At 64.9% G+C, this 56,812-nt stretch carries 49 protein-coding genes and 1 tRNA gene (1 of these 50 cut by a window edge); 27 read left to right on the top strand and 23 right to left on the bottom strand.

Annotated features, from left to right (window positions below):
* From G394_RS0107165 to G394_RS18330, 8 genes are all read left to right on the top strand, one after another.
* A protein-coding gene (locus G394_RS0107165) for an endonuclease MutS2 (protein WP_028577080.1) crosses the window boundary here: on the top strand, positions 1-2,251 show its 3' portion. 47 nt of this gene lie to the left of the window's left edge; only the last 2,251 of its 2,298 coding nucleotides appear in the window; the start codon falls outside the window, past its left edge; its stop codon occupies positions 2,249-2,251.
* Positions 2,252-2,270: 19 nt separating this feature from the next.
* The gene (dnaG, locus tag G394_RS0107160) at positions 2,271-3,986 is read left to right on the top strand and encodes a DNA primase (RefSeq protein ID WP_028577079.1); all 1,716 of its coding nucleotides are present in this window, start codon (positions 2,271-2,273) and stop codon (positions 3,984-3,986) included.
* Positions 3,987-4,043: 57 nt separating this feature from the next.
* A complete protein-coding gene (gene rpoD / locus G394_RS0107155; protein WP_028577078.1) occupies positions 4,044-5,810 on the top strand; it encodes an RNA polymerase sigma factor RpoD in 1,767 nt (588 codons plus the stop codon).
* An 85-nt stretch (positions 5,811-5,895) separates the two neighbouring features.
* Positions 5,896-6,522 carry a thermonuclease family protein gene (locus G394_RS0107150; RefSeq protein WP_245578285.1) on the top strand — a complete coding sequence of 209 codons (627 nt, stop codon included), beginning with the start codon at positions 5,896-5,898 and terminating at the stop codon, positions 6,520-6,522.
* 24 nt (positions 6,523-6,546) lie between these two features.
* The gene (gene trkA, locus G394_RS0107145) at positions 6,547-7,905 is read left to right on the top strand and encodes a Trk system potassium transporter TrkA (RefSeq protein ID WP_028577076.1); all 1,359 of its coding nucleotides are present in this window, start codon (positions 6,547-6,549) and stop codon (positions 7,903-7,905) included.
* A complete protein-coding gene (locus G394_RS0107140; protein WP_028577075.1) occupies positions 7,905-9,350 on the top strand; it encodes a TrkH family potassium uptake protein in 1,446 nt (481 codons plus the stop codon). The genes trkA and G394_RS0107140 overlap by 1 nt, the downstream gene beginning before the upstream one ends.
* A gap of 15 nt (positions 9,351-9,365) precedes the next feature.
* Positions 9,366-9,557: a hypothetical protein gene (locus G394_RS0107135; protein ID WP_028577074.1), complete on the top strand. Its 192-nt coding sequence runs from the start codon at positions 9,366-9,368 to the stop codon at positions 9,555-9,557.
* Positions 9,557-10,324: an HD domain-containing protein gene (locus G394_RS18330; protein ID WP_051307021.1), complete on the top strand. Its 768-nt coding sequence runs from the start codon at positions 9,557-9,559 to the stop codon at positions 10,322-10,324. The genes G394_RS0107135 and G394_RS18330 overlap by 1 nt, the downstream gene beginning before the upstream one ends.
* Here the strand turns inward: G394_RS18330 and G394_RS0107125 are convergent.
* Entirely contained in the window at positions 10,290-11,537 is a 1,248-nt protein-coding gene (locus tag G394_RS0107125) for a BPL-N domain-containing protein (RefSeq protein ID WP_043775007.1), read from the bottom strand. The two genes, G394_RS18330 and G394_RS0107125, sit on opposite strands and share 35 nt — an antisense overlap.
* Positions 11,538-11,679: 142 nt before the next feature.
* On the opposite strand from G394_RS0107125, the gene G394_RS0107120 reads away from it, so the two are divergent.
* From G394_RS0107120 to G394_RS0107100, 5 genes are all read left to right on the top strand, one after another.
* Positions 11,680-14,343 carry a valine--tRNA ligase gene (locus G394_RS0107120; protein WP_028577072.1) on the top strand — a complete coding sequence of 888 codons (2,664 nt, stop codon included), beginning with the start codon at positions 11,680-11,682 and terminating at the stop codon, positions 14,341-14,343.
* An 83-nt stretch (positions 14,344-14,426) separates the two neighbouring features.
* Positions 14,427-15,935: a uroporphyrinogen-III C-methyltransferase gene (cobA, locus tag G394_RS0107115; protein WP_028577071.1), complete on the top strand. Its 1,509-nt coding sequence runs from the start codon at positions 14,427-14,429 to the stop codon at positions 15,933-15,935.
* 1 nt (position 15,936) lies between these two features.
* Positions 15,937-16,608: a phosphoribosylglycinamide formyltransferase gene (gene purN / locus G394_RS0107110; RefSeq protein WP_028577070.1), complete on the top strand. Its 672-nt coding sequence runs from the start codon at positions 15,937-15,939 to the stop codon at positions 16,606-16,608.
* Between the two features lie 10 nt (positions 16,609-16,618).
* Positions 16,619-17,170 (top strand): AmmeMemoRadiSam system protein A, encoded by a 552-nt coding sequence (amrA, locus tag G394_RS0107105; RefSeq protein WP_028577069.1) that lies wholly within the window; start codon positions 16,619-16,621, stop codon positions 17,168-17,170.
* Positions 17,171-17,183: 13 nt separating this feature from the next.
* The gene (locus G394_RS0107100; RefSeq protein ID WP_051307020.1) at positions 17,184-17,738 is read left to right on the top strand and encodes a peptidylprolyl isomerase; all 555 of its coding nucleotides are present in this window, start codon (positions 17,184-17,186) and stop codon (positions 17,736-17,738) included.
* A gap of 74 nt (positions 17,739-17,812) precedes the next feature.
* Here G394_RS0107100 and G394_RS0107095 read toward each other — a convergent pair whose 3' ends face one another.
* The 5 genes from G394_RS0107095 to G394_RS0107075 form a co-directional block, all read right to left on the bottom strand.
* A complete protein-coding gene (locus G394_RS0107095) occupies positions 17,813-19,090 on the bottom strand; it encodes a TRAP transporter large permease (RefSeq protein ID WP_028577067.1) in 1,278 nt (425 codons plus the stop codon).
* Between the two features lie 2 nt (positions 19,091-19,092).
* Positions 19,093-19,587, bottom strand: a complete 495-nt coding sequence (locus G394_RS0107090; RefSeq protein ID WP_028577066.1) for a TRAP transporter small permease — start codon at positions 19,585-19,587, stop codon at positions 19,093-19,095.
* Between the two features lie 85 nt (positions 19,588-19,672).
* Positions 19,673-20,644: a TRAP transporter substrate-binding protein gene (locus G394_RS0107085; RefSeq protein ID WP_028577065.1), complete on the bottom strand. Its 972-nt coding sequence runs from the start codon at positions 20,642-20,644 to the stop codon at positions 19,673-19,675.
* Between the two features lie 185 nt (positions 20,645-20,829).
* Positions 20,830-21,513, bottom strand: a complete 684-nt coding sequence (locus tag G394_RS0107080; protein WP_043775004.1) for a response regulator — start codon at positions 21,511-21,513, stop codon at positions 20,830-20,832.
* Positions 21,513-23,132 (bottom strand): ATP-binding protein, encoded by a 1,620-nt coding sequence (locus tag G394_RS0107075; RefSeq protein WP_051307019.1) that lies wholly within the window; start codon positions 23,130-23,132, stop codon positions 21,513-21,515. Before G394_RS0107075 ends, G394_RS0107080 begins: the two co-directional genes overlap by 1 nt.
* 249 nt (positions 23,133-23,381) lie before the next feature.
* Between G394_RS0107075 and G394_RS0107070 the strand changes: the two genes are divergently transcribed.
* The 9 genes from G394_RS0107070 (at position 23,382) to G394_RS0107030 (ending at position 33,726) form a co-directional block, all read left to right on the top strand.
* The gene (locus G394_RS0107070; protein ID WP_028577062.1) at positions 23,382-23,762 is read left to right on the top strand and encodes a hypothetical protein; all 381 of its coding nucleotides are present in this window, start codon (positions 23,382-23,384) and stop codon (positions 23,760-23,762) included.
* A gap of 95 nt (positions 23,763-23,857) precedes the next feature.
* Positions 23,858-24,265: a DUF2177 family protein gene (locus tag G394_RS0107065; protein WP_028577061.1), complete on the top strand. Its 408-nt coding sequence runs from the start codon at positions 23,858-23,860 to the stop codon at positions 24,263-24,265.
* Between the two features lie 12 nt (positions 24,266-24,277).
* The gene (locus G394_RS0107060) at positions 24,278-25,093 is read left to right on the top strand and encodes a DUF1295 domain-containing protein (RefSeq protein ID WP_028577060.1); all 816 of its coding nucleotides are present in this window, start codon (positions 24,278-24,280) and stop codon (positions 25,091-25,093) included.
* Positions 25,090-26,355 (top strand): NAD(P)/FAD-dependent oxidoreductase, encoded by a 1,266-nt coding sequence (locus G394_RS0107055; RefSeq protein ID WP_028577059.1) that lies wholly within the window; start codon positions 25,090-25,092, stop codon positions 26,353-26,355. The genes G394_RS0107060 and G394_RS0107055 overlap by 4 nt, the downstream gene beginning before the upstream one ends.
* On the top strand, positions 26,355-28,331 hold the full coding sequence (locus G394_RS0107050; RefSeq protein ID WP_028577058.1) for a DUF1365 family protein: 1,977 nt from the start codon (positions 26,355-26,357) through the stop codon (positions 28,329-28,331). Before G394_RS0107055 ends, G394_RS0107050 begins: the two co-directional genes overlap by 1 nt.
* Positions 28,331-28,879: a DUF2878 domain-containing protein gene (locus G394_RS18325; RefSeq protein ID WP_051307018.1), complete on the top strand. Its 549-nt coding sequence runs from the start codon at positions 28,331-28,333 to the stop codon at positions 28,877-28,879. Before G394_RS0107050 ends, G394_RS18325 begins: the two co-directional genes overlap by 1 nt.
* A gap of 351 nt (positions 28,880-29,230) precedes the next feature.
* Positions 29,231-31,252 (top strand): flagellar hook-length control protein FliK, encoded by a 2,022-nt coding sequence (locus G394_RS0107040; protein ID WP_028577057.1) that lies wholly within the window; start codon positions 29,231-29,233, stop codon positions 31,250-31,252.
* 12 nt (positions 31,253-31,264) lie between these two features.
* Complete coding sequence (locus G394_RS0107035; protein ID WP_043774999.1) at positions 31,265-31,951, top strand: flagellar hook assembly protein FlgD; 687 nt, start codon at positions 31,265-31,267, stop codon at positions 31,949-31,951.
* 38 nt (positions 31,952-31,989) lie between these two features.
* A complete protein-coding gene (locus G394_RS0107030; protein WP_028577055.1) occupies positions 31,990-33,726 on the top strand; it encodes a flagellar hook protein FlgE in 1,737 nt (578 codons plus the stop codon).
* 78 nt (positions 33,727-33,804) lie between these two features.
* Here the strand turns inward: G394_RS0107030 and G394_RS0107025 are convergent, their stop codons facing one another.
* Positions 33,805-34,188 carry a flagellar protein FlaG gene (locus G394_RS0107025; protein WP_028577054.1) on the bottom strand — a complete coding sequence of 128 codons (384 nt, stop codon included), beginning with the start codon at positions 34,186-34,188 and terminating at the stop codon, positions 33,805-33,807.
* Between the two features lie 205 nt (positions 34,189-34,393).
* On the opposite strand from G394_RS0107025, the gene G394_RS0107020 reads away from it, so the two are divergent.
* Entirely contained in the window at positions 34,394-35,290 is an 897-nt protein-coding gene (locus tag G394_RS0107020; protein WP_028577053.1) for a flagellin N-terminal helical domain-containing protein, read from the top strand.
* 52 nt (positions 35,291-35,342) lie between these two features.
* On the opposite strand, the gene rnc is transcribed toward G394_RS0107020, so the two are convergent.
* A complete protein-coding gene (rnc, locus tag G394_RS18320) occupies positions 35,343-36,107 on the bottom strand; it encodes a ribonuclease III (RefSeq protein ID WP_051307017.1) in 765 nt (254 codons plus the stop codon).
* A gap of 11 nt (positions 36,108-36,118) precedes the next feature.
* On the opposite strand from rnc, the gene G394_RS0107010 reads away from it, so the two are divergent.
* Positions 36,119-38,230, top strand: a complete 2,112-nt coding sequence (locus G394_RS0107010; protein WP_028577052.1) for an acetate--CoA ligase family protein — start codon at positions 36,119-36,121, stop codon at positions 38,228-38,230.
* 37 nt (positions 38,231-38,267) lie between these two features.
* Positions 38,268-39,329 (top strand): phosphotransacetylase family protein, encoded by a 1,062-nt coding sequence (locus G394_RS0107005; RefSeq protein ID WP_028577051.1) that lies wholly within the window; start codon positions 38,268-38,270, stop codon positions 39,327-39,329.
* A 346-nt stretch (positions 39,330-39,675) separates the two neighbouring features.
* On the opposite strand, the gene cimA is transcribed toward G394_RS0107005, so the two are convergent.
* The 4 genes from cimA to lpxB form a co-directional block, all read right to left on the bottom strand.
* The gene (gene cimA / locus G394_RS0107000; protein ID WP_028577050.1) at positions 39,676-41,295 is read right to left on the bottom strand and encodes a citramalate synthase; all 1,620 of its coding nucleotides are present in this window, start codon (positions 41,293-41,295) and stop codon (positions 39,676-39,678) included.
* A 296-nt stretch (positions 41,296-41,591) separates the two neighbouring features.
* The gene (locus G394_RS0106995) at positions 41,592-41,858 is read right to left on the bottom strand and encodes a hypothetical protein (protein ID WP_028577049.1); all 267 of its coding nucleotides are present in this window, start codon (positions 41,856-41,858) and stop codon (positions 41,592-41,594) included.
* A 266-nt stretch (positions 41,859-42,124) separates the two neighbouring features.
* Positions 42,125-43,528 carry a sigma-54 interaction domain-containing protein gene (locus G394_RS18315; protein WP_028577048.1) on the bottom strand — a complete coding sequence of 468 codons (1,404 nt, stop codon included), beginning with the start codon at positions 43,526-43,528 and terminating at the stop codon, positions 42,125-42,127.
* Positions 43,525-44,652 (bottom strand): lipid-A-disaccharide synthase, encoded by a 1,128-nt coding sequence (gene lpxB / locus G394_RS0106985; protein WP_028577047.1) that lies wholly within the window; start codon positions 44,650-44,652, stop codon positions 43,525-43,527. Before lpxB ends, G394_RS18315 begins: the two co-directional genes overlap by 4 nt.
* Positions 44,653-44,734: 82 nt before the next feature.
* Here lpxB and G394_RS0106980 point away from each other — a divergent pair, with 82 nt between their 5' ends.
* Both G394_RS0106980 and G394_RS0106975 read left to right on the top strand, forming a co-directional pair.
* A complete protein-coding gene (locus G394_RS0106980) occupies positions 44,735-45,094 on the top strand; it encodes a VanZ family protein (protein ID WP_043774996.1) in 360 nt (119 codons plus the stop codon).
* On the top strand, positions 45,091-46,041 hold the full coding sequence (locus G394_RS0106975; RefSeq protein WP_028577045.1) for a membrane protein: 951 nt from the start codon (positions 45,091-45,093) through the stop codon (positions 46,039-46,041). Before G394_RS0106980 ends, G394_RS0106975 begins: the two co-directional genes overlap by 4 nt.
* Positions 46,042-46,293: 252 nt before the next feature.
* Here the strand turns inward: G394_RS0106975 and pnp are convergent, their stop codons facing one another.
* The 11 genes from pnp to G394_RS0106925 all read right to left on the bottom strand — a co-directional run bounded on the left by pnp (position 46,294) and on the right by G394_RS0106925 (position 56,795).
* Positions 46,294-48,522: a polyribonucleotide nucleotidyltransferase gene (gene pnp / locus G394_RS0106970; RefSeq protein WP_043775065.1), complete on the bottom strand. Its 2,229-nt coding sequence runs from the start codon at positions 48,520-48,522 to the stop codon at positions 46,294-46,296.
* 178 nt (positions 48,523-48,700) lie between these two features.
* The gene (rpsO, locus tag G394_RS0106965; RefSeq protein ID WP_028577043.1) at positions 48,701-48,970 is read right to left on the bottom strand and encodes a 30S ribosomal protein S15; all 270 of its coding nucleotides are present in this window, start codon (positions 48,968-48,970) and stop codon (positions 48,701-48,703) included.
* Between the two features lie 63 nt (positions 48,971-49,033).
* Complete coding sequence (gene truB, locus G394_RS0106960; RefSeq protein WP_028577042.1) at positions 49,034-49,957, bottom strand: tRNA pseudouridine(55) synthase TruB; 924 nt, start codon at positions 49,955-49,957, stop codon at positions 49,034-49,036.
* Positions 49,954-50,919: a DHH family phosphoesterase gene (locus G394_RS0106955; RefSeq protein ID WP_028577041.1), complete on the bottom strand. Its 966-nt coding sequence runs from the start codon at positions 50,917-50,919 to the stop codon at positions 49,954-49,956. Before G394_RS0106955 ends, truB begins: the two co-directional genes overlap by 4 nt.
* On the bottom strand, positions 50,891-51,235 hold the full coding sequence (gene rbfA / locus G394_RS0106950; protein ID WP_028577040.1) for a 30S ribosome-binding factor RbfA: 345 nt from the start codon (positions 51,233-51,235) through the stop codon (positions 50,891-50,893). Before rbfA ends, G394_RS0106955 begins: the two co-directional genes overlap by 29 nt.
* A 6-nt stretch (positions 51,236-51,241) precedes the next feature.
* Positions 51,242-51,577 (bottom strand): DUF503 domain-containing protein, encoded by a 336-nt coding sequence (locus G394_RS0106945; protein ID WP_425387224.1) that lies wholly within the window; start codon positions 51,575-51,577, stop codon positions 51,242-51,244.
* 106 nt (positions 51,578-51,683) lie between these two features.
* On the bottom strand, positions 51,684-54,527 hold the full coding sequence (infB, locus tag G394_RS0106940) for a translation initiation factor IF-2 (RefSeq protein ID WP_028577038.1): 2,844 nt from the start codon (positions 54,525-54,527) through the stop codon (positions 51,684-51,686).
* A complete protein-coding gene (locus tag G394_RS20715) occupies positions 54,517-54,726 on the bottom strand; it encodes a YlxR family protein (RefSeq protein WP_084435429.1) in 210 nt (69 codons plus the stop codon). The genes infB and G394_RS20715 overlap by 11 nt, the downstream gene beginning before the upstream one ends.
* 49 nt (positions 54,727-54,775) lie before the next feature.
* Positions 54,776-56,092 (bottom strand): transcription termination factor NusA, encoded by a 1,317-nt coding sequence (nusA, locus tag G394_RS18310; protein ID WP_043774993.1) that lies wholly within the window; start codon positions 56,090-56,092, stop codon positions 54,776-54,778.
* A 48-nt stretch (positions 56,093-56,140) separates the two neighbouring features.
* On the bottom strand, positions 56,141-56,629 hold the full coding sequence (locus G394_RS18305; protein ID WP_169725541.1) for a ribosome maturation factor RimP: 489 nt from the start codon (positions 56,627-56,629) through the stop codon (positions 56,141-56,143).
* Between the two features lie 91 nt (positions 56,630-56,720).
* Positions 56,721-56,795: transfer RNA gene (locus tag G394_RS0106925), tRNA-Gly, on the bottom strand.
* Between the last annotated feature and the right edge of the window lie 17 nt (positions 56,796-56,812).

Genomic DNA, 56,812 nt, shown 5'->3' with positions numbered 1-56,812 from the left:
GCACCTTTCGCATTTTGCGGTCAGCGAGGCGGGCAGGGATGCCTGCCTTTCGCTTTTGCCCGATACCGACCCCGTCCGCATCGCCGAGCGCCTGTCCCTGGTGCGCGAAACCATGCATCTGTGCGGCAGTCGGGACGTGCATCTTTCCGTATTTCCCGACGTGGCCGGCGTCTTCGCCTTCTTGAAGAACCCACTGGCCTATCTCGACCTGGACGGGCTGGCCGGCGTGCGGGAGATGCTTAAGGCCGCGGCCACGCTGCTGGACGGCCTGGGCGACGCCGACTCCGGTCGCTATCCCGGTCTGAGCGCCCTGGTCGCGGGTCTGACCCTGCCGCCCAAGACGTGGTCGGCCCTGTCGCGTTGTTTGGGCCCGGACGGGACCATTCGCGACGAGGCCTCGCCGGAGCTCTACTCCGTGCGCCAGGAAATCCGCCGCGTGCACCAGATGTGCACGCGCAAGGTCCAGGACTTCTTCCAGAACAAGGACCTGCAGTTCATGCTGCAGGACGAGTTCCTGACGATCTCCTCAGACCGCTACGTCCTGGCCCTCAAGAACAATTTCAAGGGGCGCCTCAAGGGCATCGTCCACGACTATTCCCAGACGGGCGAGACGTGCTACTTCGAGCCGCTCTTCCTGGTGGAACTGAACAACGACCTCCAGGAGCACAGGCAGGAGGAGCGAGCCGAGGAGCAGAAGATCCTGCGCTTCCTGAGCGAACTCATCCGCTCGGAGCAGGGAGCCATCGAGCGCACCTTCGCGGAACTGGTCCGCTTCGACGGGCTCCTGGCCATCTGCCGCTTCGCCGCCAAGGCCGGCGCCCATGTGGTCGACGTGGCCCCCGACGCGCCCCTGCACCTCACGGAAGCGCGCCACCCGCTGCTCGTCTTCGGCCATGAGGGCGTCGTGCCCGTGGACCTTGTCCTGCACGAGGGCCAGAAGGTGCTGATCATCACCGGCGGCAACGCCGGCGGCAAGACCGTGTGCCTGAAGACCCTGGGGTTGCTCGGCCTCATGGCCCACGCCGGGCTGCCGGTCACGGCCGCCGAGGGCAGCACCATGCCCCTGTGGGACAACTTCGTCGTGTCCATGGGCGACGAGCAGTCCATCGAGCAGAGCCTGTCGACCTTCACGGCCCAGATCCGGCATTTCAGCGAGATCTGGCCGCGCATCGACGCGCGCACCCTGGTCGTCCTCGACGAGTTCGGCGTGGGCACGGACCCGAGCCAGGGCGCGGCCCTGGCCCAGGCCGTGGTCGATGGCCTGCTCGAGCGCGGCGCCTGGGTCGGCGTGGCCACGCATTTCCCGGCCCTCAAGGCCTACGGCCTGTCCCGCGAGGGCGTGCGCGCGGCCTCGGTCATCTTTTCGCCGGACACCAGAAAGCCGCTCTTCAAGCTCGGCTACGATCAGGTCGGCGCCAGCCGCGCCTTGGATGTGGCCCGCGAGCAGGGCCTGCCCGACTCCATTTTGGCCCGGGCCCAGGAGTACCTGTACCTGGACGCCGGCAACACCGAAGAGGTCTTCGACCGCCTGAACCGCCTAGCCGCGGAGAAGGAGGACGAGCTCGAAAAGCTCAAGGCCCGCACCCAGGAAGCCGAGCGCAAGTTCGCCCGCAAGCTCGAAAAGCTGGACCAGGAAAAAGCGCGCATGCAGACCGAACTGCGCACGGCGGCCGGCGAGATCATGCGCGAGTGGCGCGAAGGGCGCCGCGGACGCAAGGAGGCCCTCAAGGAACTGGCCCAGCTGCGGGAAGGCGTGGCCCAGACCCGGGGCGAAGAGGAAGAGGTCAAGAAACTTTCCATCGAGGCCATTGCCCAGGGGCAGGTCCTGTTTTATCTGCCCTGGAACAAAAAGGGCCAGGTTCAGGAAGTGGACGGCAAAAAGGAACGCGTGCGCCTGGACATGGGCGGCGTGTCCCTGTGGGTTTCCCTGGCTGACGTCCAGCCCGGGGAGCGCGACAAGACCGACGGCGGCAAGGTCGTGGTCCGCAGCGCTCCCGCGCCGGTCACCCCGCTGCGTCTCGACCTGCGCGGCTTCCGTGCCGACGAGGCCGAGGCCGAGCTGGCCAGGTTTCTGGACAAGGCGCTGCTGGCCGGGCGGAGCGAGGTTGAGGTCGTGCACGGCATGGGCAGCGGCGTCATGCGCAAGGTCGTGCACGAGCATCTGAAGCGTTCCAGGGCCGTGGATTCGTACCGTCTTGCAGACGCGGACGAAGGCGGCGACGGCATGACCAAGGTGGTTCTGGCGGGATAATTTCAGCAAACGGAGCCTGATGAGCACGTTTGACCAGGGACTCATCGCGCAGATCAAGGCGCGCCTGCGCATCGAGGACGTGATCGGAAGGCACGTGGAGCTTCGTCCGGCCGGTACCAGGCTGGTTGCCCCGTGCCCCTTCCATCAGGAGACCAAGCCGTCCTTCTCGGTCAATCCGGAAGGGGGCTTTTACTATTGTTTCGGGTGTCAGGCTTCGGGCGACGTCATCGAGTTCTACCGGGCCATCAACGGCCTGGAGTTCGGCGAGGCCGTGGAGGCCCTGGCGCGAGAGGCCGGTCTGGAGACCCGCCGGCGCCCCTCGTACCAGCCTGCAGGGGCTTTGTCCAAAGGGCAGTGCCTGGAGATGCACGCCATGGCCGCGGCCTTCTTCCGGCAGACCCTCGTCCGGCCCGCCGGGCAGACCGCGCGTGACTACATCGCGCGGCGGGGGCTGGCGCCGGAGATCGTCGAGCGCTTCTGCCTGGGCTGGGCCCCGCCCGGATGGAACGAACTGCGCGACCATCTGCGGCGCGGCGGCTTTTCCGAGCAGCTGGCCGAGAAGGCCGGGCTGGTCAGCAAGTCGGCCAAGGGTTCGTACTACGACCGCTTTCGCGAGCGGCTCATTTTTCCGATCATGAACCTGTCGGGTCAGACCGTGGCCTTCGGCGGCCGCAGCCTGACGGACGGGGACGGGCCCAAGTACCTGAACTCGAGCGAGACGCCCATCTACACCAAGGGCGAGCACCTCTACGGACTGTACCAGGCCCGCCGCGCCATGTCGCACACCAAGAGCGTGCTGCTGACCGAGGGGTACGTGGACGTGCTGAGCCTGCACCAGTTCGGCTTCGAGAACAGCTGCGGCGTCCTCGGCACGGCCCTGACCAGGGAGCAGGTCCACCGCCTGTCCGGGCTGGTGGGTCGGGTGGATCTGGTCTTCGACGGTGACAACGCCGGCCGCAAGGCGGCCCTGCGCAGCGCCGAGATGATCCTGACCCAGGGCCTGAAGTGCCGGGTGCTGCTCATGCCCGAGGGCGAGGACGTGGACTCCGTGCTGCAGAAGTTCGGCCGGGAGCGCCTGGAGGAACTCGTGTCCCGGGCCGTGGACGGCCTCGACTACTGCATGCGTCAGGTTTCGGAGACCCGCTCTCCCAAGGAAGTGCTGCAGTGGGCCAGGGGCTTCGTGCGGCAGCTCGGCGACCACGACCTGCAGGCCTTTTACCTGCCGAAACTTCCGGCCGGGCTCGGACTGTCCGAGGCCGAGTGGCGGCAGGTGCTGCCGGAGCCGGGCGGCGGGTCGGACAAAACCGCAGGTGGCAGTCCCCCGGCCAGGCTTGAAGCCTGCAAGCCGGCGCAGCGGGACCGGGACCTGCTGGCCTTTGCCGTGCGCTTCCCCGAATACCACGGGCCGCTGCAAGAGCTTGGCATGGGATCGGCTCTGGCCACGGAGCGCGGCAGGATTTTCTGGAGCAAAATTTACGGTGCCAACCCGCATGAGGTCTTGAGCACCCTCGATCAGGGCGAGAAGCAGTTTTACGTGCAGTGTCAGATGCGCTCCGACGTCGCCATGGACGACGGGCGGGGCGAGTGGGACGAGATCAGGGAATTTTTGCAGCAGACCGGCCGGCGCCGCGAACTGGACAGCCTGAACGCGGGCCTGCGCAAGGCCCGCCTGGACGGGGACTTCCAGGAAGAGCTGCGTCTGCTGGCCCTCATTCAGGCCAGAAGGCAGGGCTGAAGTCCCGCGGCGTTCCTGCCGGCGGGTGCATGGTTTTTATCAATTTTGGGGGTACGGATGAGCAATATCAAGGATGTGCAGCAGATTCAGGCGCTCATAGCCGAAGGGAAGAAAAAGGGCTTTCTGACCTTCGATGAGCTCAACAAGGCTCTGCCTTCGGAAGTCAACACTCCCGAACAGATCGATGAGATCATCGTCATCTTCGACCAGCTCGACATCGACATCGTCGACGAGAAGCTGTCCCGCGGCATCGAGATCGCCGAGGACGACGGCGAGGAGATCAAGGAGGAGGAGAAGCTCGAGCTGTCCGAGGATGAGGACGGCGCCGACTATTCCTCCCGCAGCAACGACCCCGTGCGCATGTACCTGCGCGAGATGGGCGCCGTGGGCCTCCTGGACCGCGACGGCGAGGTCTACATCGCCAAGAAGATCGAGGCCGGCGAACTCGAGGTCATGTACGCCCTGGTCGAGGTGCCCGTGGCCGTCGAGGAACTGGTGCGCGTCGGCGAGGACCTGAAGAAGGGCCGCATGAAGCTCAAGGACGTGGTCAAGACCATCGAGGAAGACGACCCGTCCGAAGAGGAGATGAACCAGCGCGAGCGCGTCATCAAGCTTCTTGAGGAAGTGAAGAACATCTATCGCAAGAAGAAGCCCCTCTACACTCGCCTCGACGAGTGCGCGACCCTCGACAAGCGCGTCTTCGGCATCCAGAAGAAGATCATGGACTACAAGGAAGGCGTGGTGCAGTGCCTGCGAGACATCAAGCTCGAAAAGACGCTCATCGACCGCATCATCGAGACCGTGGGCGACTACGTGCGCCAGATGCACAACTGCCGCCGCGACCTGTCGGCCTACATCCTGTCGCTGGGCAAGTCCCAGGACGAGATTTTCGGCATCTTCAAGCAGCTCGACGCCCGGACCATTAACCCCGTGGCCGCCGCCGACCAGCTCGGCATGACCATGGAGGAGCTCTTCTCCTTCAAGGAAATGGTCAACGGCAAGATCGAGATCCTGGGCAAGCTGCAGGAAAACGCCATGCATGACGTCGACCAGTTGGAGGAGATCCTGTGGCGCATTCGCAAGGGCAACACCGACGCCCTCGACGCCAAGCAGGAGCTCATCCGCGCCAACCTGCGCCTGGTCGTGTCCATCGCCAAGAAGTACACCAACCGCGGCCTGCAGTTCCTGGACCTCATCCAGGAAGGCAACATCGGCCTCATGAAGGCCGTGGACAAGTTCGAGTATCAGCGCGGTTACAAGTTCTCGACCTACGCCACGTGGTGGATTCGCCAGGCCATCACCCGCGCCATCGCGGACCAGGCCCGCACCATCCGCATCCCGGTGCACATGATCGAGACCATCAACAAGCTGGTGCGCACCTCGCGCTACCTCGTTCAGGAACTCGGCCGCGATCCCTCCCCCGAGGAGATTGCCGAGCGCATGGACTACCCGCTGGAGAAGGTCAAGAAGGTCCTCAAGATCGCCAAGGAGCCTATCTCCCTGGAGACGCCCATCGGCGACGAAGAGGATTCGAGCCTGGGCGATTTCATCGAGGACAAGAAGGCCGTGGCCCCGGCGGACGAGGTGGTCAACACCAAGCTGGCCGAGCAGATCGCCCAGGTCCTTTCCGACCTCACGCCCCGCGAGGAGCAGGTCCTGCGCAAGCGCTTCGGCATCGGCGAGAAGAGCGACCATACACTGGAAGAAGTGGGCAAGCTCTTCAACGTCACCCGCGAGCGCATCCGTCAGATCGAGGCCAAGGCCCTGCGCAAGCTGCGCCACCCCGTGCGCAGCCAGCAGTTGCGTTCCTACTATGAATCCTGATCGAGGCCCCATCCGGATTTCCAAGGCAACCCTCCCGGTTGCCTTCTTTTTTGGTACACTGCGGACGCTTGCGGCCGCGGCCTTGGTGCTGGGCCTTCTGGCCCAGGCCGCCCTGGCCGGGGACTGGCGCGTGCGGGTCGAGAAGGTGCTGGACGGGGACACGGTGGTCCTGGACGGTGGCGAGCGGCTGCGACTGCGCGGCATCGACGCGCCCGAGGTCGGGCACAAAGGCACCCCGGGGCAGTACTACGGTCCCGAGGCGACCGAGGCCCTTGCGGCCCTGGTGGCCGGGAAGACCATCGCCCTGGACAGGGACGAGCTGGACCGGGACCGCTACGGACGCCTGGTGGGCCTGGCGCGGCTCGCTGACGGGCGGCTGGTCAATCTGGCCATGATTGAACAAGGGGCCGCTTTCGTCTATCCACATCACTCGGACGGGGACGCGGAACTGGGCCATCGCCTTCTGCAGGCCCAGGTTGCGGCCATGACGCGCGGCAAGGGTTTCTGGCCGGCGCTGCTTCGTTCCCCGGCCGCGGGGCGCGGCTATCTGGGCAACCGCAATTCCCGGCGGTTCCATGCCTTGTACTGTGCGCAGGGGCGCACGGTCGGCACGGCCAACCAGGTGCGGTTTTCCTCCCTTTCGGAGGCATTCGCGGCCGGTTTCGCCCCTGCCCGGGAATGCACCCCCTGGCCCGTTGAGCGGGGACGCTAGCTCACCACAACCGGAGAAATCTGCTTGAGAGTCATCATTGTCGGCGCGGGAGAGGTCGGGTTCCACATCGCCAAGCGCCTGGCGTCGGAAAACAAGGACGTCGTGGTCATCGACCGCAACCCGGCGGTCCTGCAGCGCATCCTCGACCACATGGACGTGCAGGTGCTCGAAGGGTCGGGCTGCAGCCCCCTGGTGCTGCGCGAGGCGGGCGTCGACACGGCCGACATGCTGCTGGCCGTGACCGACAGCGACGAGATCAACCTCATGGCCTGCACCTTCGCCAAGATGCTCGCGCCCGGCCTGACCAAGCTGGCCCGCATCCGCAACGACGAGTACACGGCCTACGCCGGGCAGCTGGCGCGCGAGATCGGCATCGGCCTCATCATCAACCCAGAGGTCGAGGTCGTGCGCAGCATCGAGCACATGTTGCGCGCCCCCGGCGCCGTGGACATCAGCGACCTGGCCGGCGGCCGCATCAAGCTCGCCGGCACCTGGATCACCGAGGGCAACCCCCTGGCGGGCCTGCGCCTCCTCGAACTGCGCCGCAAGGCCGGCGACATGCCGCTCATCGTCGCGGCCATCGTGCGCAACGACAAGGTCATCGTGCCCGCGGGTTCCGACGAGATTCGCCAGGGCGACCTGGTCTACTTCGTCTGCGAGGACAGCGAGCTGCAGCGGGTCTTCTCCTTCCTCGGCAACCGGCCGGGCAGGAAGAGCAGCGTGCTGATCATCGGAGGGGGCAACATCGGACTGCGGTTGGCCCGCTCCCTTGAGAAAAAGCCCATCCACGTGAAGCTGCTGGACAAGAGCCCCGAGCGCTGCGCCGAACTGGCCGGCGAGTTGGACCGGACAGTGGTCCTGGTCGGCGACGGCACGGACCAGGAGGTGCTTCTGGAGGAGAACATCGGCGACATGGACGTGGTCGTGACCATGACCGGCAACGAGGAGAGCAACATCCTGTCCTCGCTGTTGGCCAGGAAGCTGGGCACCCCCATGGCGATCACGCGCCTGAACAAGATCGAATACATGCCCCTGGTGCGCGCCATCGGCCTGGAGCACATCGTCAGCCCGCGCCTGTCCGCCGTGAACAGCATCTTCAAGCACGTGCGCAAGGGCGGCGTGCTCTCGGCCGTGGCCATCAAGGACGGGGCCGAGGCTCTGGAGGCCCTGACCGGGCCCGATTCGAGCCTGGTAGGCAACGCCTTGAAAGATCTTTCCTTCCCCAAGGGCGTGCTCGTGCTGTGCATCATGCGCGGCGACAGCGTGCTCATCCCTTCCGGTCACGACGTGATCCGCAGCGGCGACAGGCTGTTCATCCTGAGCCTGACGGAATCCATCCCCGAGGTGGAGCGGATGCTGACCCGGAGCCGGGAGGACGACTGATGCGCTGGTCCGTCGCCCTGCACGTGACCGGGCTCATCCTCGTCTGCGTGGGGCTGTGCATGTTCGTGCCCCTGGCCTGCGGCTGGCACTACGACGACTCGTCCGTGGCCCCGCTCTTCCTGTCCCTGTGCGTGACGGTGCTGACCGGTTTTTTCCTCATGTTCCAGTTTCGCCGGCCGGGACCGATGGTCATCAACCACCGCGAGGGCATGGTCATCGTTTCGCTGGGCTGGGCCGCGTGCGGGTTTTTCGGGGCCCTGCCGTTCGCCCTGGGCGGCTTCCCGTCCTTCACGGACGCCTATTTCGAATCCGTGTCCGGGTTCACGACCACCGGGGCGTCCATCCTGACCAACATCGAGGCGCTGCCCAAGGGGCTCCTGCTGTGGCGCAGCCTGACCCACTGGTTGGGCGGCATGGGCATCATCGTCATGACCATCGCCATCCTGCCGTTTCTGGGCGTGGGCGGCATGCAGCTCTACAAGGCCGAGGTGCCTGGTCCCGTGGCCGACAAGCTCCAGCCGCGCATCAAGGACACGGCCATGAGCCTGTGGAAGGTCTACGTGCTGTTGACCGCTGCCCAGGTCGTGCTGCTTCTGCTGGGCGGCATGGACCTCTTCGAGAGCGTCTGCCACGCCTTCGGGACCATGGCCACGGGCGGCTTCTCCACGCGCAACGCGTCCGTGGCGGCCTATGGCTCGGCCTACATCGACTACGTCATCTCGTTCTTCATGCTCGCGGCCTCGCTCAATTTCGCCCTGCATTTCCAGCTCTTCCGCGGGCGGCCCCTGGTCCTCTGGCGCGATCCGGAGTTCCGGTTCTTCGGCGTCTTCACGGCCGTGCTGACCCTCGTCGTGGTGCTGTCCATCCGGCACACCAACTACACGTCCTGGGCCGAGGCGGCGCGCTACGGCGTCTTCCAGGTGGCCTCCATCATCTCTACCACCGGGTTCGCCACCGCCGACTACGAGCTCTGGGGGCCCCTGCCGCAGGGCATCCTTCTCCTGTGCATGTTCGTGGGCGGGTGCGCCGGGTCCACGGCCGGCGGCATCAAGGGCATGCGGGTCATGCTGCTCTTCAAGCACGCCTACCGGGAACTCTTCCGCATGGTCCACCCGCGCGCCGTGCTGCCCATCAAGTTCGGGCCAAAATTGGTCAAGGAGGAGGTGCTGGCGAGCATCTGGGGATTCTTCGTGCTCTTCATCGCCCTGTTCGTGCTGTCCTCGCTGGCCCTGGCGGCCATGGGGGTGGACGTGCTGACTTCGTTCGCCGCCGTGGTTGCCTGCATCGGCAACGTCGGCCCCGGCCTGGGCGAGGTCGGCCCCGTGGACAACTACGCCCGCATACCGGCCATGGGCAAATGGGTTCTGATTTTCTGCATGTTGCTGGGACGGCTTGAAATTTATACTGTTTTGGTGCTTTTCGTGCCTGAATTCTGGAGAAAATAGCCCAAGGAGGCATTCATGACGCAGTGGATCGAAATGGGAAAGTTTGCGGAGCTTGACGAAACGGCGCGCAAGGAAGCGAACCGCCTGGCGGAGTACGCCATCGACGTGGCCCTGGACCCGTCCAAGGTCATCCGCTTCGAGGAGACGGAGAACGGATTCCGCCTCATGATCGACGAGGACTTGTACAAGTTCTACCAGGGCATCTGATGACCCGGGAAGTGCTGCGGCGCATGCGCTCCCAATTCGTGGGGCTGGCGGGCGGGTACGCGGAGCGGCTGGGGGAGCGGCGGGAGCACATCGTGCTCAAGCGCGACCACTCCCTGCGCGTGCACGCCCTGGCCGCCAGGATCGTGGCCGGCGAAGGGCTGGCGCCGGCCCTGCCGTATCTGGCCGCATCCCTGCTGCACGACATCGGGCGGTTCCCGCAGTTCGAGCGCTTCGGCACGTACCGCGACGACGAGTCCGTGGACCATGGGGACGAGGGGGCCTCCTTCCTCGACGAAAGCGGCCTGCTGGATTGCTTCGCGGGCCGCGAACGGGACTGCATCGTGCAGGCGGTGCGGATGCACAACAAGCGGGAGATTCCCGAGGGCATGGACCCTCTGGCCAGGTCCATCTGCGACGTGGTGCGGGACGCCGACAAGCTCGACATCGTGCCCGTGGTCCTGTCCAAAATGCAGGCCGCCGGGCCGCGCGACCCGGTGGTCACGCTGGGGCTCGCCGACGAGCCGACGGCCTGGACGCCGTCGGTGCTGGAGACTGTGGCCGCCGGCGGCAACCCATCCTACAAGGATCTGCGCTGCATGAACGATTTCGCGCTGCTGCTCGCATCCTGGGGGCCCGTGCTGGTGCACCGCAGCAGCCGCCGCATCTTCGCCGGCAGAGGCTATCTGGACCGGCTCTTCGTTCTTCTCCCCTCAGACCCCGGCATCGGGGCTCTCAGGGCCGATCTGGCCCGTCGCCTCGCGGCCTGAGCTGCAGCCACAACAGTTCGTCCAGGGTCTGCAGGATTTTTCCGTAGATACCGCCGTAGCCCGGGAACTTGCCGAAGAGCTCCTGCTTGCTTTTCTGCAGGCTGGGGGAGGCACTGGATTCGGGGGAGGAGGGGGCGGTGGCCAGGATGCGGCGCTCTTCCAGCAGGTACTGCCGCGCCCGGCCGCAGAGTTCACTGCAAAGGTCCAGGCAGGACGCGCCGCGGGCCGACCAGTATTCCGCAGCCGCGGGCGTCTGCTCCGCGTGGCGGGCCTGCCAGACCATGGCCAGCAGAAAATTGAGCGGGGAGCCGGGTACGCCGCGCCGCCACCCCAGGAGCCAGGGCGTGCGCCAGGACAGGAGAAAGTGCCCCTGGCCGAAGGCGATGAGCTCCGCTAGTTCGCGCCGCATGGCGTCGAGAGCGGGGTCAGGCCACAGGGGGGCATCCAGCGACAGGTCCCAGGGCGGTACGGCCGCGCCGCGGCCCAGGCCCAGGAGGCGGGCCAGCAGGGCGTTGGCCTGCGGCGAGTCCGGGGTCTCCAGATGGGCGTAGCTCAGCACGAAACTCCCGCGGCCGAACCCGCCGCGTACGATGCAGGGCTCGCCGCGCAGCCGCTCGGGATCGAGGTTGATGCCGTAGAGATCCTCCCATTGTCCCACCTCGTCGGCCGCGATGCCCGACCATTCCAGGTCCGCCGACCAGAAATCACCGCCCGGGCCTTCGTACCTGGCCACGACCTCCAGGGGCAGGGCCTGATCCGGCTCGAACTGGGAGGGCCACCAGACCGGCAGGGCCGCTTCGTAACCGGCTCCGCCGTCGCAGACCGCGCAACGCAGGTGTCCGCTGAAGTTGGGCAGCCGACGGCTGGCCGGCTTGCGGGACCAGGAGCACAGGTCCAGGCAGGGCGTGCCGCCTTCGGACCCAAGGGCCAAGCCGGCCCCGCCGCAGAAGCCGAGGTAGGTTCCCCCGCTTTCGACGAAACCCCGGATTTCCAGCCGTCCTTCATCTCCCAGAGCCCTGGACTTGAGCCGGGCCCAGCCCCCGGGAACTATCAGGGTGGAGGGCTTGAGGCTTTGCAGACGTCCGGAACGGATTTCTCCGGCCCTGACCAGGGTGAAGGGGGCGTTCATGGCCGACAGGGCGCGGTGCAGAAGCAGGCCCCAGAGGTGCGATTCGTCCCACAGGACGGCCAGGGTGGAGGAAGGGGTGCGCATGGCCGTATCGCCTAGCAGGAACGGCGGTGGCGGGCAAGTCGGGCTTGATTTTTGGGGTGCGCCCCAGTACTCATTTTTGTTTCCGCCGCGCCGGGCCTCCCGGCGCTTTTTTCGCCGCAATCAGCTCACTGGAGTCCATCATATGGCCAACGAGACGCTTTCCAAGGGATACGAACCCGCCGACGTGGAAGGGCGCTGGCTCGACTACTGGAAGTCGCACCAGAGTTTCACGCCCGACGCGGCCAAGGCCGCCGCGCACCCGAAGGACAACTACTCCATCGTCATCCCGCCGCCCAACGTGACCGGGGCCCTGCACATGGGCCACGCCCTCAATATCACCCTGCAGGACATCATGTGCCGCTTCATGCGCCAGCACGGCAAGACCGTCCTGTGGGTGCCGGGCACGGACCACGCGGGCATCGCCACCCAGAACGTGGTGGAACGCAAGCTCCTGGCCGAAGGCAAGCGCCGCGAGGATCTGGGCCGCGAGGCCTTCATCGAGCGCGTCTGGGAATGGAAGGAGGACTACGGCGGACGCATCCTGAACCAGATCCGCCGCCTGGGCGCCAGCGTCGACTGGACCCGCGAGCGCTTCACCATGGACGAGGGTCTGTCCAAGGCCGTGCGCGAAGTCTTCGTCACCCTCTACGAGCAGGGCCTCGTCTACCGCGGCAAGTACATCGTCAACTGGTGCACCCGCTGCCACACGGCCCTGGCCGACGACGAGGTCGAGTACGCCCCGGCCAAGTCCACGCTCTACCACCTGCGCTACCCCCTCGAGGACGGTTCGGGCTTCGTCACCGTGGCCACGGTCCGCCCCGAGACCATGCTCGGCGACACGGCCGTGGCCGTGCACCCCGAGGACGAGCGCTACCAGGACATGGTCGGCAAATACCTCATCCTGCCCCTGGTGGGCCGCCGCATCCCGGTCATCGCCGACGCCTACGTGGACCGCGAGTTCGGCACCGGCTGCCTGAAGGTCACCCCGGCCCACGACATGAACGACTGGGAACTGGGCCGCAAGCACGGCCTGGAAGCCGTCGGCGTCATCGACGACAAGGGCCGCATGAACGACAACGCGCCCGAGAAGTATCGCGGCTTGAGCGCCGCCGAGTGCCGCACGCTCATCGTCGAGGATCTGAAGGCCTGCGCGTCCCTGGTGTCCGAGGAGCCCTACGAGAACAAGGTCAACCAGTGCTACCGCTGCAAGACGACCATCGAGCCCTTCGTGTCCGAGCAGTGGTTCGTGTCCGTCAAGCCCCTGGCCGAGAAGGCGAGGGCGGCGGTGGAGGACGGCCGCACGACCATCTGGCCGGCCCAGTGGAACAAGACCTACTACAACTGGCTGGACAACATCCGCGACTGGTGCATCTCGCGCCAGTTGTGGTGGGGCCACCGCATCCCGGTCTGGACCTGCCGGGACTGCGGCGAGGTCATCGTGGCCCGCCAGGACCCGACAACCTGCAAATGCGGCAGCGCCAACCTGACCCAGGACGAGGACGTTCTCGACACCTGGTTCTCCTCGGCCCTGTGGCCCTTTTCGACCATGGGCTGGCCCGAGAAGACGCACGAGCTGGCGGCCTTCTACCCGACGTCCCTCCTGGTCACGGGCTTCGACATCCTCTTCTTCTGGGTGGCCCGCATGATGATGATGGGCCTGCAGTTCATGGACAACGTGCCCTTCAAGGACGTCTACATCCACGCCCTCGTCCGCGACGAGCACGGCAAGAAGATGTCCAAGTCCACGGGCAACGTCATCGACCCTCTGCAGATGATCGACAAGTACGGCTGCGACTCCCTGCGTTTCACCCTGACATCGTTTGCCGCCATGGGCCGCGACATCAAGCTGTCCGAGGCGCGCATCGAGGGCTACAGGCACTTCATCAACAAGATCTGGAACGCGGCCCGCTTCGCCCTCATGCACGTTGACGGCAGCGAGCCCGAGTTCGACCCCGCGGCCCTGACCGGCCTGCACCACAAGTGGATCCTGCACCGCCTGGAGGTGCTCAAGAAGGAGCACGCGGCGCAGATCGAGGGCTACCGCTTCAACGAGGCGGCCCAGGGCCTCTACGGCTTCGTCTGGCGCGAGTTCTGCGACTGGTATCTGGAGCTCATCAAGCCCGAACTCTACGGCGAGGACCAGGCGGCCAAGGCCGCGGCGCGCTCCTGCCTGAAGCACGTGCTGTCTGAGATCATGGTGATCGCGCATCCCATCATCCCCTTCGTGACCCAGGAGATCTGGTCCTGCATCCCGTCCCTGGACGCCGAGAGCCTGGCCGTGCGGCCCTACCCCAAGGCCCGGCCCGAGTGCGAGAACGAGGCGGCCGTGCGCGACATGGAGTTCCTGCAGGGCGTCATCGTGGCCGTGCGCAACATCCGCGCCGAGCTGGGCGTGGCGCCGGGCATCGCCCTGAACGTCCTGGTGCGCGCCGGCGGCGAGTACCAGGCGTTCCTCACGGCCCACGAGACCGAGATCGCGGCCCTGGCCCGCGTCGGCTCCCTGACGGCGGCCCCGGACATCGAGCCGCCCAAGGGCTGCGCCTCGGCCGTGGTCCGCGGCTGCGAGCTCTTCGTGCCCCTGGCCGGCGTGGTGGACTTCGAGGCCGAACTGGCCCGCCTGGACAAGGAACTGGGCAAGATCGCCAAGGAACTCGATTTCGTGACCAAGAAGCTCGGCAACGAGAGCTTCGTCAGCAAGGCCCCCGAGGACGTGGTGGCCAAGGAGAAGGCCAAGGCGGCGGAGTTCGCCGAGAAGAAGGCCGCCTTGGAGCAGCTGCGGGTCAAGGTGCAGGAGTTCGTCGGCTAGCCGGCCCGCATATTCTGACTGACTGTTGAACAACTCGAAATTCGCAGGACGTTGAAAACGGCCTGGCAGAGAAAGGAAACATCATGGCCAAAGCGTATCTCATCGGCGCGGGCCCGGGCGACCCGGGCCTCATCACGGTCAAGGGGCAGCGCCTCCTGCAGGAGTGCGAGGTCGTCATCTACGACTACCTCGCCAACAAGAGCTTTCTGTCCCTGTGCCGCCCCGACGCCGAGATCATCTACGTGGGCAAGAAGGGCGGGGACCACACCCTGCCCCAGGATCAGATCAACGAGCTCATCGTGGCCAAGGTCAAGGAAGGCAAGGACGTGGCGCGCCTTAAGGGCGGCGACCCGTACATCTTCGGCCGCGGCGCCGAGGAGGCCGAGGAGCTGCTCGAAGCGGGTCTGGAGTTCGAGGTCGTGCCCGGCGTGACCTCGGCCGTGGCCGGCGCGGCCTACGCGGGCATCCCGCTGACGCACCGCAAGTACGCCTCCTCCGTGTCGCTGATCACCGGCCACGAGGACCCGACCAAGCCCGATTCGGCCCACAACTGGCCGGCCCTGGCCACGGCGGCCAGCACCCTGTGCTTCTACATGGGCGTCAAGAACCTGCCCTACATCACGGGCAAGCTCATGGAGAACGGCATGCGCCCCGACATGCCCGCCGCCCTGGTGCGCTGGGGCACGACGAGCGAGCACCAGTCCTGGGTCTCCACCGTGAGCGAGATTTCGGCCCTGGCCGAGCGCGAGGGCGTCAAGGCCCCGTCCATGCTCGTGGTCGGCGAGGTGGTGCAGCTCCACGACACGCTGAACTGGTTCGAGAAGCTGCCCCTGCACGGCAAAGGCGTGGTCGTGACCCGCGCCCGCGAGCAGGCCAGCGGCCTGAAAGACACCCTGGAACGCCTGGGTGCGGCCTGCTACGAATTCCCGACCATCACCATCGTGCCCCTGGAGGACTACGCCCCGGTGCGCGAGGCCATCGACGGGCTCGCCGGCTACGACTGGGTCATCTTCACCTCGGTCAACGGCGTGCGGCATTTCTGGAACCAGCTCGAACTGGTCGGCAAGGACGCCCGCGCCCTGGGGGCCGCGCAGGTGGCGGCCATCGGCCCGGCCACGGCCGAGGCCCTGCTTGAGCGCGGCATCCGCCCCGACTTCATCCCGCCCAAGTACGTGGCCGAATCCGTGGTCGAAGGCTTGCTCGAGCGCGGCGTGGCCGGCAAGAAAGTCCTCATCCCCCGGGCCAAGATCGCCCGCGAGGTGCTGCCCGAGGAGCTGGCCAAGGTGGCCGCGCAGGTCGACGTGCTGCCGGTCTACGAGACGAAACTGACCCAGGAGGACGGGGCCGAGATCGTCGACCTGCTGGAAAAGGGCAGGCTCCACTACCTGACCTTCTCCAGCTCTTCCACGGTGGAGAACTTCTTCGCCCTGGTCCCGGCCGACACTCTGCGCCCCTACGTGGGCAAGGGGCTCAAGATCTGCTGCATCGGACCCGTGACGGCCAAGACCCTGAAGGAATACGGTTTCACCCCGGACATCATGCCCGAGGACTACACCATCCCGGCCCTGGTCGACGCGCTGGTCAAGGGGTGATATGAGTCTGGCCCTGGGCGTTCTCGTCTCCGGCTCGGGCTCCAACCTGCAGGCCATCCTGGACCGGGTGCGGGAGGGGAGCCTCGACGCGGACATCCGCGTCGTCATCGCCAACAGGGCGGACGCCCTGGGGCTGGAACGCGCCCGCGAGGCAGGCATCCCCACGGCCTGCGTCCTGCACGCGGACTTTCCGCGTCGCGAGGATTTCGACCGCGAACTCGTGCGCCTGCTGCGGCAGGCGGGCGTGGAGTGGGTGGCCCTGGCCGGGTTCATGCGCATCCTCACGCCCGAGTTCCTGACGCCGTTTGCCGGCCGCGTGGTCAACATCCACCCGGCCTTGCTGCCGGCCTGCGCGGGGCTGCACGCCCAGCGCCAGCAGGCCGAGCACGGGGTGCGTCTGGCCGGGTGCACGGTGCACTTCGTGGACGAGCAGATGGACCACGGCCCCATCGTCATCCAGGCTGCGGTGCCCGCCTTCGCGGACGACGACGAGGCGTCCCTGGGCGCGCGCATCCTGGACATGGAGCACCGCATCTATCCTCAGGCCCTGCAGTGGATCGCCGAGGGGCGCGTCAGGGTGAACGGGCGTCAGGTCGTCGTCAACGGCGTCGCCCGGACGTTTACGGGCCCGCACTGGACCAACCCTCCGCTGGAACCACCTTTCGACCGCTAAGGAGGCAGGCATGAACGCATTTCAGCTGGTTCTGACCGATGAGGAAAAGCGCTTCTGCAAGGATCTCATCCGCTACGTCATCGCCCATCACCTGGACCTGGCCACCGGGTCGAAACCGGCCCTGGCCTCGGAGACCCTGGGCATGGAGCTCGGGGCCTTCGTGACGTTGAAGAAGCACGGCCGCCTGCGCGGCTGCATCGGCAACATCGTCGGTAACGGCCCCCTGGTTGCGACCATCGAGCGCATGGCCGGGGCCGCGGCCTTCGAGGATCCCCGCTTCCCGCCGGTTACGGCCGACGAGGTGCCCGACCTGGAGATCGAAGTCTCGGTCCTGGGCCCCATCACGCCATGTCCGGACCCGGAGCTGATTGAGATCGGTCGGCACGGCCTGTATATCCGCAAATCCATGCATTCGGGCCTGCTCCTGCCGCAGGTGGCCACGGAGTGGGGCTGGGACCGGGAGACGTTCCTCGACCAGACCTGCGTCAAGGCCGGTCTGCCCAAGGGGACCTGGCGCAAGCCCAAGGTCGAGATCTGGTGGTTCGAAGCCGTCATCTTTTAAAGGAAGGTACATCATGCGCGTATTTCTCTTCGCTTTCGCCCTGTTCTGCCTGACCGTCACCGCGGCCCAGGCCGGAAACCCCAAGGTCGCCCTGACCACGAACAAGGGCGTCATCGTCCTCGAACTCGACGCGGCCCATGCACCGGTCACGGTTGAGAACTTCCTGACGTACGTGAAGGAAGGGTTCTATTCGGGCACGGTCTTCCACCGCGTCATCGAGGGCTTCATGATCCAGGGCGGCGGCATGGACACGTCCATGTCTCAGAAAAAGGGCCGCGCCCCCATCAAGAACGAGGCGGCCAACGGCCTGAAGAACGACAAGTACACCATCGCCATGGCCCGCACCGGCGAGGTCGACTCGGCCACGTCCCAGTTCTTCATCAACACGGCTGACAACGACTTCCTGAACCACGGTGTGCGCGACTTCGGCTACGCGGTATTCGGCAAGGTCGTCGAGGGTCAGCAGGTGGTCGACGCCATCGACGCGGTCAAGACCGGTTCCAAGGGGATGCACGGCGACGTGCCGGTGGAACCGGTGGTCATCGAAAAGGCCGAAGTGCTGCAGTAGACTGCATCGCGTTTGCAACAAGAAAGGGCGGTCCCGCAAAGGATCGCCCTTTTTCATTGGTCTGTCGCGGAGCCCTACGAGGCGAGCAGCTTGGGCAGGATGGTGATGATGTCCGGGAAGAGGGTCAGCGCCAGAAGGCTGGCCAGCAGCGCGTACAGGTACGGCAGCGACGCCTTCATGACCTTCTCCAGGGGGACCTTGGTGATGGCGCTGGCCACGAAGAGGTCCAGTCCCACTGGCGGCGTGATGCAGCCGATGGCCAGGTTGCAGACCATGAGCACGCCGAAGAAGAGCGGGTCGATGCCCAGGCTCTTGGCCACGGGCAGGAAGATGGGCGTCAGGATGACCACGGCCGCCGAGGCGTTGACCATGGTGCCGATGATCAGCAGCAGCACGTTCATGGCCAGCAGGAAGAGGATGGGCGAGTTGGTCAGGCTGGCCACGAAGGCGCCGACGTGGTGGGGGATCTGCAGGTTGGTCAGGAGCCACCCGAAGACGTTGGCCGCGCCGACCAGGAACATGATGATGGTCGTGCCGATGACGGCTTGGAAGATGATCTTGGGGAAGTCCCTGAGTTTCAGTTCCTTGTAGATGAACATGCCCACGAAGATGCCGTACACGGCGGCCACGGCCGCGGCCTCCGTCGGGGTGAAGATGCCGCCATAGATGCCGCCGATGATGATGACCGGGGTCATGAGGGCGAAGAAGGAGTCCTTGAAGGATTTCCACAGGGCGGAAACCGAGAACGTGCCTTCGGCCTTGAGGCCGCTTTTCTTGGCCAGCCACCAGCTGACCAGCATCATGGACACGCCCATGAGCAGCCCCGGCAGGAAGCCGCCGACGAAGAGATCGCCGATGGAGGTGTCGGCGATGACGCCGTACACGACCAGGGTGATGGACGGCGGGATGACGATGCCCACGGTTCCGCCGGCGGCCACGATGCCCGTGGCCCACTCGCGGGAGTAGCCCTTTTTCTCCATTTCATTGACCATGGTCGATCCCAGGGCGGCCGTGGTGGCCGCGGAGGAGCCCGAGATGGCGGCGAAGAACATGCCCGACACGGCCACGGCCTGGGCCAGGCCGCCGGTGAAGGAGCCCACCAGGGCCTGGGAGAAGTTCACCAGACGCCCGGTCACGCCGCCGGCGGACATGAAGGAGCCGGCGAGCATGAAGAAGGGTACGGCCATGAAGGAGAAGGAGTCGATGCCCGCATACATCATCTGCGAAACCATGACGAGGGGCATGTTCATGAAGAAGTGCAGGATGGTGGCAGCGGCCAGGCACAGGGCGAAGGCCACGGGCACGCCCAGGGCGGTCAGGCCCAGGAAGACGAAGAGAAGGACGAATTCCATGGCTATCCCTCCTGTCCGGTGCCGCGCCCGGAAATATTTCTGAAGATGCGCAGGGTTTCCCGGAAGAGGTAGAGGAGCATCAATACGCAGCTGACCGGGATGATGACGTAGACCCAGCTCATGGGGATATCCAGGCCCGGCGCGCGCTGGAAGGTCATGATGGAGGTCATCTTCCAGCCCTGGGTCAGCAGCAGCCCGATGAAGACGTAGCCGCAGACGTTGATGACGATGTCCAGGACCGTGCCGAAGGCCGTGCCCTTGAACTTGTCCGGCAGGAACTGCACGGCCAGGTGGCCGCTCTCGCCCATGATCAGGGCCGACCCCAGGAAGACCACCCAGACGAACAGGAATCGGGCCAGCTCTTCGGACCATTCAGGGGTATAGTTGAACAGGTAGCGCGTCACGACCTGGGCAAAGATGATCACGAGCATGACCGACATGGCGACGACGGAAAACCCGTACAGCACCGAGCGCACGCCCTTGAGAAGCTTGTCCATATAATCTCCTGAAATATGAAATGTCCGAGGTATGGCCGCCTTAAAGCCCGTCCCGGCATCCCGGGACGGGCTGGTTCCATGGCTTCTAGTTGCTCAGGGCCAGGACCTTGTCGATGTTGTCCTGCCCGACGGTCGGGGCGAATTCCTTCCATACGGGCTGGGTCGCTTCCATGAACGGCTTGCGGTCTACGTCAATGACTTCGATCTTGCCGGTGGCCTTGATCTTGTCCCAGTACTCGTTGTCCTCCTTGGTGGACAGTTCGCGCTGCCAGGCGACGGCCTCGTTGGCCGCTTCCTGGATGATGGCTTTCTGGGCGTCGGAAAGCTTGCCCCAAGTGATCATGGAGATGAGCACCGGTTCCGGGGCGTAGGCGTGGGCCGTCAGGGAGGCGTACTTCTGCACTTCGAAGAAGCGCTTGGTGTAGATGTGGGCGCTGGGGTTCTCCTGGCCGTCGACCGTGCCCTGCTGCATGGCCGAGTACAGCTCGCCGAAGGCCATGGGGGTCGGGGAGGCGCCGAGGGCCTTTATGGTCTCGATGTAGATCTTGTTGGACATGACGCGGATCTTGAGGCCGGCCATGTCGGCCGGAGCCTTGACCGGGCGGACGTTGTTGGTCAGGTGGCGGATGCCGTTCTCCATGTAGCCCAGAAGCTTCAGGCCGCGGGGTTCAAGCTCCTTGCCCAGTTCCATGCCGACGGTGTCCAGGGCCTTGTAGGCGTGGGCGCGGTCCTTGAAGAGGAAGGGCAGATCGAAGAGGGACATCTTGGGCTGAAACTGGCCGAGGTCGGCGGTGCCGGTCAGGACCATGTCGATGGTGCCGTAGATGAGGCCTTCGGTCATGTCCTTCTGGCTACCGAGCTGGGAGGACGGGAAGACCTGGACTTCCATGTCGCCGCCGGACTTCTCGGCGACCAGTTTGGCGAAATAATCGGCGCCCTGGGCGTAGGGATGGCTGACCTCGGCGATGTGTCCGAGCTTCAGCACGGTCTTGGCAAACGCGGGCACGGTCAGCGCAATGGCGACGATGGCGACTGCGCACATGAAGAAACGTTTCATGACTCCTCCTACAACAAAGTCGTGTTGGGGGCGCGGATGCGCCGTGAAAGGGACCTCAAGTTTCTGAAGCCACGGATACGCCGGTCGGAGACGAAAATGTCGTTTGGAGCGAAAAAAGAAAAATCCCCATTTTGGGGATTTTGCTCATTGTGCTCACGCTGGAGCGTAAAAAGAGCCGGGTGCGTTCAGCAGCGGAAATACCGGCGCTCCGGACGGCCAACGCTGCCGTAAACCGCGTCGGCGTAGAGCGTGCCTTCGGAGATGAGGTATTCCAGGTAGCGGCGGGAGGTCGAGCGGCTGATGCCGATGAGATCCGCCACGTCTTCGGCGCTCAGCCCCTCTTTCTGGGGCTGGTCGAACACGCCGCGCACCTTGCCCAGGGTCAGGGCGTCGATGCCCTTGGGCAGGCTGGTCCCGGTTCGCTGGGCGCGCGACGCGGCGGGGTGGAGCAGGCTGTCGACGTCATGCTGTTCGATGGCGCAGCCCTGGCGCAGGCGGTCGCGGTAGGCGCAGAACTTGGTCAGGCAGTCGTGGAAGCGCTCGGCCGTGACGGGCTTGATGAGGTAGTCGAAGACCCCGCCGCGCAGGGCCTCCTTCAGCGGGCCCATTTCCCTGGCCGCGGTGATGAGGATGACGTCGATCTCCAGGTCCCTGGACCGGATTTCGCGCAGCAGGTCCGTGCCCGGCCCTTCGGGGAAATAGAGGTCCAGCAGGATGAGGTGGGGCTCCAGGGCCAGGGCCATGTCGCGCGCGTCGTCCAGGCGGTGGGCGACACCTACCACTTCGCAGCCCGGCACACGTTCCGTGAAGCGGCGGTGCAGGTCGGCGATGCGCACGTCGTCCTCGACGATGAGTACTCTGGTGACCATCAGGCCTCCTTGGGGATGACTACGGTGAACAGGGCCCCGCCCAGGTGTCCGCGGCTGACCATGACCTGCCCGCCGAGTTCCTCCAGGCGCTGGCGCACCAGGGACAGGCCCACGCCCCGGCGGCCCTGGCCCTTGGTGGTCACGCCGCGCTCGAAGATGTGGGCCTGCTCGTCCACGGCCACGCCGTGCCCGGAATCCTCGATCTCGAAGACGATGTCGTTGCCCAGGTCCGTGAAGGACATCTCCACGGACCTCAGTCCGGCCGGGCGCTGCAGGGCGGCGTCGAAGGCGTTGTCCAGGATGTTGCCGAGGATGGTCACGATCTTCTCCTGGCTGATCCGGGCCGGCAGGTCGGCCAGGGTGCTGTCGCGGTCGATGCTGAAGTTGACCCGCAATTCCTTGGCCCGGTTGTACTTGCCCAGGATGATGGCGGCGATGACCGGGTGCGGCACCGCCTCGCCCAGAAAGCGGATGAACTCCTCGTACCCCGAGGATTCCGTGACCACAAGGTCCAGGGCCTCGCGATAGGCCTCGATCTGGATCAGGCCGGCGATGGTGTGGAGCTTGTTGGAATACTCGTGGGTCTGGGCCCGCAGCAGTTCGGAGTATTCCTGCACCCGCGAGAGTTCGGCCGCCAGGCGGTCCAGTTCGTCCTTGCGGCGGAAGCTGGCCACCACGCCGCGCACCTTCTGGTCCTGGAAGACAGGCACGATGTTGAAAACGAGTTCGCGGCCGTCCACGGTGCGTTCCTGGTCGAACTCCGCCTGGCCCGTGTGCAGCGTGTGCAGGAGCCCCGCTTCGGGGATGACCATGTCCACCGGTTTGCCGGAGAATCGTTCGTCCTGGGCCAGACCGGCGTAGCGCCTGGCGGCCTGGTTGCAGACGCGGATGTCCCCTTGGTGGTCGATGGCGATGACCCCCTCGCGGATGGTCTGCAGCACGGCTACTCGCTCCAGGTAGAGGTTGGTGATCTCGGAGGGTTCGAGCCCCAGGGTCAGCCTTTTGAGTCGCCCGGCGATGACCACGGCGCTCAGGATGCCGACCACGCTCATGCCGATGATGTACATGAGGGGCTTGTCCAGGTGGGCCGAGATGGACTCGTGCACGCCCTCGGACAGGTAGCCCACGGACACGAAGCCGATGATGGACCCGTCATCGCCCCGGATGGGCGTCATGCCGCGCAGGGAGCGCCCCAGGGTGCCCACGGCCTCGGACACGTAGGATTTGCCCTCCTTCAGCGCCGGCCCGGTGTCCCCGCCGACGAAGGTCTGACCGATGCGTTCGGGCACGGGATGGGAGTAGCGGCGCTCCTGCGTGTCGCCGATGACCACGAAGGACGCTCCGGTCTGGGTGCGGATGGATTCGGCGATGGCCTGGATCTCTCCTTCCGGGTCTCCGTTTCCGAGAGCCTGGCGGATGCGCGGGATCTGGGCGATGGTTTTGGCCGTCTGCAGGGCTGTCTGGCCGACCTGTTCGTGCAGCATCTCCTCGGTCAACCCCGAGATGACATGCCAGCTGACGGCGATCTGGACCACGACCAGGGCCAGCACCATCAGGATGAGGTGCCCCTGGATCGTTGTCGGGCGCAGCCAGTCGAAACTCCGCATCCATGGCTTCATGAGAATTCCTCCGCGTTGTCTGGCGAGTCTTCGCGGATTGCAGGTTTCCTGGCAAGTCCGGAGCCCGCAAACCGCTACGGGGCGCCGTCCGCAAGCCTCGGCATTTCCGGCCGAGGATGCGGAAAATCTTTGTGACGCCCCTTGCCAGTTTTACCCGTGACATTAGTTAAACACTCAAGCTTTCTGTTGACGAAGAACTGTATTCGAGTATCACGATATCAAACTCGTAACATATTAGTGGAGGCAGTTATGGTTAACATGGACTACCCCGGACCGTGCTTTTCCTGTTCCGCGATTGATGGCTGCGCTTCCGAAGAAGCAAAGAAGCTGGCCGTGAAAGGCTACTGCAAGGGCGTCGAACGCGAGCTCAATGCCTGGAAGGCCACCCTGTACGACGTGATGGTCGGGTTCCTTGACCTTGGCGACAAGGACCGTGGCAAGCTCGTCGACGCCGTGGCCGAAATCAAGGCCCTGGTCCGCGAGATCGAGGCCAAGACCGCCCAACTCGAGGCCGAATGCCCCCTGGAGATGGCCCCGGTCGAAAAGGCCCTCGGAGACAAGATGAATTCGCTCAGGGTGCACTACACCAAGGCCATGGAAGTGATCGGAGCCGGTTCCTTTGGCGGCTGATCCGGTGCCTTGCGACTCGGACTGACGAAACGCGTCCGGCGAATGCCGCCGGGCGCGTTTTTTCTTCTGCAATCCCAAGATGCGGAGGGGTCTTCATGGGCGTCATGTTCTGGATAAAGCTGTATCTGGCCACAATTCCCGTTTTTTTCGCCATCGACATGCTCTGGCTGGGCGTGCTGGCCAGAAGTTTCTATCAAACCAGCCTGCGCCATCTCCTGAGTCCGGAAGTCAACTGGCCGGCGGCGTTCGTCTTCTATTTCATCTATATCGCCGGCATCCTGCTCTTTGCCGTGCGGCCCGGCCTGGAGGCCCAGTCCCTAGGCAGGGCCTGCCTGTGGGGGGCGCTCTTCGGCTTTTTCACCTACGCCACCTACGACCTGACCAACCTGGCCACCCTGCGGGACTGGCCCCTCAAAGTCGTGCTGGTTGATATCGCCTGGGGCACGGTCCTGTGCACCCTGGTCGCCGGCGGAAGCTACCTTCTTGCACTCAAGCTGGCCTGAAAGGGGGACGCGATGACGACAGTGTTGCTCGGCGCGGCCGTGGCCGTGCTCCTGGCCATGAACGCCATGTTCGTCGTGGGCATGTACACACGCGACAACAGCCGCATGGACATCGCCTACGGTCCGGTCCTGGCCTGGGTCGGGTTTGCCGCCTGGCTGGCTGGCGGGATGCCGGACCATTTCCGGCCCCTGGTCATGCTGGGGCTGGCCTGCCTGTGGGGTGGGCGGCTGGGGCTGCACATCGGCTTGCGCCACCGTGGCCGGGGCGAGGACTTCCGCTACCGGAATTTCCGCGAATCCTGGGGGGAGACCTTCGTCTGGCGCAGCTTCCTGCAGATCTACATGCTGCAGGGCGCGGTCATTCTCGTCGTGGCCGCGCCCATCCTGTTTGCGGTGGATCAGCCGGGTGGTGGTCCAGCCTGGTCCGACGCCCTGGGGCTTTCCCTCTTCGCCCTGGGCTTCTTCTTCGAGGCCGTGGGCGACTGGCAGCTCGCGCGCTTCAAGAAGAACCCGGACAACAGGGGCCGCGTCATGACCAGGGGTCTGTGGCGCTACACCCGGCACCCCAACTACTTCGGGGAGGCGACGGTGTGGTGGGGCTTCTTCTTCCTGGGGCTGGCGTCGCCGCTGGGTCTTTGGGGAGTGGTCAGCCCGCTGTTGATCAGTTTTCTGCTGCTCAAGGTCTCGGGCATCCCCATGCTTGAAGCCAGGTACGAGGGCAATCCCGAGTTCGAGGCCTACAGACGGGCGACGAGCGCCTTTTTTCCGAGGCCTCCGCGGAGCACGTCTTCCTCGGACGTCACCCCGGAGCCGGGAGGCGCGCCATGAAGCCTTCCGGAACCAGAAGGACCACGGCCGTCATCGGCGGCGGCGTGGCCGGGATCGTGGCCGCCCACCTGCTGCAGGACATCCGCGAGGTCACGGTTTTCGAGGCGGCGGACTACCTAGGCGGCCACACCCACACCGTCTCCGTGCCCGACGGGCCCGACGGCGGCACGCCCGTGGACACGGGATTCATCGTCTTCAACGAGGCCACCTACCCGTTCTTTATCCGTTTCCTCGACGAGCTGGGCGTCCCGTCCCGGGCGTCGGAGATGTCCTTCGGCTTCCACTGCGAGGGAACCGGACTGACCTATGCCGGCACGGACCTGAATGGGCTTTTCGTTCAACGCAGGAATATCGCGTCCCCCGAGTACTGGCGCTTCCTGTTCGAGATCGCGCGCTTCTGCCGCCAGGCCAAGGCCGACCTGGAGGCCGGCGGCAATCTGGGCACCCTGGACGAGTACGTCCGCAGCCGCCGCTATTCGCCGTTCATGGTCGAAAATTATCTCCTGCCCATGGCCGCGGCCATCTGGTCCACGCCGGCCGGGCGGGTGGGGCGGTTCCCGGCCCTGTCCTTCCTGCGCTTCTTTCGCAACCATGGCCTGTTGTCGCTGGTGGACAGGCCTCGCTGGAGGACCGTGAGCGGCGGCAGCTGCAGCTACGTCCGGGCATTCCTGCGCCGCTTTTCCGGCACCGTGCGCCTGAACGCACCCGTGGCCAAGGTTCTGCGCACGGGCGAGGGCGTGCGGGTGGAGGTGGAAGGGGATGGGCCGCAGGTCTTCGACGAGGTCGTCATCGCGGCCCACGCCGACCAGGCCCTGCGCATGCTGGGGGACCCGTCCGCGGACGAGGCGCGACTGCTGGGAGCGTGGCGCTACGAGGAAAACAGGACGGTTCTGCACACCGACGTCTCGGTCATGCCGCGGGAGCGCGCGGCCTGGGCCTGCTGGAATTTTCGCCGCGTGGCGGGCGAGGACAGGAACGTCTTCGTCACCTACGCCATGAACCTGCTGCAGGGGCTGGCCGGCGACAGGCAGTTTCTCGTGACCCTGAACCGCCCGACACCCCATGACGCGTCGCAGGTCCTGGCCGATCTCGTCTATCACCATCCCGTCTATACCGATGAGTCCATGGCAACACAGGCCGAACTGGACTCGTTGAACGGGCGGCGGGGAACGTGGTTCTGTGGCAGCTATTTCGGGTACGGTTTCCACGAGGACGCCGTGCGTTCGGCCCACGCGGCGGCGGAAAGCCTGAGGAGAACCTGATGCGTTCGAGGATCTATGCCGGAACCTTGCGTCACAAGCGGCTGCTTGGGGTGGAACACGGCTTTGACTACGGCCTGCACATGTACGCCCTGGACCTGGATGACCTGGACGAGCTGGACTGCGCCTGCCGCCTGTTCGGCCACAACCGCGTCCGGCCTCTGGCCCTGCACGACCGCGATTATCTTTTCCCCGGGGACTCCCCTCTGCGGGAGAAGGTCCTGCGCGCCCTGCGCGAGAACGGCATCGGGGAGGAGCCGGCCAGGGTCGTGCTGCTGACGGCCCTGCGCCAGTTCCATTACGTCTTCAACCCGGCCAGCTTCTTCTACTGCTTCGATGCCTCGGAGCGGCTTTTTTGCGTTCTGGCGCAGGTCAACAACACCTTCGGCGAGACCCACCTTTACGTGCTCACGCCCCACCCCGACACGGGCCGCTTCGGGACGCCCAAGGCCTTTCACGTTTCCCCGTTCTTTCCGCGCGAGGGGCGCTACGAGTTCGAGTTTTCCGCCCTGGGCGATGACATGCGGGTAGCCATCACCTACGTCCTGGGGGACGGACCGGCCCTGACGGCGTCCTTCAGCGGCGTCTCGCGTCCCGTCACGTGCGCGAACCTGGCCCGGCTGCTCCTGCGCCATCCCCTGCGGGCGGCCGCCACGTTCCCGCGCATCCTGGCCCAGGCGGCGCGGCTTTATTTCCGGAAGAAGCGTCCCGTCTTTCCCAAACCCGAACCCGCCTCGGCCATGACCATCCGTCAGGCCCCGCCGACGGTGGCCGACAGGGTGGGCCGGGCGGCGGTGACCGCCTTTCTGCGCCGTCTCGACCATGGGCGCCTGACCATGACCCTGCCCGACGGCGGCCGGGAAACTTTCGGGCCGGATGAAGGCGGGCCACGGGTCGAGCTGGCCGTGCACAGGCCGCGCTTTTTCCAGCGCACGCTCTTTTCGGGGGACATCGGCTTCGGCGAGGCCTATGCCGACGGCGACTGGACCGCGCCGGACCTGACGGGCCTGCTGCGCCTGCTGGCCCTGCGCGAGGAAACATTGAACGACCGCCGGTTCCTGCCGGCACTGGCCGGCCGGACCCTGAACTTTCTGGCCCATCTGCGTCGGCCCAACACCGTGTCCGGAAGCCGGCGCAACATCACCGAGCACTACGACCTGGGCAACGAGTTCTACAGGCTTTTCCTGGACCGGACCATGTCCTACTCCAGCGGCATCTTTCAGCGTGACGGGGACAGCCTGGAGCAGGCTCAGCAGAACAAGATGGGCGCGGTCCTGGAGATGGCCGGCATCGGCCCGGGCGACCATGTCCTGGAGATCGGCTGCGGGTGGGGCGGCTTCGCCCTGGAAGCGGTGCGGCGTACAGGCTGCCGGCTGACGGGCATCACCATCTCCGCGGAACAGCACCGGTTGGCTACGCAGCGCGTGCGCGAGGCCAGCCTGGACGACCGCATCGACATCCGGCTGGAGGATTACCGGCACGTGCAGGGTGTCTTCAGCCGGATCGTGTCCATTGAGATGCTCGAAGCAGTGGGGCACGGCAACCTGCCCGAGTACTTCGAGGCCGTGGACCGCCTGTTGGCTCCCGGCGGCAGGGCCGTGATCCAGGTCATCACCATGCCCGACCGGAAATACGACGCCTACCGCCGCGGTTCCGACTGGATCCGCAAGCATATTTTCCCCGGTGGCCATCTGCCTTCCCTGGGGGCCATGGTCGCGGCCATGAGCGCACGCACACGGCTAGGTCCCACTCGTCTCGACGATATCGGGCTCCACTATGCGCGGACCCTGCGGCTCTGGCGGGAGGCGCTGCTGGCCCGTCGCGCGGACGTCCTCGCCCAGGGCTTTGACGAGACCTTCCTGCGCAAGTGGGAGTATTATTTCAGCTATTGCGAGGCCGGTTTTCTGTGCCGCACGGTGCGCAACTACCAGATGCAGCTATCCAGGATGGGCGAGCCCGACGCGGGTGGAGGCGTCTGATGTCCGGCCTGCTGCGCACCAGGGTCCTCAATTTCGTTCTCTACCAGTCAGGCTGGCTCTGCTGCGTTCTCGGCGCAGCCAACGGTCGGCCATGGCTGGGCGCGGGCCTTGGGCTTGTGCCGGTTCTTGCGCACCTGGGGCTGGCCCGCAGACGGGGAGAAGAGGCCTCCCTCATGCTGGGCGCACTGGCACTGGGCATCGTGGTCGACACGCTGCACATGCGAATGGGGACCCTGTCTTTCCAAGGCGGGCTCCTTGTGTCCGGGTTCCCTCCTCCCTGGCTTCTGCTGCTGTGGCTGCAGTTCGCCTCGACTCTGCGGTATTGTCTGAGTTGGCTCTTGGGGCGGTATGTTCTCGGGGCTGTTCTCGGATTCGTGGCCGGCGCAGTCGCGTATTGGGCAGGGGTGCGTCTCGGCGCGGCGACGTTCGGGGTGGACACGGCGCACGGCCTTCTGCGCATCGGCCTGAGTTGGGGGATTTGTTTGCCGCTGCTGCTGATCATTGCCCAAAGGGCGGAGGAGGAGGGCGGGACGTACCGTTTCTTCTGAATGCGCGGGCACGCTCCCTTTGCGTGCATTATCGGCTTGCATGAACGAAAAACGCCCGGCGGGTTCGCCGGGCGTTTTTCGTTGGGAGCGGGAGAGGCGGCTGGAAGGTTTGGCTGAGAAGCCAGCTCAGCCAAACCGTTCACTGCCATGACGCGATAGTCGAGTTCCGATTAGCATGGCGGTGCGAAAAAAGTAAATCAAAAAGAGTATGTATGACAAAAATAGAGTGTTTTGTAGTACGTGCCCCTGAGGCCTTTCAGCCAGAGTCGTCCGGGTCCGGCAACGGTTTCAAGGCCGTATTTCGAGCTTTGGCCCGTCTTTTGATCTGCTTGCGGCAGCAGGAGGTGGATCATGCAGTTTTTTCCCGCCATGGCACCGGGTTTTGGACCTTCGTCGCAGGCTTTTTCCCGTTTCGATTTCATGGACGCGCGGGCTGGCCAGGATTTCTCCGGCCTTCTTTCCGAGCAGATGAAGCAGCCCGACCCGCAGGACATGACATCGAGGCCGATCGAAAGCGAGCCCGTCTCCGGTCCGGAACCGGCTGCGACGGAATACCGTACCCAGGACGCAGCCCCGGCCGCAGCCGTCGTGGACGAGGGCGCTCCGCAGCGGGAAGAGGCGCCCGCGAGTCATGAACGCCATGCGGAAAGCGATGCCCGGTCTGAAGCCGGTCGGGCCGACGATCCGGCAAAAGCTGCCGAGAATGTCCATGACGCGCCGCGCAAGGAGGAAGGCAAGGCCGCGAAAACCGGGGAGGGCGACTCGGAGTCGACGTCGTCCGGGGTTTCGGACGGTGCTGCGCCGCAAGACGCCGGGTCTCCTGACACGGAAGCGTTGCAGGAGGAGTTGGACGCTGTGGAGCAGGAGGCCAAGGGGCGGGCGGCCGTGAACCCCGACGTGGACGCCAGGATCAAGGCCCTGCGGGAACTGCTGGGCACCTTGCACCAGGCCGACCCGGCAGAGCGCAGCGAGTTGGCCGTGACCCTTGGGGCGCAGATCAAGGAGTTGCGAGAGGAACTCGTCGCGCCGGGCGCCAAGGCCGAAAGGGCGGACCATGCGTTGTCCCGCGCTGCGGCCGAAGGGGCGGAAAAATCCGCTTTGCATTCGCAGGCGCGGGCAGTTCGCAAGGGGCGGGACGGGGAAGCGTCGGTCCATGCTGCTGCGGCCGGTCGGAATGCGGGCGGCTCCGTGAAGGCCGCGCACGCGTCTGTTGCGCCAGACGCCGGAACGGACATGGCGCTGGCCGGCAAGGGTCGGGTCCAGGCATCGACGGACTCCGTCCATGAGGCCACAAAAGAGGTGACGTCCGCGCAGAACGAGCCGAAGGCGGCTGCCGGGGCGTCCGTGGCTGAGGGGTCCGCGGGTGCGGCCGGTCTCGCGGACGGTGCCCGCGCCGACGGCAAAGCGCAGGCGGAGGATGTGCTCGGACGCGCCGGGACCAAGGCCCATGCGGCGGACACGGGCGCTGCGCAGACGCCGAGCGAGGCCGTCGACGAGAACCGGGCCGCCGGGAACAAGCCGACGGCGACCGCTCAGGAAACGGCTCTCAAGGCCTCTGTCGACAGCGCGCCACGTGAGGCCGGGAAGAGTCATGGCGCCGTTCAGGCCGCCGAACTCGTCGGCCGTGGCGAAGCAGCCAGGGACCATGGAGTTGCCGCGGACGCCTCGCGGGCCGATGCGACGGATGCGCGAAACGTCGCGCCTGCACAGGCTAACGGCGCCAAGGGCGACCAGGCCCGTCAGGACGCACGTCAGGGATTTTTCGGCGCCAGGGGTGAGGAGCAGCCCCGGCAGGCCAAGCCCGTGGCTTCGGCATCCGGCAAAATCGTACACGAGGCCGAGGCCCAGGCCCTGGGAACAGGGCAGAATACGCAGTCAGCCGCCCTGCAGCGTGGCGAATCCCCGGTCAGTTCGCGCTCCGCGGAAGTCTACAGGCAGGTAGAGACCGGCGCCTTCCGCAATCTCGGGCAGGGCGTCAAGCAGCTTGTCATCCGGCTGGACCCCGAGGAGTTGGGCCAGGTCAGCGTGATCCTGCAGGTCAAGGGCAAGGAGGTCCAGGCCGTACTGCGGGCCAGCAGCCAGGAGACTTCGCAGGCCCTGGGCGAGCAGCTTTCCCAGTTGCGGACCCAGCTGGAGTCCCAGGGTCTCAAGGTCGGCAAGCTCGAGGTCCAGACCCAGCTGGCGGATTCCCAGGGGCAATCCCAATGGCAGGGCGCCGAGCAGCACAACCGCTACCAGGAGAACCGGGAACTGGCCCTCTCGGGCCAGCGCTGGCGCACCCTCGAACGGGTGGACTCCGGACTGGTCCGGGAAGTGCAAAGTGGAGTCCAGAGGGAAAATCTTTCCCAAAGAGGACTGGATATCTTTGCCTGAGAGGGGTGGGTCATGATCGATCAGATTCTGTCGCAGCAGGGCGGTTTTTACGGGGCCGAAACGAAGAGCGCCAACGACGTGCTGGGCAAGGACGCGTTCCTCAAGCTGCTCGTGACGCAGCTGCAGAACCAGGATCCCCTGAACCCACTCGACGACAAGGAATTCATTGCCCAGTTGGCGCAGTTTTCGAGTCTGGAGCAGATGTCCAACGTCGCCGAAGGCATCAACGCCCTGACGAACAAGACCGCCCAGCAGGACATGATGAGCGCCGTCGGCTACATTGGCAAGCAGATCGCGGCCTCGGGTTCCAGCATGACTAAGGTCGAGAACTATGCCACGCCGGTCTATTTCACGTTGAAGGACGCAGCGGCCACGGTCCACGCAAACATTTACGACGCCAACAATAACCTCGTGCGCACGGAGAAGTTCACCTCCATGCAGGCCGGAGAGTTCGAGTTCAGCTGGGACGGCACCGACTACAACGGGGCCCCGGTCGATAACGGCCAGTACAACGTGTATTTTTCGGCCGAAAGCGCCACGGGCAAAGCCGTCTTCGTCGATACCGAAGTCACCGGGATCGTGACCGCGGTGGAGCAGGGCGATGACCAGACCTACTTCCGCCTGAGCGACGGGCGCAAGATCGGTTTCAGCGACATCAAGAAGGTCGTGCAACCGGCGGTCACGTCAACGGAATCATAGATTTTTGCCGCGTCAGCGGCGGAACAAGGGGGTAACATATGGGCTTGTCAGCATCGATGTATTCCGCGACCAGCGGCCTCAAGGTCCACGGCGAGGACATGACCGTCATCGGCAATAACATCTCCAACGTCTCAACCATCGGCTACAAGGCCTCGCGCATGTACTTCGAGGACGCCCTGAGCCAGCAGGTCACCACGGCCTCGGGCGTGGGGCAGGTCGGGCGCGGCGTGTCCGTGGGTACGGTCATGGGTGACTTCTCCCAGGGCTCCCTGGAGACTACGACGGAGTCTACGGACTTGGCCATCGGCGGCAATGGGTTTTTCGTCGTATCGCCCGCCGGACAGGAGCTCAGCTACTATACCCGTGCCGGAAATTTCCGTTTCGACGAGGACGGATACCTGGTCGACCCGCATGGGTACCGCCTTCAGGGGTGGGAAGTGCAGCAGGGTGCGTCGAGCGCCGCGGCAAGCGGCACGACGACGGTAGAAGAAAACACGGGCATCAAGATTGTTGGCGTTCCTCAGGACGTTAAGCTGGAGAATTTTCAGTCCCCGCCCCAGGCCACGAGTCGCGTGGACCTGATCGTCAACGTGGACTCCAATTCCGAAGATAAAAGTGTTAGCGATAGCGCCCCCTTCACAGCATTGTTTGACGGCTACAAAGCGACATCGGCGACTCCACTGAGCGAAGAGGACTACGCGTATCAGAGCACGATAAAGGTCTACGACGAAAACGGATCCTCGCACACGCTGACGGTCTACATGGATCCAGTTAAAAACGATGGAGTTCAGGACGCAGCAGGGGGGAAGAAATATTGGGAGTACATTGTCGCCGTGCCCCCGAATGACGACAACAGGGTTTTCATGGACGAAACCAGAGAGACGCGTGGCATTCTGATGGCCGGTACCTTGACGTTCAACGCTGCCGGCGAGTTGGAGAACATGTCGGCGTTCACGATTCAAGACTATGATCTGACCGACCCAACATGGAATCCAGATGATATGGCGAACTGGGTACCTGCCGATTTTGCGGAGAGCGGTTACCCCATGTGTACTGCCAATTTTCTCGGTACAAGCGATGGAAGTATTACCGGTGACATAACCGAGTCCAGAGCAAAGAACACCAAGCCCATCGAGATCAACTTTGGCATACGGAACAAGACGAGCTATTGGGATCCAGGGCTTGTCATCGATAACCCCGACAACCCCACCGGCCCCCCCCTCTTCACTCCAGAAACCAACGGGCAGTCGAATCTGGGCGCGCTCCCGCAGCTCGATCCGGCGACGGGAGGCCTTGTGAGCGCCGGCTCACTTGGGACCATCAACGGCATGGATGCGACGGAGCCCAGCGCTCTTTCGACCACGAACTACTCCACGGGTTCCACGACCATCTTCCAGGCCCAGGACGGCTACACCGCCGGGTTCCTGCAGAACATCTCCGTGGACCGCGACGGCGTCATCACGGGGAGGTATTCCAACGGCCAGGTTCTGGAACTCTTTGCCGTGACCCTGGCTACCTTCAACAACAACTACGCCCTGTACCGCGAGGGCGGTAACCTCTTCTCCGAGACCCGCTCCTCGGGGCCGCCCATCACCGGTCTGGCCAACACCGGCGGCAAGGGCAGCATCGCCTCCAACTCCCTGGAGCAGTCCAACGTGGACCTGGCCACGGAGTTCGTGAAGATGATTACCACGGAAAAAGGCTTTCAGGCCAACTCCAAGACCATCACTACCGTCGACGGCATGCTGACGACCCTGATCCAGCTCAAGCGTTAACGAGCGCCTTTGAACAAAGTACGGAAGCCCGCGCTGCCAGTGTGCAGCGCGGGCTTCCGTGTTTTCGTTGGCTGGGCGTTAGAGTGCCTTGTCGAGGAACAGGCCGACCATGTTCTCGATGGACGCGGCCAGGTCGAGCATTTCGTCGGCCGGAATCTTGCGGATGAGCTTGTCCGTTTCCGGATCGCGAACCTCCACCTGGACCATGTCCGTGCGCTCGTCGATGTTGAATTTCAGGCTCACGCCGATGGAGGCCATGTAGGAATCGACTGCCTCTGTCAGATGCTGCAGCTTCTGCAGGGAAATTTCTTCCGTTTCGTCCTGAGGGGCGTTCGCCGTCCCGTCACGAAGCAGGGCGTGCAGATCGCGTTCGCTGCTATCCGGCGCGCTTCGCTGCTGGGCGACGTGGTCGACAGCCGTGAGCATTTCCTGGGGCTCGAAGGCAAGGGAGGATATTTTCATGGCCGTGGCCTCCTCGTGATATTCTGATTCATCCTATTGATCGGCAGGCGGCGGCAAAACTTTAGAACGGTCGGGGAGGCAAAATTGACCCGGTTTTTGACGCACAATCGAGTGCCTGTTTTTAATATATTGAAAATAAATGAAATATTAAAATTGGCATCCGGAGTGCATTGAGGCGTGTACAACCGCACAAGGAGGTCATCTCATGTCTTTGGTCATTAATCATAATATGATGGCGATGAACGCCGCCAGGAATTTGTCCCAGTCCTATGGAAATCTTTCCGTTTCGACCCGGCGCCTGTCCTCCGGACTGCGCGTAGGCACTGCCGCCGACGACGCGGCGGGCCTGGCCATCCGCGAGTTGATGCGCGCCGACATCGCCTCCCTCAACCAGGGCATGCGCAACGCCAATGACGCCATCTCCATGATCCAGACCGCCGACGGCGCCCTGCAGGTCATCGACGAGAAGCTCATCCGCATGAAGGAACTGGCCGAGCAGGCCGCCACCGGCACGTACACCTCGGACCAGCGCCTGATCATCGATTCCGAATACCAGGCCATGGCCTCGGAAATCACGCGAATCGCCAACGCCACGGACTTCAACGGCATCTATCTGCTGAACGGCAATCTTTCGAGCGACCAGTTCCAGGGAAGCGGCCTGCAGTCGAGCGGCAAGCTCAAGGTGCACTTCGGCTCCGGCAACGACTCGGCCGAGGACTACTACTACATCCAGATCGGCAACTCCACGGCTTCGGCCCTGGGCGTCGGCAACCAGAGCGATCCGGCCCTCGGCGGAGGTTACAGCATCTCCACGCAGGAGGGAGCACAGAGTTCCCTGGACGCCATCAACAAAGCCATCGTCTCCAAGGACAAGATCCGTGCGAGCCTCGGCGCCCTTCAGAACCGACTGGAGAACACCATCACCAACCTGAGCATCCAGGCCGAGAACCTGCAGGCCGCCGAGTCGCGCGTCTCCGACGTCGACGTGGCCCAGGAGATGACCGAGTTCGTGCGTAACCAGATCCTGACGCAGTCCGCCGTGGCCATGCTGGCCCAGGCCAACCAGCTGCCGCAGATGGCCATGCAGCTGATGCAGGGCTAGTGACGGGTATTCCGACTAGTGGCGATGATCAAAGACGGAAAGCCGGGGTGTTTCACTCCGGCTTTTTCGATTTGCGGGGCGCGGGTTGCACGGCGTCGTTGCCGGTCATGTCCGGGTAGCGTTCCTGCAGCAGGTGCAGCGCCTGTTCCGCCGCACCCTGTTCGGCCTTGCGCATGCTGCGCTCTTCCCATTCGAGACGGGTGCCGTCCGGCAGCGTCACGATGACGGAATAGAGCTTGGCGTGTTCGGGGCCGCGGCTGGCCCCGAGGGCGTAACTTGGCCGTGATTTCCAGATGCGTTGGGTGGCTTCCTGCAGCAGGCTCTTGAAGTCGCGCGGGCGGAAGGTCTCCGGAGGGGACGGCCAGTGCCCCTCGAACAAAAATTTGACGCGCTCCGAGGCGGCCTCCAAGCCGCCGTCGAGGTATACCGCGCCGAGGACTGCCTCCAGGGCGTCGCTCAGCACGGAATTCTTGTCCCTCCCCCCCTGACTTTCCTCACCCCGGCCCAGCAGTAGGCAGTCGCCCAGGCCCATGCGCCGAGCCACGCCGGCCAAGGCCGTCTCGCTGACCATGGCCGAGCGCATGCGGGTCAGATGTCCTTCCTGGGCGTCCGGAAACTTGCGGTACAGTTCGTCGGACACGGCCAGTTCAAGGACCGCGTCGCCCAGGAATTCAAGCCGCTCGTTGTGGGTCCCGCCGTGCTCGTTGGCATGGGACGTATGTGTCAGAGCCTGGATTAAAAGCTTGACTTGCTTGAACTCATAATGGATTCCAGACTGCAGTGTCCGCAGTGCATCGGAAGGAATTTCCAGAGACATCAAGGTTCTCCATGAGAGACGTTTATCTTCACGCCCTGTTTTCTCCCAAGGCCATCGCGGTCGTCGGCTCCCTCGACGGCGCGGGGGGCCCGGCACGTGTGATCCTGGCCAATCTCGAAGGCTCCGGGTATCAGGGGAGGATCGTGCCCGTCAATTGGACCGGCGAGCGCCCGGCCGACGCATTGGAGTCCCTCGGGGACATCGATCTGGCCGTGGTCTGCCTGCCGCCCGAGGCCGTTCTCGACGCCTTGGAGAGCATCGCCGACAAAGGCATTCGCACGGTCATCGTCACGTCGGCGGGGTTCCGCGAGATCGGCGGCCAGGGCTACTACCTCGAGGAGGCGGTCATCCAGCTGGCCGAGCGCCGGAACATGACGCTTCTGGGGCCCAACTGCCTCGGCGTGGCCTCCTGGGCAGACCGCATGAACGCGTCTCTCATCTCCCGTCTGCCCGCCGAGGGCAACATCGCCTTCTTTTCGCCCTCGGGTTCCATGTGCAACGCCATCCTGGACTGGGCCGCCAGCGAGGAGATCGGGTTCTCCAAGTTCGCCAGCCTCGGCAACCGGGCCGTCATCGACGAGGCGTCCATGCTCCAGTTCCTGGCCGAGGACCCGCAGACCCACGTGGTCATCGGCTATCTCGAAGGCATGAACAACGGCCGCCGCTTCGCGCGCATCAGCCAGACCATCACCCGCGAAAAACCCGTCATCATGCTCCAGGCGGGCATGACCGAGCACGGCCGCAAGGCAATTTCTTCCCATGTCGGCGCCCTGACCGGGTCCGAGCGCGCCTATCAGACGGCCCTCAGGCAGGCCGGCATCATTCAGGTCGACAACCTTTCGACCCTTTTCGACCTGGCGCGCATGTTCGGCACGCAGCCGCTGCCCAAGGGGGCGAGCCTGGCCATCGTGACCAACTCTGGCGGGGCGGGCATCCTGGCCGCCGATGGCATGGCCGGGACCAGCCTCAATCTTGCGCGCCTGGGCCGGGAAACGGCCCAGCGGCTGGGGGAAATCCTGCCCAGCCACATGCAGGCCTCCAACCCCGTGGACATCGGCATGCAGGCCTCGCCCGAACAGTACGCCCGCGCCGTGGAGCAGGTCGCCCGCGACCGTCAGGTACACATGGTCCTGGTGGTCATCGCCCCGGGGCTGGGGGTGGACATGCCGGCCATCGCGAAAGCTTTGGCCGCCCTGCCGAAAACCCTGGACGCCTCCATTGCGGTCTGCCTGTTGGGCCAGGAGGGCGTGCTGGAGGAGAAGCGCTTCCTGCAGCGCAGCGGCCTGCCCTGCTATTCCAACCCCAAGGCGGCCCTGACCAGCCTCGAGGCCATGATTCGCTACGCGCAGTGGAAGACCACCGCCTACCCCGTCGAGGTCTGCTACCGCCGCGACAAGGCCAAGGCCGAGCGCTTTCTGGAAGAGTACCTGGAGATCGGCAAGACCGAGCTTTTCGGCTTCGAGGTACAGCCCCTGCTGCAGGCCTACGAGCTGCAGTTCCCCCGGACCGAGCTGGCGCGCACCAGCCGCAGCGCCGCCAAGATCGCCAAGCGCCTGGCCTGCCCCGTGGCCCTCAAGATCGCCTCCCCCCACATCGAGTACAAGAGCGACGTGGGCGGCGTGGAACTCGGCCTGCAGACTCCGGAGGAGGTGCGGCAGGCTTTTCTGCACCTCACGTCCCGGGTGCAGTGCCTGCGCAGCGAGGCCTTCATCTCGGGCTGCCTCGTGCAGGAGATGATCCTCGGCAAATCCACGGAAGTCTGTATCCGCGCTCTCCGGGACCCCAAGTTCGGCCCCCTGGTTCGCTTCGGGCTTTCGGGCAGCCAGGCCGAAATCTTCCAGGACTATTCCCTGCGCCTTGCTCCCCTGTCCCTCGAAGATGCCGCGGGCATGATGCGCGAGCTCAAGGTCTTCTCGCTGCTCAAGCGAGAGCGGGGCCGGGACGCCCTGGACTTGCGGGCCCTGGAAGATGTACTTCTGACCGTGTCGCAGATGACGCTTGATTTCCCTGAAATTTACGCTCTGGAATTCGACCCTGTCTTGGTGACCTCGCGGGGGGCGTGGATCGCCGGGGCGCGGATGTCCCTTTTGCCGCATGCCGAAGAGCGGGGGCGTGACCGATAACCGAGCCTCAATATCTCAGTCCTGATCAGGAGGGTGTATGGTAGGAATTTATGTTGGCGCGACGTCCGGCTATTCCGGAAAGAACATGATCGCCATGGGCATCGGGCTCAAGCTCCAGAAGGAGGGTTACCGGGTCGGCTACATGAAGCCCGTGGGCGCCCTTCCGCAGGAAAAGAACGGCGTTCTCGGCGATGCCGACGCGTTCTTTGTCCAGGACATCCTGGGTCTGGCCGAAAATCCGGCCCTGGTCACTCCCGTGGTCGTCGACCAGGACTTCAAGATGAAGGCCTTCACCGGCAAGTGCGACGATCTCATGCCGCGCATCAAGGCCGCCTACGACGAACTGAGCAAGGACAAGGACGTCATGATCGTGGCCGGGTCGGGCAGCATGTACTCGGGCAAGTACTGCGGCCTGGACGGCGTCAGCGTGGTCAAGGCCTTAGGGATAAAGGCGATCGTCATCGATCGCTTCGTCAAGGAGCTGAACTACGACTACCTGCTGTCCATGAAGGAGCGCCTGGACGACCAGCTCCTGGGCGTGCTCCTGAACGACATCCCGCCGTCCTTCAAGGAGGAGCTCGACACCCTCCTGCACCCCTTCCTGGAGAGCAAGGGCATCAAGGTCCTGGGCAAGATCCCGAGCGACCCCCTCATGGGCGCCATCAAGGTCGCCGACCTGGCCGACCGCCTCGGCGGCCGCATCATCACCGCCCAGGACAAGTCCGAGCGCGTGGTCGAGAATTTCCTCATCGGCACCATGCAGGTCGAGAACTTCATGACCCATTTCCGCAAGAGCAAGAAGTCGGCGATCATCGTCGGCGGCGACCGCTCGGACGTGCAGCTGGTGGCCCTGGAAGGGCAGTGCCAGTGCCTGGTCCTGACGGGCAACCTCTACCCCAACGACATCATCATGACGCGGGCCGAGGTCCTCGAAGTGCCCATTGTGGTCGTCCGCGACGATACCTTCACCGTGGCCAAGAAGATGGAAGCCATCCTCTCGCGTCACAAGCTGCGCGACGTGATCAAGATTCAGCACGGCTCACAGCTGGTCAGCTCCATCATCGACTTCCCGTACATGAAGGACGCTCTGGGAATCTGAAAATCCTGGTCGGAACCCAAAAAAAGCCCCGAACTTCCGGGGCTTTTTTTTGCGGGAGTGCCGACTGACGGAAGCGCCGATAGCGTTCGGGACATGACACGAGGATGGATCCCCGCCTTCGCGGGGATGACGCCCAGGCAGGACGATTCGATTCGCAGGCTTCCAGCCTTCGCGGGGATGACGCCCAGGCATGGCGATTCGATTCGCGGTCTCCCAGTCTTCGCGGGGATGACGCCCAGGCAGGGCGATTCTGCCCTTTGTCATTCCCGCAAAGGCGGGAATCCATCTTCTCTTGCGCCGACATGGCGTCGCCAGGCCGTATCCCGGATCTGCTCCCGAGCCGCCGTCAGATCTCCCGGATGGCCTGGGTCAGCTTCTTCTGGTCGTCCTTGAAGAGCTTGTAGTTGATGGAATCCTCCAGGGCCTGGCGGCTGGCCTCGATGATGTTGTAGGACACGCCGACCGTGGTCCAGCGGCTCTTCTGGTCCCCGGATTCGATCAACACCCGCACGACGGAAGCCGTCCCGCTGTGCCCCTCTTCCTTGTTCGCCACGGCCAGCACCCGCACCTTGAAGTCCAGCAGGCGCATTTCGCCCAGGTTCGGGTAGAAGCGCTCCAGCCCCTTGCGCAGCGCGCAGTCCATGGCGTTGACCGGGCCCTTGCCCGTGGCCGCCGTGTGTTCGACCATGCCGCCCACGCGGAGCATGACCGTGGCCTCGGTAAAGGGCGCGACGCCTTCGGTGAAGACCGAGTCCAGGATGCGGAAGCTCATCAGTCGGAAATAGTTGCGCGCCCGGCCGAGCACGCGGTTGACCAGCAGTTCGTAGGAGGCTTCGGCGGCCGAGTACTCGTAGCCCTGGTCTTCGCGGTTTTTCAGCTCCGTCAGCAGTTCCAGGACGAAGGGGTCGCCCTTGTCCAGTTCGAAGCCGTACTGCTTGGCCTTGTACAGGATGTTGGACTGACCGGCCAGGTCCGAGAGAATGATGCGCTGCTTGTTGCCGACGAGTTCGGGCTCGATGTGCTCGTAGGTGCGCGGGTTGCGGCGCACGGCCGCGACGTGCACCCCGCCCTTGTGGGTGAAGGCCGACTGGCCCGTATAGGGCTGGCGCTTGAAGCAGCGCAGGTTGGCCACCTCGGCCACGAAGGCCGCGGTCTCGGTCAGGCGCTCCAGGTGTCCGGCGGGCAGGCAGGACAGGCCCATCTTCAGTTCGAGGTTGGGGATGATGGAGCAGAGGTTGGCGTTGCCGCAGCGCTCGCCGTACCCGTTGATGGTGCCCTGGACCTGGACCGCGCCATGGCTCACTGCCGCCAGGGAGTTGGCCACGGCCAGCTCGCAGTCGTTGTGCACGTGGATGCCCAGGCGCGCCTGGGGCAGCCGCTCCCGCACGGTGTCCATGATGGATGCGATTTCCTCCGGGAGGCTGCCGCCGTTGGTGTCGCACAGGACCAGAAGCTCCGCGCCGGCGTCCCAGGCGGTGCGCAGGCAGGTCAGGGCGTACTCGGGGTTGGTCTTGAAGCCGTCGAAGAAGTGCTCGGCGTCGTAAAAAAGCTCCTGGGCATGGGGCCGCAGGAAGGCGAGAGAATCGCGGATGAGTTCCAGGTTGCGTTCGAGGGTGATCTTCAGGGCGTCGGTGACATGGATGTCCCAGGTCTTGCCGAAGATGGTCAAAACCGGCGCCCCGGACTCCACCAAAGCCAGCAGGTTCTGGTCGTTCTCGGCCGAAACCTTGGCGGCGTGCGTGGAGCCGAAAGCGGCCAGTTTGGCCGTGCTCAGCTCGTACTGGCGCATTTCGGCGAAGAAGCGCTTGTCCTTGGGGTTGGAACCGGGCCATCCGCCTTCGATGTAGGCGATGCCGAGCTGGTCGAGCCTGGTGGCGATGCGCAACTTGTCCTCGGTGGACAGGTTCAGCTCCTCGGACTGCGTGCCGTCGCGCAGGGTGGTGTCGTAGATCTGGATGGTGTTCATGGTTCTCCCGGGATTATCTCCGGCTTCGCGCGTCCTGTGCGGGCGGCGTGTCGGGCGACAGGTTGAGTTCCCCCTCGAAAGCGAAAAAGCCCCCGGACCTTGCGGTCGGGGGGCTTTGCTTGCGCGGACGTCCGTGTGGTGCAGGCGCGTCACTCCCCCGACCGTGACCGGATGATCACGGAAATCAGAATAATAATGGAAATGGGGGTGGAAACTGTTTTCATATGCTGCACCTTTCTGCGTTGATGAACAATGGAGAATCGATTGTCAAGCCCGATCTTGCCGCTGTGCGGGGATCATTGGGCGATCTTGATCTCCAGGGCATCGATGAACTCGATGCCGTTGTCCCGCCCCTCATCGCCCAGGACGATGGCCTTGCGGCCGTCCAGTCCCGATGCGTCGATGCCGCGCACGATATAGCTCGATGCCTCGGTCACCAGAATGGTGCCGGTGCTGGTTTCTTCCAGAATGCCGTGTACTTCGACGGTGTCGCCGGCCAGGACGGCGGCGGGGGCGGCCAGCAGGATGGCGCCGGCCAGGGCTGTGCATGCGCACATCTTCATCATTCTTCCTTCCACTCTCATCTTCTCCTCGGAAATGTTCGGCCCGGATGTGTGCCCCATGACCCGAAGGGGTCCGGCGCAGCAGGGCGCGCGTGCGGTAGCACAAAATATGCCCCAGATACAACATGCTGAAATTGTTGTGTGCGTAAGAAAAGATACAGCATCGGTCAGAATCGGCGATTCTTTTTTTGCGCACGGGCGTCGGAAAAGCGCAGAAAGCGGTCTCGTTGGGAAAGAACTGCTGGTTCCTATTTGAAAAAAAGGAATCAGGGGTTCCGTTTTGGCCTGGGTCGGAAGGACTTCTTGTCGAGGCGGTGCCTGGTCATGAGCTTGTGCAGCTGGCGGGTGGTGATGCCGGCCGTGTCGGCGCTCTTCTTGATGCTGCCGTTGCAGGACTGCAGCAGGGCCCACAGGTAGCGGCGCTCGAATTCCTCGATGGCTGCAGCGCGGGCGGCGTGCAGCGGCATGAGGGTGTCGGAGCGGGTCGGCGAGTCGGTCTGGGTTTCGGGGCGTAGCGTCAGCAGTTCCAGGGGCAGGCTTTCGGCCTGGATCTGGCCCGTCTCCTCCAGGATGCAGGCGCGCTCGACGATGTTTTCCAGTTCGCGCACGTTGCCCGGCCAGGAGTATTCCTGCAGGGCCCTGGCGGCGCGCGGGGCGACGGAGGAGATGTTGCGGCCCGCGTCGCGCCGGAAATTAGCGATGAACTGTTCGGCCAGGGGCAGAATGTCCTCGACGCGCCGGCGCAGGGGAGGGACCTCGATGGGAAAGACGTTCAGGCGGTAGAAGAGGTCCCAGCGGAACTTGCCCTGCTCGCACAGCACGGCCGGATCCTCGTTGGTGGCCGCGATGATGCGCACGTCGCAGGGGATGAGCTTTTCCCCGCCGACGCGCTCGAAGGCCTTTTCCTGCAGGATATGCAGGAGCTTGATCTGGGCCGAGGGGGTGATGGTGCCGATCTCGTCCAGGAAGATTGTGCCGCCGTCGGCCAGTTCGAACTTGCCCTTGCGCGTCCGTGCGGCGCCGGTGAAGGCGCCCTTTTCGTGGCCGAAGAGTTCGCTCTCGATGAGGGATTCGGGCAGCGCGCCGCAGTGGACGCTTATGAACTGTCGGTTGCAGCGCGAACTGAGCTGGTGGATGAGCTTGGCCAGATAGCTCTTGCCCGTGCCCGTCTCGCCCGTCAGCAGGACCGTGGTCCGGGTGGGCGCGACCATCTGCACCTTGCGGTAGACGTCGCGCATGGTCTGGGAGCTGGTCATGGACGTGAAGTCCATGCCCTGCGGGGTCTGGCAGCGCAGGCCGGCCGCACCGTTCATCTCCAGCCAGACGCGGCTCAAGGCCAGATGGACGGCGCGCGCCTCGTGGGGCGGCAACAGGGGTTCGGCGTGGCACTGGCGCAGCGCGCCCGTCTCCGGCAGCATGGCCGGGTCCTTGATGAGAAAGAGGATGCGGCAGGCCGGAGCCCTGCCGGAGAATCGTTCCAGGGTTTCCTGGACGGCCTCCGCGTCGGCTAGGTCGCGCAGGTCCATGACGATGATCTCCTGGCCGGGATGGTCGGGCAGGCTCTCGGGAGGCATGGTCTTGACCGTGGCGGCGAACTCGTCGCCGGCCGCGGCCAGGAGGATTTCGCGCATGTCGCGGTGGGCGCTGTAGATGGTCAGCGGGTGCGTCATGACGTTCTCCGCATGGTGTTCAGGACGATTTCCGCGGCCCGGCCAGCTGCTCCGCCGTTGCCGAGCAGGGCGGGGAGGCTTCCAAGCTGTGCGAGGATGCGGCCGCGCTCCGGGGTGTCGGGAATCCACCGGGCCACGGCGTCGGCCAGGGCAGAAGGCTCGGCCCCGCGCTGCAGAAACTCGGGGAAGACCGGGGCGTCCAGGATGAGGTTGGGCAGGGACATGTACGGCACCTTCACCAGGAGCCTGCCCAGGAGATAGGTCAGGCGGGAAAAGGTGTAGGCCACGGCCGTGGGCGTTTCGAGCAGGGCAGTCTCCAGGGTGGCCGTACCCGAGGCGGCCATGATGGCTCGGCAGGAGCGCATGAGCTCGTAGCGGCCGGAGCTGTCGACCAGGGTCACGGGCAGCTCCGAGCGCCAGTTGTCCGTAATCAGGGTCCGGTCCATGCCCGGGGCGACGGGCAGCACGAATTCCAGGCCCGGAAAACGGGCGGCAAGGAGGTCGGCCGCGCGGGAAAAGATGGGCAGCAGCCCGGTGATCTCGCGCCGGCGGCTGCCCGGCAGGATGCCGATGCGCCGGGGCGACTGCGGCGTGCGCAGGATGGCGTCCGTGCGGATGGAGTCCAGCAGCGGGTGGCCGACGTAATCGACGGTCATGCCGTGGCGGGCGTAGAAGTCGACCTCGAAGGGCAGGATGCAGACGAGGCGGTCGACGTGGCGGCGCAGGAAATCCGCGCGCCCTTCGCGCCAGGCCCAGAGCTTGGGGCTGATGTAGTAGACCACCGGGATGCCCAGGCTCTTGGCGATCTTGACCACGCGGAAATGAAAGTCCGGGGCGTCGATGACCACGACGACATCCGGCCGCAGGGATTCCATCCGCTCCCTGATGGTGCGCAGGAGCCCCATGATGCGGGGGAGCTGAGCCAGGACCTCCGTGAAGCCCATGACCGAGAGGGACTCGGTCGCAAGCAGTGGTTCGACCCCTTCTTCGCGCATGGCCGGGCCTGCCATGCCCGCGAACCGTGCGCCGTGGCAGCGTTCGCGCAGGGCGCGAACCAGGAGCTGGCCGTGCAGGTCGCCGGAAGTCTCCCCGGCGTTGAGCCAGATGGTGGGCGAGTTCGTCATGGGTCGCAAATAGTCCCTTGCCGCCGAAATAACAAGAAGTCTAACCCCTTGCCCCGCCAGGATGTTTGGCATAGGTGGGGTCATGCGAAATCCTGCGTTCCCCTTGTTCCGGATGGCTTTCTGGGTCGCGTACGTGCTGGCCCTGATCGTTTCTTCCCTCATGCCCGTCGCATTTCCCGAGGCCCCCGAAGGCAGCGACAAGGCTTTCCATCTGTTGGCCTACTGCCTGCTCGTGATATTCTGGCCCCCGGCCTGGTTCCGGCCTGCGGCGGTCATGTTCGTTTTCGCCGCGGGGCTGGGGGCGGTCCTGGAGATCGCCCAGGGCGTCCTGCCCACGGGCCGCTTCGCCGACCCTTGGGACGCCGTGGCCAACTGCCTGGGCGCAGGCCTCGGCCTGGCCTGTCTCCTGGCGTGGCGAAAAATGGGGAGGGGGGCGGCGTGAGCGCGGCGGAACTGTGGCAGCAGATTTTGTGGCCCCTGTGCAAGCTGGTGGGCCTGGTGTCCGTTGGCCTTTTCATCGGCAACCTCATCGAGGCCCTGCACTGGACACGCTTCGTGGCCCGGCTGGCCATGCCTCTGGCCCGCGTCGGCCGCCTGTGCGAGATTTCGGCCGCCAGCTTTTCCGTGGCCTTCGTCTCGGGCATCACGGCCAACACCATGCTGGCCGAGGCCTACGACCAGGGCAAGCTGACGCGCCGGGAACTCATCCTCTCCAACCTGTTCAACAGCGTGCCGACGTATTTCCTGCACCTGCCGAGCATGGTCTTCATCACCGCGCCCATCCTCAAGTCCGCGGCGCTGGTCTACCTGGGCATCACCGTGGGCTCGGCCGTGCTGCGCTCGGTCTGCATTCTGGTGGTGGGGCGCTTTCTGCTGGCCGGGATTGACCGCTGCCATGCCGCCGAATTGCCCTCCGAGGAACGCATCGGCCTGCGGCAGGTCCTGGACAAGACCTGGAAACGCTTTCGCCGCCGCATCAAAAAGATCGTCATGATCACCGTGCCCATCTACATCGGCGTGCATTTCGCCCACGAGTTCGGATTCTTTGCCGCGGTCGAGGGTTTTCTGGCCGCGCACATGGGCTGGCTGTCCTGGCTGCACCCCCAGGCCGTGGGCATCATCGTCTTCCAGCTCGCAGCCGAGTTCTCGGCCGGCATGGCCGCCGCCGGGGCGCTCCTCGACGCCGGCTCCATGGCCCAGCGCGACGTGGTCATGGCCCTCATCGTCGGCAACGTGCTGTCCTCGCCCATGCGCGCCTTCCGGCACCAGTTCCCCTACTACGCCGGCATCTACAAGCCCGTCCTGGCCCTGGAACTCATCGTCTGCAGCCAGGGCTTCCGCGTGGCCAGCCTCGTGGTGTGCGGGGCCGCGTATTACTGGCTGAGTTGAGCGGATAGCCGAAGGCGGTGGTGAAAGACATGGATCCCCGCCTTCGCGGGGATGACGTTCCTTCAATGCGGCAGTCCCGAGCTTTTCCAACCTGCCGGAAGTGGAAAACCTTCGCGCCATGCCTAGCGTCATCCCCGCGAAGGCGGGGATCCATTCCCACGCAAGCCGTCAGTTGCCTGATCTACCCACTCGGAACAGATGACCAAAAAAAACCCGGAGTTACCCGGGTTTTTTCAGTATATGCAATCTCGCTTAGCGACGAGGTCCGCGACGGTCGCCGCCGCGATCTCCGCCCCTGCGCTCGCCGCCTCGGTCTCCGCCGCGAGGACGGTCGCCGCGCGGGCGTTCGGAGCGGGGCTGAACCGGCTCGGGCTCTTCACCCAGTTCCTCCAGGATGATGGCCTTGCGGCTGAGCTTGATGCGGCCGGAAGGTTCGATGTCGATGACGCGGACGCGGATGGCGTCGCCTTCCTGGCACACGTCCGTGACCACGTTGACGCGGTCGCGGGCCAGCTGGGAGATGTGGCACAGGCCTTCGAGGCCGGGCAGGATCTCAATGAAGGCGCCGAAGTCCATGATCTTCTTGACGATGCCGTCGTAGTCCTTGCCCAGTTCGGCCTTCTGGTCATAGTAGAGGACCATTTCGCGAGCCTTGGCCAGGGCGGCGGTGTCCGGGGCGAAGATGGAGATCTTGCCGGAGTCGTCGATGTCGATGTCGGCCTGGGTGGCTTCGCAGATGGCCTTGATGTTCTTGCCGCCGGGTCCGATGACTTCGCGGATCTTCTCGGGCGAGATGTGCACGATTTCCATCTGGGGCGCGTACTTGGACAGCTCGGGACGCGGGTTGGCGATGACCGCCTCCATCTGGTCGAGGATGTGCACGCGGGCGTCCTTGGCCTGGTGCAGGGCCTTCTGCATGACCTCGGCCGGGATGCCGGCGATCTTGATGTCCATCTGGATGGAGGTCACGCCGTCGCGCGATCCCGCGACCTTGAAGTCCATGTCGCCCAGGTGGTCCTCGTCGCCGAGGATGTCCGTCAGCACGAGGTACTCCTCACCTTCCTTGATCAGGCCCATGGCGATGCCGGCGATGGGCGTCTTGATGGGCACGCCCGCGTCCATGAGGGCCAGGGTGCCGCCGCAGACCGAGGCCATGGAGGACGAACCGTTGGACTCCATGATGTCGGACACGACGCGGATGGTGAAGGGGAAACCGTCCGGGGCGGGCAGCACCGGGGCGAGGGCGCGCTCGGACAGGGCGCCGTGGCCGACTTCGCGGCGGGACGGGGCGCGCAGCATGCGGGCCTCGCCGACGCTGTACGGCGGGAAGTTGTAGTGCATGAGGAAGCGCCTGGAGATCTCGCCGGCCAGGGTCTCGATGCGCTGCTCGTCGCGGGTGCTGCCCAGGGTGCAGGTGCACAGGGACTTGGTCTCGCCGCGGGTGAAGATGGCCGAGCCGTGGGTGCGGGGCAGGAAGCCCACTTCCATGGTCAGGGGGCGGACCGTGGTCAGGTCGCGGCCGTCGATGCGGAGCTTTTCGGTCATGATGCGCTGGCGCACGAGCTTCTTCTCGAGCTTCTCCAGGATCTCGCCGACGTTGCGCACGCGCTCGGGCGTTTCGGCGAAGCGGGCCATGAGCGCTTCCATGAGCTCCTGGCGGACCTTCTTCTTGGCGTCGCGGCGGTCCATCTTGCCGGGCACGGCCAGGGCCGTGGTCAGAGGTCCGGCAGCCAGTTCGGCCACGGCGGCGATGAGTTCCTCATCCTCCTGCGGGGGGACGACGGTGAATTTGTCCTTGCCGAGGATGGCGCGCAGTTCCTCCTGGACATCCAGGAAGGGGGCGAGCTGGGCGTGGCCCCAGGCCACGGCCTCGGCCATGATGTCCTCGGACAGGAACTGGGCCCCGCCCTCAACCATGACCACGGCGTCGCGCGTGCCGGCCAGGACCATGTTCAGCTGGCTGGTGGCCAGTTCGGAGGCCGTGGGGTTCAGCAGAAACTGCCCGTCGCGGTAGCCGATGCGGATGGCCGCGATGGGGCCGGCGAAGGGGATGTCGGAGATGTGCAGGGCCGTGGACGCGCCGATCATGGCCAGGACGTCGGCGTAGCGCTCCTTGTCCGATGAGACGACGGTGGCGATGACCTGGATCTCGTTGGTGCAGCCCTTGGGGAAGAGCGGACGGATGGGCCGGTCGATGAGCCGGGAGGTCAGGGTCTCGTGTTCGCTCGGGCGGCCAACTTCGCGGCGGAAGTAGTTGCCCGGCACGCGGCCGGCCGCGTAGAGCATTTCCTGATAGTTGCAGGTCAGGGGCAGGAAGTCCACGACCCGGTCCAGGGCCTGGTGGGTGGCCGTGACCAGGACGACGGTGTCGCCCCACTGCACGGTGACGGAGCCGCTGGCCTGCAGGGCCAATTTGCCGTGTTCGATGATGATTTCGCTGTCGCCCATGGGGATGGCGCGACGGGTGGTCTGAAATGCCATGGTGTGCCTCATGCTGGTTGGGCGCTCCAGCGGGGCAGCTGCGGCGGGTTTGGTGTTTAGGGCGTGTCCCGAAGGGAGTCGGGCCATGCACTAAACACAAAACCGCTGGCGGGAGGGTGCTGCCGGGAGCGCGGTTGATGAAAGGGGCAGGCGGGGCCGTGGGGCCCCGCCTTGGTGTCTACTTGCGCAGACCGAGTTTCGCGATCAGATCGCGGTAGCGCTGAATCTCGGTTTTCTTCAGGTAGTTCAGCAGCTGACGGCGCTTGCCGACGAGCTTGAGCAACCCGGTCCGGGAGTGGAAATCCTTCTGGTGACCCTTGAAGTGGTCCGTCAGGTAGTTCACGCGGGCCGTCAGCAGTGCGACCTGCACTTCGGCGGAACCCGTGTCGGTTTCGGTTTTTCCGTATTCCTTGACGATTTCAGCCTTCTGCTCAGCGGTTAAGACCACAGCAATATCCTCCGGTTTTCATGTTTCTTCCGCTTTTCCATTATCCACGTGCGAACCGAAGCCTTACGCTTGCCAGAGACCGCGCATGATCGCCCAGGACAGAACCTGGCCCTTGAGCTGCGCTCCCGCAAGAGCCAGAGGCTCGCGGGACGGGGAGAGCAGCAGGGCCCGGTCCCCTTCCTGGGCCGGGTACTCCGGAAACAGGGTCGTCGGCAGCCATGCCCCGTTGCGCACCAGCAGGGCCTGCTCGGTGTTGAGCAGGAGCTTGGGCCAGTGGGGCAGGGCCTGGACCATGGGCAGGACCAGCTCTATGAGCCGGTCGCCGCTTTCCAGGACCGTTTCCAGGTCGTGGGCCTGGGCGAGGGTGAACGGATGGCTCGCCTCACGCTCCAGTTCGCTGAGGACCGCTCCGCACCCAAGTCGCTTCCCCAGGCTGTGGGCCAGGGAGCGGATGTAGGTGCCCGCGGAGCAGGTCACTCGAAAAGTGACGCTGGGCAGATCCATGGACAGGATCTCCACGTCGAAAATTGTCACGTCCTTGACCTTGACCGGGACTTCCTTCCCGGCCCGGTGCAGGGCGTACAGGGGCTTGCCCTGATGTTTGGCCGCCGAGACGGGCGGCACTTCCTGGCTCATGGTCCCGAGCCAGCCCATGATGTCGGCCCTGACCGCCTCCGGGTCCAGGTGCTCCCAGGGGCTTTCGGCCATGATCTCGCCCTGCACGTCGTAGGTGTCCGTGGTGCGACCCAGGACGAGAGTGCCGCGGTAGGTCTTGCGGTCCTCGCTCAGGTAGTTCGCGAGCTTGGTGCCCTGGCCCAGGAGCACCACGAGCACACCCGTGGCCATGGGGTCCAGGGTGCCGGCGTGGCCGATCTTCTTCTGGCCGAGGCTGCGCTTGATCCGGTTCAGGCAATCCGTTGAGGTCGGACCTCCCGGTTTATGCAAAACCAGGACCCCGTCAAGTTGTTTCAGGGCAGTGGAGTTCACGCGCGGTCCAGCTCCTCGGTCACGGCCCGGATCAGGGTCGCCTTGGCCTCGTCCATGGGCACCTCCAGGGTGCCGCCGGCGGCGTTGCGGTGTCCGCCGCCGCCGAAGCGTGCGGCCACGGCCTGCACGTTGACGCTGCCCTTGGAGCGCAGGGAAAATTTGATGCCCTTGTCCTCCTCGCGCAGGCTGACTGCCGCCTGCACCCCGCGCACGTAGAGGACGGTGTTGACCAGCCCTTCCGTGTCTTCGGGGCCGGTGCCCGTGCGCTCGAAGAGTTCGCGGGTGAAGGCGATGAGCGTCACGCGGCCGCCGGCGTGGAGGCCGGCCTGCCGCAGCACTTCGCCGCGCATCTGCAGTTGGTTCAGGGTGCCGGTGGACTGCTTCTGCTCATGGAAGGGGCCGGGCAGCAGGCCCAGGCGCAGGATTTCGGCGGCCATCTCCAGGGTTTCTGGGCGGGTGTTGTTGAAACAGAAGTCGCCCGTGTCGGAGATGAGGGCCAGGTAGACGTATTCACCCAGCAGCCCCACCATGGGCACGCCGAGCTTGCGCGACAGGATGCCGACCATCTCACCCACGGACGAGGAGCGCTCCTCGATCCAGTTCATCGTCCCGAACTTCGGGTTGCCCAGGTGGTGGTCGATGTTGATCACGGTCTTGGACGCGAGCCACGGGCGGATGACCTCGCCGGTACGCTCGGCGCTGCCGCAGTCCAGCACGATGATGGTGTCCGGCTCGTTTTCGGGCAGGGCCGTCAGAATCTCGCGCTTGGGGGCGAGCCAGGAGAAACGGCTGGGGATGCCGGACTCGTTGAACAGGGTCACGCGCTTGCCCAGGGCCGCCAGCAACTCGCCCATGGCCAGCATGGAGCCCAGGGCGTCGCCGTCGGGGGACACGTGGGAGAGGACCAGGAAGTTGTCGGTCTCCCGGATGTGCTCAATGATCGGCTTGAGGTGGGGCATCATAGACCATGTCCTCGAGAAAGGTGTCCCACTGGAAGCGCAGGTCGGGGATGCCCCGCAGCTTGAGCTCCTTGCCCAGGCGCGTGCGCAGGAAACCCTTGGCGCGTGTCAGGGCCTTGGTGATCTCGGGTTCGGCCGAGCGTCCCCTGATGTGGGTGTAGAGGACCTCGGCGATGCTGAAGTCCCGGTTGAGGCGCACTCCGGTGATGGTCACGAGCTGCAGGGTCGGGTCCTCGACCTCCTGAACCAGGAGGGAGGCCAGGACCTGCATGATCTGGTCACCCATCTGCACGGCACGGCGCGAATTGCTTCTTTGCATAGAAAATCAGGCTCCAAATACGTCCATGTCGGCATGGACCAGTTCGTCGGACGTCGAGGCTTCGACCATGGCCAGGACCTTGGACAGCTGGCTGTGCACGTAACCGGATTCATTGGACACCGTGACCACGCCCAGGACCAGGGTCTGGTGCGAGTCCTGGGACTCGGTCTCGGCCACGGCGACGTTGAAGGTGTTGCGCAGCTTCTGCTTCAGACTGTTGGCGCTTTTCCGCTTTTCCTTCAAGGAAAAAACGCCGTGCAGACGGAATTCCAGGCGCAGGGTGCCGATGATCATGGCCGTACATCCGTTGCGGTTCAGGCGTGGCGGATAAACGGAAGGCATGGATTCCCGCCTTCGCGGGAATGACGCACAGGCGGCCCGGGCTACCTTCTTGTCATCCCCGCGAAGGCGGGGATCCATGCCTTTTTTTCACGTTTTACGTCCTCGCCTAGATGGTCCGGGCTTCCTCGACCAGTTCGAAGGCCTCGATGATGTCGCCGACCTTGATGTCGTTGAAGTTCTCCAGGGCCGCACCGCAGTCGTAGCCCTTGGTCACTTCCTTGGCGTCGTCCTTGAATCGTTTCAGGGAAGACAGCTTGCCGGTGTAGATGACCACGCCGCTGCGCAGCAGGCGGATGCCGGCGTTGCGCTTGAGCTTGCCGTCGCTGACCATGCAGCCGGCGATGTTGCCGACCTTGGGCACGCTGAAGACCTGCTGCACGTCGGCCTGGCCGAGGTACACTTCCTTGATGTCGGGCGAGAGCATGCCGGACATGGCCGCCTTGATGTCATCCACCAGCTTGTAGATGATGTCGTAGAAGCGGATGTCGACCTTCTCCTGCTCGGCCACTTCCTTGATCTTGGCCGTGGGCCGGATGTTGAAGCCGATGATGATGGCGTTGGAGGCCGAGGCCAGCAGGATGTCGGATTCGGTGATGGCACCGGCGCCGCCATGAACGATGGCGATCTTGACCTCGTCCGTGGACAGCTTGCGCAGCGCCTCGGAGATGGCCTCCAGGGAGCCCTGCACGTCGGCCTTCAACAGCAGGTTCAGGTTCTGGGCCTCTTCACCGGCCTTGGAGGCCAGGAAGCTTTCCAGAGTGACCTTGGATTCCTTGGCCAGTTCGCGGTCGCGGTGCTTGACGCGGCGGTCCTCGGCGATCTTGCGGGCGACCTTCTCGTCCTTGACGATGACGAACTCGTCGCCGGCTTCGGGGATGGCCTCGAAGCCCTGGATCTCGGTCGGGATGGCCGGTCCGGCGGACTTGATCTGGTTGCCCTGGTCGTCGAACATGGCGCGGACCTTGCCGCTGATCAGGCCGCAGACGAAGGCGTCGCCCTGGTTGATCTGGCCTTCCTGGATGAGGACCGTGCCCACGGGGCCGCGTCCCTTGTCAAGCTTCGCCTCGACCACGTGGCCGCGGCCGGGCTTGTCCGGGTTGGCCTTGAGGTCGAGCACTTCGGCCTGCAGGAGGATCAGTTCCAGCAGTTCGTCCAGGCCCTGGCGCTTCTTGGCCGAGACGTGGGCGTAGATGGTCTCGCCGCCCCAGTCCTCGGGCATGAGGCCCAGGTCGGACAACTCGCGCTTGACGCGGTCGGGGTCGGCCCCTTCCTTGTCCATCTTGTTCACGGCCACGACGATGGGCACGCCTGCTGCCTTGGAGTGGCTCACGGCCTCGCGGGTCTGCTCCATGACGCCGTCGTCGGCGGCCACGACCAGGACGACGATGTCCGTGACCTTGGCGCCGCGGGCGCGCATGGTGGTGAATGCCTCGTGGCCGGGCGTGTCGAGGAATACCACTTCGCCGCGCGGCGTGTTGACGTGGTACGCGCCGATGTGCTGGGTGATGCCGCCGGCCTCGCCCGATGCCACGCTCGTGGAACGGATGGCGTCAAGGAGCGAGGTCTTGCCGTGGTCGACGTGGCCCATGATGGTCACCACGGGCGGACGCGGCTTCAGGTCCTCGGCCTTGTCGGCCTCCTTGGGCAGCAGGAATTCGTCTTCGGAGAAGCCGACCTTCTCCACCTCGTACTTGAACTCGGCCGCCAGCAGCAGCGCGGTATCGAAATCCAGCGACTGGTTGATGGTCGCCATGACGCCCATGGAGAAGAGCTTCTTGATCAGGTCCTGGGCCTTGATGCCCATCTGATGGGCCAAGTCCGTCAGGCGGATGGTGTCCTCGACGCGGATCTTGCGCTTGGACGCCTTCAGCGGCTGGGTGATCTGCTGCTGAGCGCGGGCTCCGCCGGCCCTGCGGGCCTCTGCGCGCTGGGCCTTTTTGCCCTTGCTCAGGTTGAACTCCTCCTTGCGGTACAGATCCTCGGCCTCCACGGTGCGACGGCCCTTCTTCTTGCCGCGGGCATTGCGCGCGGCTTCGCCTTCGGGCGCGGGGCGGGGGGCGCCGGTGTCACCAGGGCCCATGGGACGGGGACCGCCCGGGCGCGGGCCCGCGGGACCGGCGGGACGCTGGCCGGGGCCGCCCGGACGCTGGCCGGCGGGGCCCATGGGGCGCTGTGCGGCAGGGCCCATGGGGCGCGCGGCCGGACCCATGGGTCTGACGGGCGGCTGGCCTTCGGGGCGGGTGTCGGGAAATTCGACGATGGTCGGGCGGGAAATGACCTTGACCGCGACGGTCGGCGGAGCCGGCTTGGGCTTTTTGCCTTTCTTGCGGCCCTTTTTGGCCTCGTCATCGCCTTCGGCGGCTGTATCCGTCGTGGCTTCGGCCGTTTCGTCGCCCCCGTCCCCTGCGTCTTCCTCGGCTGCCGTCTCTTCGACGGCGACGGGCTGCGCAGGGGCTTCGGCGGCCACGGGCTCTGCCGGTGCTTCGGGTGCCTCGGCGACCGCTACGGTCTCGGGCGCTTCGGGGGCAGCCTCTTCCGCGGCTGTCGGCGCGACCGGTTCCGGGGTGATGATGCGGGCCGGCGTGATGACCACGGCGCGAGCGGACTTGCGAGTTCTCGGCTTTTCAGTGGCTGCTTCGGGAGCGGCCTCGCCGGCTTCGGCCTCGGTTTGCGTTTCGCCGGCCGTGGCTTCGGCCGCGGAGGGGGCTTCGACAGCCGCGGCCCTGTGGCGCTTGCGTACGATGACTCCCGAGGTGGCGCGCGTCTCGACGACCTGCGGCTCGGCGGACCTGTTTCGGTGGTGGCTGCGCACCTGATCGGCCTCTTCATCGGTCAGGCTGCTCATGTGGCTCTTGGCCGGAATCCTGAGCTCCCGCAATATCGTCATCAAATCCTTGCTGGAGATATCAAGCTCCGTGGCCAGATCCCTCACGCGCAATCTAATGGACATTCCCAACCCCCTTGCATTTCTTCTGCCAGCCCTTGAATCGCTCGAATCTGTTCCGGCACGCCGCATCGCGGCAAAGATAAAATCCCCGTCCCGGCAGTTTTCCGGTGCTGTCAGCGGTCAGAGTGAGCTCTCCGTGAACAGGGCAGACAAATCTCAGCAGTTCGTCCTTGTAAAATCGCTGCCTGCAGACGACGCACATGCGCATCGGCCGATGGCCGCTTCGGGCCGGCGCGTCCACAGGTTCCATCCTATTCCTCTTCCCCGGCCTCTGCCTGCTCGCCGCCGGCGTCTTCCGCCGGCTCTTGCGCGACCGTTTCCGGCTCCTCTTCCTTGTTCTGGCTGATGAGCAGGTTCAGGGCCGCGCGCAGGTTGCCGATGTTTTCCTCGTCGATACCCTGGATGTCAAAGAGCTGCTCGTTGGTGCAGGCGGCGATGGCTTCGAGGGAGTCGAAGCCCGCCTCGATGAAGTCGGCCACGGAGACCTGGGCCGCGCTGGCCAACTGCTCCAGGAGCTGCCGGTTCTTGTGCACCTTGTTGAAGCGGGTGTTGGTGAAGATGTCGATCTTCCAGCCCAGCAGCTTTGCGGCCAGCTTGACGTTCTGGCCCTTCTTGCCGATGGCCGGGGTCAGCTGGTCTTCGGGCACCACGACCTCCAGGGACTTCTCCTCGTCGTCGATGGCGATCTTGGAGATGCGCGCCGGGGACAGGGCATTGGCCGCGTAGGTGGCGATGTCCGGGCTCCAGAGCACGATGTCGATGCGCTCGCCGCGCAGTTCCTGCACGATGTTGTGGATGCGCGAGCCGCGGATGCCGACGCAGGCGCCGACCGGGTCCACGTTGGAGTCCTGGGACAGGACCGTGACCTTGGCGCGCAGGCCCGGGTCGCGGGCCACGCCCATGATGTTGACCGTTCCGTCGGCCACTTCGGGCACCTCGCGGCGGAAGAGGGCGACCATGTATTCGGAGTCGGAGCGGGTGATGATGATCTGCGGCCCGCGGCCTTCCTTGCGCACGTCGATGATCAGACCCTCGACACGGTCTCCCTGGCGGAAGCGCTCGCGCGGGATCTGCTTGTCCTTGGGCAGCAGGGCCTCGGTGCGGCCGAGGTTGATGATCCAGCCCGAACGGTCGCGGCGCTGGATGATGCCGCTGACGATCTCGCCCTTGCGGTTCTTGTATTCCTCGTAAATGATTTCCTGCTCGGCGTCGCGCATGCGCTGGATGATGACCTGCTTGGCGCTCTGGGCGGCGATGCGGCCCAGGTCCTCGACCTGCAGGCGGAATCCGATGGCGTCGTCAAGCTCGACGTTGGGGTCGTGCTTGATGGCGTCGGCCATGATGATCTCGGTGTCGGGATCCTCGACCTCCTCGACCACGATCTTGAACTGGTAGACTTCGATCTCGCCGGTCTCCTCGTTGAAGGTGACCTCGATATCCATCTTGTCGCCATACTTCTTGGTCACGGAGGCCCGAATGGCTTCTTCCAGGGTGTCGATCAGCATCTCCCGGTCGATGCCCTTGTCCTTGCTGATCTGATCGATGGCTTTCTTGAGTTCCAAATTCATGAACGTCCTCCGTTCTGAGGGCGGAAACAACCGCCGCGTTCCGAAATATTATCGTTTTCCGGGCTTGCCCTGGTCGTGGTGTTCGTAGACGAGATTGATCTTGCCCACGTCCTCCCAGTTCAGTTCGAAGGTGTTCGCGCCGTCGGACAGGGTGAACAGGGGGGGACTTATGGCAAGCAGGCTGCCCTTGAAATTTTTTCTGCCCTCAAGGGGCTTGTCCAGGCGCAGACGCACCGTCTGGCCGATGTAGGCGGTCATCTGCTCCAGCGAGAAGAACGGGCGTTCCAGGCCGGGCGAGGAGACCTCCAGGGTGAACGCCCCGGGGATGATGTCCTCGACGTCCAGGGCCAGGCTCAGGTGGCGGCTGATGTCGGCGCACTCTTCGATGCCCACGCCCTGGGCGGAGTCGAGGTAGACGCGCACGATCTTGTGGCGTCCGCCGGCCCCGAAGAGCAGGTCGATGCCCCAAATCTCGAGATCCCGCGCCAGACAGAGGGGCGTGACCAGTTCCAGAAGCCTTGCGTGAATTTCGTTCATGTCCATAATTGCCTGCCGGAAAAAAAAAGGTGGACCACGAAAAGGCCCACCCCCATCAGCTACCGAATATCAGTATGACCACATACAGGAGTGGAGCGGGTGACGAGGGTCGAACTCGCAACTCCAAGCTTGGGAAGCTTGTACTCTGCCATTGAGCTACACCCGCTCTGCAACCGTTTCCCT

Origin of the sequence: Desulfomicrobium escambiense DSM 10707 (assembly GCF_000428825.1) — a bacterium.
GTDB lineage: Bacteria > Desulfobacterota > Desulfovibrionia > Desulfovibrionales > Desulfomicrobiaceae > Desulfomicrobium > Desulfomicrobium escambiense.
Note: the sequence above shows the minus strand (reverse complement) of the source record. Positions and strands in the feature narration are given on the sequence as shown.

Bases quoted from the DNA above. Each gene is read 5' to 3' on its own strand.
- cimA (WP_028577050.1), bottom strand. From the start codon at position 41,295: ATGAACACCATCCAGATCTACGACACCACCCTGCGCGACGGCACGCAG.
- G394_RS0107075 (WP_051307019.1), bottom strand. From the start codon at position 23,132: ATGAAGCCATGGATGCGGAGTTTCGACTGGCTGCGCCCGACAACGATC.
- G394_RS0107050 (WP_028577058.1), top strand. From the start codon at position 26,355: ATGCGTTCGAGGATCTATGCCGGAACCTTGCGTCACAAGCGGCTGCTT.
- G394_RS0107085 (WP_028577065.1), bottom strand. From the start codon at position 20,644: ATGAAACGTTTCTTCATGTGCGCAGTCGCCATCGTCGCCATTGCGCTG.
- dnaG (WP_028577079.1), top strand. From the start codon at position 2,271: ATGAGCACGTTTGACCAGGGACTCATCGCGCAGATCAAGGCGCGCCTG.
- nusA (WP_043774993.1), bottom strand. From the start codon at position 56,092: ATGAATTTGGAACTCAAGAAAGCCATCGATCAGATCAGCAAGGACAAG.
- G394_RS0107055 (WP_028577059.1), top strand. From the start codon at position 25,090: ATGAAGCCTTCCGGAACCAGAAGGACCACGGCCGTCATCGGCGGCGGC.
- G394_RS0107125 (WP_043775007.1), bottom strand. From the start codon at position 11,537: ATGCGCACCCCTTCCTCCACCCTGGCCGTCCTGTGGGACGAATCGCAC.
- G394_RS0107135 (WP_028577074.1), top strand. From the start codon at position 9,366: ATGACGCAGTGGATCGAAATGGGAAAGTTTGCGGAGCTTGACGAAACG.
- G394_RS18325 (WP_051307018.1), top strand. From the start codon at position 28,331: ATGTCCGGCCTGCTGCGCACCAGGGTCCTCAATTTCGTTCTCTACCAG.
- G394_RS0107070 (WP_028577062.1), top strand. From the start codon at position 23,382: ATGGTTAACATGGACTACCCCGGACCGTGCTTTTCCTGTTCCGCGATT.
- G394_RS0107095 (WP_028577067.1), bottom strand. From the start codon at position 19,090: ATGGAATTCGTCCTTCTCTTCGTCTTCCTGGGCCTGACCGCCCTGGGC.
- G394_RS0107065 (WP_028577061.1), top strand. From the start codon at position 23,858: ATGGGCGTCATGTTCTGGATAAAGCTGTATCTGGCCACAATTCCCGTT.
- G394_RS0107140 (WP_028577075.1), top strand. From the start codon at position 7,905: ATGCGCTGGTCCGTCGCCCTGCACGTGACCGGGCTCATCCTCGTCTGC.
- G394_RS0106995 (WP_028577049.1), bottom strand. From the start codon at position 41,858: ATGAAGATGTGCGCATGCACAGCCCTGGCCGGCGCCATCCTGCTGGCC.
- G394_RS18330 (WP_051307021.1), top strand. From the start codon at position 9,557: ATGACCCGGGAAGTGCTGCGGCGCATGCGCTCCCAATTCGTGGGGCTG.
- pnp (WP_043775065.1), bottom strand. From the start codon at position 48,522: ATGGCATTTCAGACCACCCGTCGCGCCATCCCCATGGGCGACAGCGAA.
- G394_RS20715 (WP_084435429.1), bottom strand. From the start codon at position 54,726: ATGTGCGTCGTCTGCAGGCAGCGATTTTACAAGGACGAACTGCTGAGA.
- G394_RS0107025 (WP_028577054.1), bottom strand. From the start codon at position 34,188: ATGAAAATATCCTCCCTTGCCTTCGAGCCCCAGGAAATGCTCACGGCT.
- rpoD (WP_028577078.1), top strand. From the start codon at position 4,044: ATGAGCAATATCAAGGATGTGCAGCAGATTCAGGCGCTCATAGCCGAA.
- G394_RS0107035 (WP_043774999.1), top strand. From the start codon at position 31,265: ATGATCGATCAGATTCTGTCGCAGCAGGGCGGTTTTTACGGGGCCGAA.
- G394_RS0107005 (WP_028577051.1), top strand. From the start codon at position 38,268: ATGGTAGGAATTTATGTTGGCGCGACGTCCGGCTATTCCGGAAAGAAC.
- G394_RS0106955 (WP_028577041.1), bottom strand. From the start codon at position 50,919: ATGATGCCCCACCTCAAGCCGATCATTGAGCACATCCGGGAGACCGAC.
- amrA (WP_028577069.1), top strand. From the start codon at position 16,619: ATGAACGCATTTCAGCTGGTTCTGACCGATGAGGAAAAGCGCTTCTGC.
- G394_RS0107120 (WP_028577072.1), top strand. From the start codon at position 11,680: ATGGCCAACGAGACGCTTTCCAAGGGATACGAACCCGCCGACGTGGAA.
- cobA (WP_028577071.1), top strand. From the start codon at position 14,427: ATGGCCAAAGCGTATCTCATCGGCGCGGGCCCGGGCGACCCGGGCCTC.
- purN (WP_028577070.1), top strand. From the start codon at position 15,937: ATGAGTCTGGCCCTGGGCGTTCTCGTCTCCGGCTCGGGCTCCAACCTG.
- G394_RS0107080 (WP_043775004.1), bottom strand. From the start codon at position 21,513: ATGGTCACCAGAGTACTCATCGTCGAGGACGACGTGCGCATCGCCGAC.
- infB (WP_028577038.1), bottom strand. From the start codon at position 54,527: ATGTCCATTAGATTGCGCGTGAGGGATCTGGCCACGGAGCTTGATATC.
- rnc (WP_051307017.1), bottom strand. From the start codon at position 36,107: ATGTCTCTGGAAATTCCTTCCGATGCACTGCGGACACTGCAGTCTGGA.
- G394_RS0107090 (WP_028577066.1), bottom strand. From the start codon at position 19,587: ATGGACAAGCTTCTCAAGGGCGTGCGCTCGGTGCTGTACGGGTTTTCC.
- G394_RS0107020 (WP_028577053.1), top strand. From the start codon at position 34,394: ATGTCTTTGGTCATTAATCATAATATGATGGCGATGAACGCCGCCAGG.
- G394_RS18315 (WP_028577048.1), bottom strand. From the start codon at position 43,528: ATGACGCACCCGCTGACCATCTACAGCGCCCACCGCGACATGCGCGAA.
- G394_RS0107010 (WP_028577052.1), top strand. From the start codon at position 36,119: ATGAGAGACGTTTATCTTCACGCCCTGTTTTCTCCCAAGGCCATCGCG.
- G394_RS0107060 (WP_028577060.1), top strand. From the start codon at position 24,278: ATGACGACAGTGTTGCTCGGCGCGGCCGTGGCCGTGCTCCTGGCCATG.
- G394_RS18305 (WP_169725541.1), bottom strand. From the start codon at position 56,629: ATGAACGAAATTCACGCAAGGCTTCTGGAACTGGTCACGCCCCTCTGT.
- G394_RS0106980 (WP_043774996.1), top strand. From the start codon at position 44,735: ATGCGAAATCCTGCGTTCCCCTTGTTCCGGATGGCTTTCTGGGTCGCG.
- G394_RS0107100 (WP_051307020.1), top strand. From the start codon at position 17,184: ATGCGCGTATTTCTCTTCGCTTTCGCCCTGTTCTGCCTGACCGTCACC.
- lpxB (WP_028577047.1), bottom strand. From the start codon at position 44,652: ATGACGAACTCGCCCACCATCTGGCTCAACGCCGGGGAGACTTCCGGC.
- G394_RS0107030 (WP_028577055.1), top strand. From the start codon at position 31,990: ATGGGCTTGTCAGCATCGATGTATTCCGCGACCAGCGGCCTCAAGGTC.
- G394_RS0107040 (WP_028577057.1), top strand. From the start codon at position 29,231: ATGCAGTTTTTTCCCGCCATGGCACCGGGTTTTGGACCTTCGTCGCAG.
- rbfA (WP_028577040.1), bottom strand. From the start codon at position 51,235: ATGCAAAGAAGCAATTCGCGCCGTGCCGTGCAGATGGGTGACCAGATC.
- G394_RS0106945 (WP_425387224.1), bottom strand. From the start codon at position 51,577: ATGCCTTCCGTTTATCCGCCACGCCTGAACCGCAACGGATGTACGGCC.